Source organism: Oerskovia sp. NPDC060338, from assembly GCF_042726295.1.
Taxonomy (GTDB): domain Bacteria; phylum Actinomycetota; class Actinomycetes; order Actinomycetales; family Cellulomonadaceae; genus Oerskovia; species Oerskovia merdavium.
This window is the reverse complement of sequence record NZ_JBHXCQ010000011.1, coordinates 171,915-221,928: the sequence shown is the minus strand read 5'-3', so window position 1 is coordinate 221,928 and position 50,014 is coordinate 171,915. Positions and strand designations below refer to the sequence as shown.

The following is a 50,014-nucleotide window of genomic DNA, read 5'->3' as shown; positions in this document are numbered from 1 at the left end:
CACAAACACCGATCCGAGGCCGTGATTGTGCCCGGAGTCGCAGGAGTGAGCCCGGGAGCCACGGCCCCGAAACCTGCCCTGACCTGCGCAAACGCTGTTCCGTGTCGCCGGAGCTGCCCCGATCGGCCTCCCGAGCTCCCAGATTCGGGTCCACGGCCCCGGTCGAGCGGGACCGCGCCCACGGCCCCGGTCGAGCGGGACCGCGCCCACGCACCCAGGCACCCACCCGCGAGCACCCAGGCACCCACCCGCGAGCACCCACGCGCACCCGCGAGCACACACCCACGCGCCCACGTGAGCCGGTCGCGAGGTCTGCGCATAGGTCCAGGCATGACTGCTACCGCGATCGAGCCCCACTGGACCGGCGGGGACTACTGCGCCCGCACCGAGATGGACGACCTGACCCAGACCGGCGCGAGCACGGCAGGGGCAGCGACCAGCACCGGCACGGTCGAGATCGTCACCGGCATCACCGGCTCCGGTGCGGACAAGCTCGCCTCCTCCGCGGTGGCACCCCTGGTCGCGGCAGCCCGTGGCTACGCCAGCGTCACCCCCGCCGACGTGCGCGAGTACGTCCGCGACACGATGGGCGCCGACCTGCGCAGCACCCAGGCCAAGCAGCTCGGCGACCTTGCCGCCACCGGCGACGCGCTAGTCATGCCGTGGCACTCCCTGACCTCCCACGCCCAGGGCTACGTCAGCGCCTACCAGGCCCGCCCCGCCGTGGCCCGGACCGACCCCAAGTCCGGCAACGTGCGCAAGTACGAGCAGCTGACCGGGTCCCAGACCGTCCTGGACGTGCACCCCGGCGTCCCGAACGAGTGGATGACCGGCACCCCCAAGGTCGCGTTCATCGAGGGCCTGCTCAAGGCCGACTCGGTCCTGACCGCGATGCTCCTCGAAACCGGCATCAGCCCCGAGGAACTCACCTGGCCCGAGGACGGCTCCACGACCACGGCGCGAGCACGCCTGAACGAACTCATGAGCCAGATCCAGGACGAGGACCAGGTGCTCGTCGTGGCGGTCGTTGGCGTCGGCAACTGGCACAACAACCCCGAGTGGGCGGCGCTGGACCTGCGCGGTCGCGACTCCCTGGTGTGCTTCGACGGCGACGTCGGGGACAAGTGGCAGGTCTGGGGTCAGGCCGACAGCCTGTGGGACCTGCTCTCCGGACCGAAGAAGTCCGCGCACGTGCACCTGCTCGACCTCTCGACCCAGGCCACCGACGACGGCGAGAAGGTCGGCATCGACGACTTCCTCGCGATGGGCAAGACGTGGGCCGACGCCCTCGATCTGCTCAAGGACCGCCTGCCCCCGCGCCCGCCCAAGCCCCTGGAACTTCAGGTCGGGCAGTGGCGCGTGAACGACGAGGCGCACACCGTCGAGGAGTGCGTCCAGGACACCAACGACTACGGCGGCAAGTCCGGCGCGCACTGGGAGACCCGCTGCCGGGTCGCCGGGCGCGTCCTGATGGTCGAGACCGAGCGCACCCCCACCGACTCCGAGATGATCTCCGGGGTCTTCGACCCGCCCGTCGAAGGTGTCGGCCTCTCGCGTGCCCTGGTCGAGCTCTCGTGGAAGGACGAGGACTCCGGCGCGGTGCACACCGCCGTCGCCTCGGGCCCGGACGACATCCTCGAACTGGTCCCGCGCGAGTGGACCCGGCGTGGGGCGCACGTGCCCGCACCGGTCAAGCGTCGCCCCGACTGGCCCGCCCGCAAGGGCGAGGACTGGCTGACGGCCGTCAAAGAGCACCGCGCCGCCGAGACCGTCGAGCGCACCTCGTGGGCCCGCATGGGCTGGGTGCCGGTTCAGGGGGCGAGCCCGGTCTTCATCGTCGGCGAGCAGGTCGTGGGTCCGGACGGCCCCACCTCCGAGGCGGCGAGCATCGGCGTCAACGAGTCGGTCCTGTCCGGGGCCTCGCGCTTCGGCGTCCAGTTCCCCAGCCGTGACCTGAGCCCCGAGGCTCGTGCAGCCCAGGTGCAGGCGGACTTCCGCGCGGTCTACGCCGCGTACATCACCAACGGCGCCTGGACGTCCAAGGGAGTGGCCGCGGTCATCCTGGCTGCGATGATCCGCCCGTGCATCCCGCTGCGCACCCAGGTCTCGCTCTACATCACCGGCGCCCGAGGCGGCGGCAAGTCGTTCACCGCCTCGTTCGTGATGGCCGGGTGGCAGCCGCGCCCGGGGATCTGGTCGGAGAACCGACTGCCCGGCGCAGCCAAGGACACCATGGCCTCGACCGAGCACGCGGTAGCCCGCACCCCGATCTGGGTGATGGACGACCTCGCGCCCTCCGCCGACCAGCGCACCGCCGACATGGAGGCAGGTCGCATGGGTGACCTGATCCGCTCGATCCACAACGGCACGTCCAAGCGACGCATGACCGCCGACATGACCAGCCGCCACGTCGCGGACCCGCACGCGCTGCTGGTCATCACCGCCGAGAACCAGCACACGGTGTCCTCGGTGCGTGACCGCCTGGTGACCCTGAGCCTGCACCGCGGGGCGCTGGGTCCGATGGACGCGACCGACGAGCTGGTGCGTCTGCGTGACGTGGACGGAGCGCCGGCGCGAGTCGTGGGCTACGTCCTTCAGCACCTGGCCAGCCAGTCAGCCGAGCTCGGCTGGGACAACGTCCGCAAGTACTACGAGGCGCAGCTCAACTCCCACACCGAAACGATCAAGGCCGAACTGCTGTCCCGCGGCGCCGACCAGGGTGCAGCCTCGCGGCACGCCGCGCTGCTCGCCGACCTGTCCCTGGGCCTGTCGGTCATGGGCGACGCTGCCTCCGAGGCAAGAGTCCTGGGCATGAAGGGCGTCCTGGAGATGCTCAAGTCCGACATGATCGACCTGATGATGGAAGCCCACTCGGACCGTGCGGAGTCCTCCCCGGGCGCCGCTGCCATCCAGGCGGTCTCGCGGCTGCTCGCCTCGGGCCGGGCCCACATCGCAGGCCTGGACCCGATGTCCCCGCCGCTGCGCGAGGAGCCGTACTCCTCCGCGAACCGGAGCCTGGGCTGGTCGATGGGCGGGGACGTCCTGCGACCCCAGGGCGTGTGCGTGGGAACCCTGGTCCGGCCCCGGTCGGGCGAAGACGTCGTCATGCTCGACCCGCGGACCTCGTTCACCGAGGCTGCACGCCACTACCGTGACCTGCTGCCCTCGGGCACGACCTCGGCCGGCGCCTGGTCCGCAGCCCGCGACGAGGGTCTGCTCTCCCCGGTGCGCACCCTGATCGGTGGCGGCTACCAGTCGCGAACCACGATCGCCGGGGTCGACGTGCGCGGGGTCCCGGTGCCGCTGTCGGTGCTGCTCAACGGTGGTCCGCTGCGCACCTCGGACGACGACCACGCCGACGAGCTCGGCGACGGCACGCACGTCCCCGACAGCCTCGCGGACACCGTCTCCGAGGAGCCCGTGAACGCCTAGAACCCCGCCGACCGGCCCGCGTGAGCGACCGGTCGGCGGGCCGGTCGGCACGACCTACGGGGAGAACCTCCGCATAGGTACCAGCACCCCACCGTGGGGCGAGCACGCGAGGCGGAAGGACACCGAAAATGGCTCGGCGCAGCATGGACCAGGACGCCTTCCTCGAAGCCGTCCGCGACGTCCAACGCAGCTCTTCCAACCCGGACATGTTCCGCCTGCCGTGTCAGGAGTCCGCCCCGGCCATGTGGTTCCCGATGGACGCCCAGACAGAGCGTGAGGCCAAGGCGCTGTGCGTGCCGTGCCCCGTGCGCGACGCGTGCCTGACCGAGGCGCTGCGACGCCGGGAGCCGGCGGGCGTGTGGGGTGGGTGCTCCCTGGAGGACGGGCGGATCGTGCGCTCGCGCACCTACCGCGAGGGCCCGACCCGGGCCGAGCTGAAGGAAGCCCGAGCCGCGGCCGACGCTGCTGCTGCTGCGGTGGACCCCCTCCCGGCGGTGCCCGCGGTGACGTCCGCCGACCTGGAGCTCGCCAGCTCCACCACCCCGACCCGCACCGGCTCCGCACTCGCGAGCACGGCGCCCACCATGCTCGACGCGCTCGTGACCATCGCCAGCGCGTCCTGACCAGACGATGGGACCGACCCGACATGAGCAGTGAACGCCACCACGACGCGTACATGCACGACGTCCTGGCCGAGGCCGGGGCGGACGCCGAGCAGCAGGCCACCAAGCCGCCCCGATCGCGCGTCCCGCTGATCCTGCTCGGGGTCGGGGTGGGCGTGGTGGCGATCACGGCCCTGGTCCTGGCGTGGCTGACGTTCGGCCCGGGCTCCGACGCGAAGGACGAGCCCGGGCCCCGCCCGAGCGCCGCGGCCACCCCGAGCACCGCACCGATCGTCGAGGCACCACCCTTGGCCCCGCCCGAGGCCGGCACGCCCGAGACCCCGGAGACCGCGGACCCTGGCACGACGCTGGAGCAGATGCGCGGGGTCACGTTCGACGAGATCGCCGCCGCCACCTCCGCCATCGCTGATGCGCCCAACGCCGACACGCAGGTCCTTGCCCAGGCCAAGACGGCGCTGCGCAAGGTCGAGATCTTGGCGGATCTCGGCGAAGGGGTCACGGTCGCTGACCTCGCCGGGGCACGTGCCGAGCTCGCCACGTCCGTCGAGCAGGTCACCGCCTCCCAGGTCGCGTGGCAGGCCAACCACGACGCCGAGCAGGTCAAGGCGAAGCAGGCGGCGACCGACCAGGCCGTCGCGGACCAGCGCGCCCAGAACATCGCCAACCCGCCCACGGTCTGCCTGAAGAACCCCAGCGGTGAGGTCGTCGACTTCGGCAACGGCACCATCGCCGAGGCGATCAACACCGCACGCCGTGGGGCCGGGCTGCCCGCCGTCCAGGTCGGGCACACCGCGGCCACCGCCGGGTCCGCCACGGACATGGCCACCGCCGGTGGGCTGTGGGTCGTGCCCGGTCAGGCCTTGGCCGGGTGCGCGCGCAGCGTCGACGCCCTGGTGGGGCAGTGGACCAGGGACCCGACCTCGGCCGCGCAGATCCTGGCCCCGAACCTGACCCAGGTGGACGTGTCCGTCGCGACCTCCGCGGGGATGCTCTACGCCGCAGCGACCTTCACCCGCTGACCCGAGCCCGTTCGTTGACCGGACCCCACCGGCCCCGTCAACGAACGGACATGAGCACCCACGACGAGTCCCTGCACCCGCGCGAGACCACGGGCAAGTTCGCGACCAAGCCGGTGGCCGAAGCCCCCGGCGGCATGGCCACCTTGGGCCCGGCCTCGATCGCACCGGCACGGTTCGTGCTGCGCAGCCACGGCATCGGGTCCGGGATCATGGCACGCCTGGACGACGCCGAGGCTGCCGCCGTGAGCGACGAGATCGCCGAGCGCACCGCCCTCGCACCGGCCTCCCAGCACCCGGCCATCGCCCGCCAGGCCTGCTACGAGCACCTCGACTTCCGCGCGACGACCGACGACGAGCCGCTGACCATCGACAAGAGCTCGCGCATCCTGCGCTCCGCGATCGACGTCCACCACCTCGCCCGCCAGGGGTACGACCGAGCCTGGGGACGCCTGGAGGAGTCGCGCGAGCAGGGGGCCAGCGACACCGACCTCGCCGCCGCGATGACCGACGTCGTGCACGCCGACCTGGACGTCACCGCAGCCGCGCACCGCCGCGAGCAGGCCATGTGGGACAACGTCTACCTGACCGACCCGGACGCGTTCTGGGGCGCGGTCCACGGCGAGCCCGCGCACGCCGCTGCCGCGCTGTCCACCGCCGACCGGTTCGACTCCGTCGGCTACCCGGGCGCCGTCGGGGCATGCGTCGGCCCCACGTCCTGACCTGCCGATCCATGCGCAGGCGCCAGGGTGACCCAGGCACCTGCGCATAGGTACCGGGCATGAGCGCGACACGAGCCAAGAGCAGGGGGCTGTCCTCCTGGGACCCCGACGCCGGGCCGGGGGAGGTCAAGGTGACTTCCCGGTCCACCGACCCGCGCTTCGAGGCGCTCGTCGAAGCGGCCAGCCACCTGCCTGCACCGGTCGCCGTCACGTTCGTGGCCCACCTGGAACACGACGGCCTGCGCTCCCAGGTCCAGTGCGGTTGGGGCACGTTCATCGTCGACCTGACCGTCACCGGCGCCAGCGCATGGCCTGCCGGGGGAGGACGCGGCTGGAAGATCCTCGACCCGATCGCACCCCCGGCCCACCATCTGGCCGAGCTCGTCACCCAGGTCGCCCACGTGGCCCCGCCGCCTGAGGCTGCGCCCGTCAACGAACAGGCATGAGCACCCAGACGTTCGACGACCAGGCCCACCCGCGCGCCACAGACGGCAAGTTCGCGACCAAGGACGTGGCCGAGGCAGCCGGCGGGATGGTGGCGCTGGCCCCCGCCCCGGCCGACGACCTCACCGAGATCCTCGGCTCGTGCTCGCGCCGGGTCCAGGCGCGACTCGAATCGCCCGGCGGGCCCGGGGACACCATGACGCTGACGGCGCTACGCCTGCGCGGCGTCGCCGCCGCCGTGCGCATGGACCACCCCGAGGCGAAGTTCGTCCAGCTCGAAGTCTCCGACAGCGCCGACGACGTCCTGTGGGTCGCGGACCTCGCAGACGCCGACCGCCTGTCGCTGACCGACTACAGCGTCGAGCTCAGCCAGGACGAAGAGGTGTCCGACCTGCTCTGCGGCGTCGAGCCGCACCTGGTGGAGGCCAACGCATCGGCCGTCGACGCCGACCGACGCCGCGGCATCTTCATGGTCGACCTCGACGCGGCCCTGGCAGCCCCCGAGCCCGTGGACGCCGGCGTCGCTGCCACCGCCCGGGCCGAAGCCATGGTCGACGGGTACCGGACCGAGCACACCGACCTCGACAAGGACGACCAGGAGGTGGCGCGCGAGATGCTCGGCGACCTGAACCAGTGGGCGTCCGCGCGCGGGATCGACCTCACAGCCCTGCTCAACGACACCCCCGCCAGCAGCGACGGTCGCTGACCGCCCGCTCCGGCGCCCGTCAACGAACAGGCATGAGCACCCAGACGTTCGACGACCAGGCCCACCCGCGCGCCACAGACGGCAAGTTCGCGACCAAGGACGTGAGCGAGGCTCCTGGTGGACTGAGCGCGCTCAACCTCGCCCCCGAGCCCGCCGGACCGCTGGCCGAAGCGCGCACCGACGCGATCGAGCGTGCCATCGCCGACGGCCGGCTCAGCCCTGCCGCCCGCGACATGACCGCGCGCAACCTCGTCTACATGCACGCCGAGGCCGCGCACGACGGCAGCGAGCTCGCCGCGCTGGCCGACCTGGGCATCCCCGCCCTGGCCACCGTCCGCGAGTCCTTCACCCCGTGCAGCCCCGGCGACCACGGGGACGACGTCGAGCTGGCCGACGAGTGCGAGTCGGGCGAGCACCTGTCCATGCTCGACACGGACGTCGTGATCGAGCTCGACTTCCCCGACGACCAGGACGAGGTCGTGTCCCTGATCGAGCGCACCGGTGCCCGGTTCTCCGCCTCGGGCGCCGAGTGGGCCTCGGACCCTGACGGGTCGCGGACCGTGGACTACGCGACCGGCAAGCGCGAGTCGGTCTCGGTGCACCTGTACGGCATGGACGAGGACACCGCCTCGATCGTCGACCGCGTCGGCTGAGACGACGGTCGGTGCGCGCGGGTGGCGTGTGCCACGATCCTCCTCATGAGCGACAGCGAGCACTGCGAGAAGTGCGGCCACGGCGAGAAGCAGCACGAGCTCGGCTGGCGGTGCAACGGTCCGCACGACCTGATGGCGTGCGACGTCCTCTGCGGCAGGTACGCGCCCGGCGGGGTCGAGTCCCCGTCCGGGAAGCCGCCGGCCACGATCAAGTCGAACCCGCGGCGCAACACGAGCGGTCTGGAGCGGCCGACGGACTGGAAGGCCGCGGAACGGTTCGCTGCCGAGCACATGCGCCTGCTCGGGTTCTCAGACGCGCGCGTGACCCCGTCGGGTCCTGACGGTGGGATCGACGTCATCGCGACGGGCGGGGCAGGGCAGGTCAAGCACTACGCCTCCGCGGTCGGCAGCCCTGTCGTGCAGCAGGCGCACGGGGTGGGTCACGCGTCCCGGTGGACGCTGGTCTACGCCCTGTCCGGATTCACGCGGGCCGCCCTGACCGTCGCCGACTCGATGCTCGTAGCGCTGTTCCAGTATTCGGTCGACGGTGAGGTCACCCCCATCTCGGAGACCGCCCACGCCCTCGTGCGCGGCGGGGTCTTCCCCCTGACTCTTGCGCCGGCGAGCCCAGCAGCTTTGGCGTTCGTCCAGGACGTCCAGCGCTACTGCCAGGCCGTCATCGACGACGCCCTCGTCGTGATGGAGCACTGCCGCTCGGTCGGGCCACAGCTCACTCCCAGGGAGCAGGGGGAGGTCGGACGGCTCAGCCGGCGCGTCCTGGAGGTCCTCACGACGCTCTCCGCGATGCCGGACAAGAAGAACATCCCCGAACTGCTTCAGCACACGGCCGAGCTCGACGCGCTCGTGCAACGGCTGCGGGGGCTGACCTCGGCCTGAACGGCCACCCGCGCGGGGGCCCGTCAACGAACAGGCATGAGCACCCAGATGTTCGACGAGCACCAGCACCCGCGCGCCACCGACGGGAAGTTCGCGACCAAGGACGTCGGGGAAGCGGCCGGGGGACTCAGCGCCCTCGGCGCCGCCCCCGCACCCCTCGACCAGGACCACGCACACATGGCCTTCGACGAGGACTCCGACACGACGAGCGAGGAGGCCTGGTCGAGGGGCCTGGACGTCGGGCTCGGGTCGCGCAGCCCCTGGGGGGAGATCGACTGGGTGACGCCCGTCGCGCCCGGCATCATCCGGGTCTCCACGCCAGGCCACGGCGGGGTCAAGCTCAGCGAGCTGCGGAACAGGCAGATCGCGCCCGCGCTGCGCAACGCCTCCGGTTGGTACGAGGAAGACTGCGAGGCGTACGTCCCCACCGGGACCTTCCCGCGGGCCTTCGCCGCCGCCAACGGCCCGTCCTCCGCGTGGTCCGACCCCGACCACGTGCGCGAGCACTCCTGGGGACGGGTGCGCGAGTGGATGCCCGACCAGTACGAGAAGGCGACCAAGCACGAGATCGCCCCCGGGCAGTCCACGGTGCGTGACCGTGCGCTCTGGCTCGCCGAGCACGCCGAGGACCACGTCACGGTCTCGGCGAGGACGTCCGTCGAGCACCCCGGCATGGTGGAGGTCACGACCAGGCTCGGCGGGCAGGGGTACGACCCCGGCGCGTGGGGCCAGGACCAGCGCAAGTTCCTGATGCCAGCCGACGAGTACGAGCGCGGCATGAGCGAGGGGCACTATCAGGTCGTCGTCGACCCGGCCCAGCATCAGGACATCACCCCGCCGCCCGTGGTCAAGGTCCCCGCCCGCGGGTACTCGGGGCTGGACTCGGAGAAGGTGGCCTCCTCGAAGCTGGCCCGCAAGGCGCTGACCAAGCCGTGGCGGCTCAAGAGCGGGGCCGTGACCAACCTCGACGTCCTCATCAAGGCCGGCAAGATCACCGGCAAGGGGACGCACACCAGCGACGCCGGCCGCACCCAGTACTACCTGGAGTCCCAGGAGTTCGAGGGTGACGCGAGCCGTGCGACCTTCGCCGTCCCCAAGGCGCTGTGGGAGGCGTCCGAGGCTCCGGACGAGCAGTGAGACCGGCGGGGCTGGGCCGTTTTCCCGGCCCCGCCCCACTGGCGGGCATGAAGAAGATGCGAACGGTCGCCGCGTTCACCTTGGCCCTTGCCGTCTCCAGCGCGTGGTTGGTGGCCGGGACCGCCAATGCCCAGGCTGAGCACGCCGCCGCCACCGCGCGAGCAGCCCAGTGGGCGCAGGTCTCTGCCGCCGAGCAGGCGTGGATCACCGAGCAGCAGGTCGCCGCCCAGGCGCAGGCCTCCCGCTCGATCCACGACCAGCGGGTCCAGGACGTCCTGGCCCGCGCGAACCAGGCGATCACCGCCGCGCAGACCGCCCTCGACACCAGCCCGAACGCTGACCCTGCGACCCGTGACGCCCTGGCTGCGGCCATCCCCGTCGTCCAGGAGCGCAGCGACCAGATCGACCGCGGCGTCCTGATCGAGGACGTCGCCCTCGCGCTGGACGACCTGACCCTCGTCGCGCAGGCCGTGACCGACTCGCAGGCCACCTGGCAGGCCGAGCAGGACCGGATCGCTGCCGAGGCCGCGGAGGCTGAGCGCGTGCGAGCGGCCGAAGCCAAGCGCGCCAAGACGGCCACGACCCAGAAGAAGGCCCCCGCGACCACGAACGCCCCGGCCCCCGCCGCGTCCGCAGGCCAGTCCTTCGCGTGGAAGACATCGGTGTCCAACTCCGGCGACCAGTCGGTTCTGGACAGGTGCGCTGGTGGCCTGACCCGGTGGTTCGAGGACATCGAGGGCAAGCCGTACTACCCGATCCACCGCCACTGCGGCGGCAGCCCCATCCTCAAGCTCTCCATGGGCGACCGGGTGCAGATCGACGGTCAGGCGTGGGTCGTGACCGACTCGCGCAACCTGCACGCGGGCGACGACAAGGACCTCGCCTTCGGCCTCAACGGCCAGATCCTCGTCCAGACCTGCTTCGTGGGCACCAACGGCGCCGTGCGCGTGGTGGCCCTGACCCGAGACTGAGCTGGGCCTGACGGGCAGGCGCCGGACCAGGCCCCTGCCCGTCAACACCTGGGTATGGACACGTTCACGAGCGCAGAGCACCCCCGGGCGAACGACGGGAAGTTCACCACCAAGCCGGTCGACGAGGCCTCGGGTGGCCTGAGCGCGCTCGGCGCCTCGACGCCCTCGGGCGTAGACGCCCTGACCCGTCGCCAGTTCTCCGCGCCGCGTCAGAGCGTCTACGGCTTCACCGAGTGGGTCACCAAGGACGGAACCCTGCACCGGACCAACGGCCCCGCCGTCGAGCACGAGGACGGCGCCGAGACCTGGATGGTGCACGGCAAGACCGTCGTGGGACGCAACGCCCGCGGCGGGGAGACCTGGTACATGGACCACCCCCAGCTCGGCTTCCGCGAAGCCACCCGCGAGGACGCCGTCGAGGCGGCGCGCGAGGTCGGGAACGCGAACATCCTGTGGGCCATCGAGGCCTACGACGACATGCACCCCGCGAGCGATTCCGACGAGAAGGGCCAGACCTCATGACCACGTACGACGACAGCCAGCACCCCCGGGCCACCGACGGGAAGTTCGCGACCAAGGAGGTGACCGAAGCCTCCGGCGGGCTCACGGCCCTGGCCCCCGAGTCGTGGCGCTCCGAGAGCGACCGGGTGGGCGAGCTCGGGCACCTGATCTCGCGTGCCGACCGGCGGCGCGAGGGGATCGTCGCCCGCGACCTGGCAGCCCAGGTGCGTGCGGACGTTCCCGAAGCCGCCTACCTGACCCTCGACGAGAACTGCGACCAGCCCGAGTGCTACACGCTGCACCTCGCCAGCGTCCACGACAGCCAGGGGAACACCCTGTACGACGTGAACGAGAACCCGCGGTACACCGTCGAAGACGCGGTCGCAGGGGCAGGTCTGTCCGAGCCCGACCACGGGAGCGAGCCGGACTACATCACGACCAGCGGCACGCGGCGCGAGGGGTACTCCTACCGCTTCGACCTGGACGCGGCGCTCAAGGGCAGGCAGGGAGGGCTCGCGACCGCGGACCGGGGTCAGTCCGTCATCAACGACTACCGGGTGATGCACGACGACATGGACCTGAGCGACGAGACCGCCGCCCGCGACATGGTGACCGACCTCTACCACTGGGCGCAGCGCTCCGGCGTCGACTTCGACGACCTGGTCTCCCGTGCGGCCGAGGTCGGGCGCGACGAGTCCGCGCTCGGGATGGTGGCGGGGAGCAAGTCGTGAGCTACGACGAGCAGGCTCACCCGCGCGCCGGCGACGGGAGGTTCGCGACCAAGGACGTCGACGAGGCCGACGGCGGGTTCGGCGCCCTGCTGCCTGCCGCGCGACCGGCCGACCTGCCGCTGACCGTGGTCGAGGTCTCGGGCACCACCGGCCCCGGGACCGGCGCCCTCGTGCAGTGGCTGGAGCACTCGACCGGGCTCGGGCCCGTGCAGCTGAAGGTGGACCGCGACGACGAGCACTGCGTGCTGGCCCGGCTCGTCGAGAACGACGTCACGTACGCGGTGCGGTCCGCACGCGGCGGGTGCCAGGTCGTGGACACGAGCGTGCAGGGTGCCCGGCCAGCCGGGGGAGACGGGGACCAGGACGACCTGGGTGCGACGATCCGTAGCGCCCGCGAGAACGCCATCAGCGCCGTCGCCCAGCGCGTCGCCACCCAGACCGTCGGCGAGGAGTTCGGTGCGACCAAGTACTTGCCCAACAGCGTGGAGGTCGACGACGAGTGGGGCCTGACCCGCTCGTCCCTGCCGCTGGTCGGGCGAGCGGTCACGGTGCGCCGGTTCCATGGCGAGCGCCGCGAGCTGTTCGCCACCTACTCCGACGACCAGCTCGGCAGCATCAGCGCCCGCCAGCGCACCAACAGGGTGAACGCCGCCCTGGGGGCGATCGACCCCAACGACGCCGAGCGGGGCCAGGCGGTCCTGCACCGCTACCTCGACGTCGCCGAGTCCACCGCCCGCGACATGCGAGCCGCGGACACCGCACGACGCGCGTGACCGCTCGTTCCCATGCCCGTCAACAACAGGGCATGGGAACGACACGGTTCGACGAGCAGGCGCACCCGCGGGCAACCTCCGGGCAGTTCGCCACGAAGCCAGTCCAGGACGCCGCAGGCGGGTTCGACGCGCTGAGCGCACCGACGCTCGCCGAGTCCACGACCCCCGACGTCCAGGCGCAGATGGACGCCGCCTGGGACGAGTACGAGGGCGAGACGTTCTACGACGCTCGCTTCGACCCCAGCGCCGAGCTGGACGACCTCGCCGCCTACGGGTCCGGCACCTCAGGAGAGCCGCGATGAGCACCCCCACCTTCAACGAGTCCGCCCACCCCCGGTCCCGGTCGGGGAAGTGGACCGCCAAGACCGTCGACGAGGCCTTCGCCGGCATGGACGCCCTCTCGGTGAGCACGCAAGGAGCCCCGACCGCCGGCGGGACCCAGACCCAGGTCGGGGTCAAGGAGTCCGCCGCGGCCATGCGCCACGACCTGCGCGCGAAGTTCGACCACCCGTTCTCGGTGAAGATGAGCCGCGGCACCGGGTACGGCTGGGTGCACGTCGACTGGAACGACGGCCCCCGGGCCACGCCGGTGACCGCCATGACCGGCGCCTACTGCAACAAGCAGTTCGACGGCATGGACGACTCGTACCACCCGGTCAACGAGGACGCCCCCGTGCGGTACGGCCTGTGCGGGGTCCTGCACCAGCGCAACATCGGCCCCAAGGGGCAGGCGTACCTCGACTCCATGTTCGACGAGGCCGAGATCTCCGGGTACCAGCGCATCGAGCCGCGCACCGGGGCGCGCTCGGACTACGACGGCGGCTACAGCTGGTCCGAGCCCATGTCTGACCAGGACGTCCACAAGCTGGAGAAGCACCTCGGGGAGTTCCTGCCTCCGCGCCTGACCAACAACCGCGTCCGGGTCGTCCCATCGGGCGTCGCCGGCCTGCACCTCGACGCCGTCCCACTCCGCTCAGGTCGTGGCCGTAGCCATCCACGGGATGGCGGTCTTCACCGTGTCCTCGTTCAGGCGTCCGTCGACCGACCAGTGGTCCCGTGCCAAGCGTCAGGGCCTCGCTCGGGCCATGCCCGTCGAGAAGGTTCTCGATCACCCCGACGATCAACCGCACATGCCGTATGTCGGTCGTGTCGGTCGAACCGAACAGCGGCGTCCCGGGGTCGAAGAACTGCCCGAGGTGCCCCCTTCCGTCTTCGGTTGCGCCGTAGCAGGCGCCGACGAGGACGGCGGCAGCCTTGAACGGGCGCCGGCGAGCGGCCAAGGTGGAGCGTCGTGCCCCGTCGACATTGCCCATCGAGTAGCGGTCCGACCCCCAGTACCCGCCGTGCTGGTCGATGACGACCACAGTGCGGTCGTCGGGTGCGAGCGCGCTGAGGGTCTTCACTAGCTCGTCCGAATGAACCGGGAGAACCTTGAACTCGATGTCGGGGTACCACCTCGCGCGCACCTGTGCGAAGCGCTCGTACCTGCTGATGGCGGCGGTCCACAGCTCGCGCTCGTCGTCATCGAGAGGGCCGTCGGCGGGGTGGACGAGCACGATGACGCGGTCGATCTTCCTGGGGTCGGTCACGGGCCGAAGCGTAACGGTCATCACGCCGCCCGATGCCAGAAGACCTCGCCGTAGGACCGGCTCGACGCGTCCAGCGCTGCGAGCTCGGCATTCCAGTCGAGCCACGTCGCGCCCTGCTGGTCGCACGCGATGACCTGACCGCGCCGGGCCCGAACCCACCGCGCGAGCTCGTCGTAGTCGACGTCCATCGCCGAGTGCAGGTAGCGCCCGCCGCGCGTGCGGTCCGGGCGCCCAGGGCCCACCGGCTGGTAGGGCGGGTCCACGAACCACGTCGCCTCCACGTCAGGGGCCAGCGTGTAGTCCCCGTGCACCACCTCGAAGTGACGGCACTCGTCGACGACTGCGGCTACGTGACGCATCATCGGCTCGAACCGCGCCGCCATGCGCTGGGTGACCTTGAACGCGCGAGGGGTGTCGCGGGTGGTGCGCCCGGCAGCCAACGCCACCAGGAAGTCCGTGCACGTCGAGCCGACCGGCGGTGCGAGCTCGGCCTCGATCTGCGCGCGCGTGGAGGTGAGCAGACGGTCCCAGACCTCGACGATCCGCTCGTCCTTCTCCAGCAGGATGACCCGGTCCAGGGCGAGCCGGTGGTGCACCGCGTACCCGCCGGCACCCGCGAAAGGCTCCACGAGCACCCGGTGCTCCGGGGGTGGGTAGCCCGGGGCCAGGCGGCGCTTGGCGCCGTAGAACTTGAACACCTCAGCCCACCTCGTCGGTGGGCCCGCAGGCACGTCGGCTCGCATGGGCACGGGTCATGCACGCACCTATGCGAGCACGGCCCGGGGATCTTGCTCGGCCGGTGACCCACGCACAGGGCACCTGACCGACCTCAAGACAGGAGACCTCCGATGCAGAAGCTGATGCTGATCTGCTTCGCCGCCGCGCTCGCCCTGCTCGTGATGGTGTGCCTGCGGCCCGACCTGATGCTCACCGGTGCGGTCCTGGTGCCCTGGCTCGTGGTCGCCACGATCACCGTCGCGGTGGCCGTGAAGATCTCCCGCGGCCCCTCGCACTGACGTAGGCCATGACCGCTGTCGCGTGGGCCCGTCAACGAGCGGGTATGAGCACCCAGACGTTCGACGACAGCGAGCACCCGCGGGCCACCGACGGGAAGTTCGCGGCCAAGCCCGTAGCGGAGGCCTCCGGCGGGCTCGACGCACTCAGCGCCACCACCGGCCCCGACACGCGCGAGGTCCGGGTCCAGGACATCGACGGCATGACCCGCACCTCCTACCTGGACGACGACGGCAAGGACCACTCGGTCGATGACCTGCCCGCCGTCGAGTGGTCCGACGGCACCCGCGAGTGGCGACGCCACGGCGAGCTGCACCGCGAGAACGGCCCCGCGATCGAGTACCCCAACGGCGGGTACCGCTGGATGAAGGACGGCAGCGGGCACCGTATCGACGGACCGGCGCTCTCCACCCCGGACGGCTCGCGAAGCTGGGTCGTCGACGGCAAGGACGTGCCCCCGCCGACCCCCGTGCGCACCGTGGACCTGCGCACCGACGACGTGCGTGCCGCGGACCTCGTCGGCTACCAGGCCATGGTCAACGACATCTCCGGTGGCCCGTACGTCGCGACCATCGAAGCCCCCAACCCGTTCACCGGCCACCTGCCCGTCCTGCGACTGGAGGGCGGCTCCTGGACGCGCGCGAACTTCGAGATCGAGATCGTGGACTGGCCCCCGACCCGCCGCCACCCCCAGGGGACCTCGCCCGGCAACGCGACCGGCTTCGTCGGCCCCGAGGCCCGCACCACCACCGCCCAGGAGGCATGAGCATGAGCACCACGACCACGTTCGACGAGTCGCAGTTCCGCCGCGCCACCGACGGGAAGTTCGCGACCAAGCCGGTGGTTGAAGCCGCAGCCGGGATGGGCGCCCTGACCTCGCCGGCCGCAGCCCCCGCCGTCGACATCGGCAGCCGCCCGGCCCCGGTCGACATGAGCGACCTCGCCCCGAACGGTGTGGGTCCCGCCAGCCAGGTCCGCACCGCCTCCTGCGTCGAGACGCGCCACCCGAACGGCCGCACGACCCGCACCTACGCCGACCGGACCGAGACCAGCGATGCCCAGGGGCGCCTGGACAGCGTCGACGACGTCCCCTCGCGGGTGTTCGTCAGTGGCGTGCGTGCGGGCGCGAGGGAGTGGCACAAGGCGGGCGAGCTGCACCGCGAGAACGGCCCCGCGATCGAGCGCACCGGCGGGGGAGAAGCCTGGTACCTCGACGGGAAGCTGCACCGCGAGGGCGGGCCCGCCAGCACCGACAGGCACGGCAACACCTGGTGGTCGCGACACGGCGAGCTGCACCGCGAGGACGGTCCCGCCGTCGACAACCGGCAGGGCTTCGGGTTCCGCCAGTGGCGCCGCAACGACGAGCTCATCGCCCACGTCGACGACACCGACGTCACGCTCCCCGAGGGCGCGCGCGTGGGCGACGCGACCGGCTTCGTCGGTCCCCAGCTTCCCGACCAGGACTGAGCCATGGCCCACGACACCATGTTCGACGAGCACCAGCACGTCCGCGCCACCGACGGGAAGTTCGCACCCAAGGCCGTCTCGGACCCGCCCGGTGGCACCAGTGCCCTGCCCACCGCGGGTGGCGAGGAGGACTCGACCTGGCCTGGGGTCACCGACGCGGACGTCGAGGCGTTCACGCTCTCGGGGTGCGACGTCCTGGCCAACGAGCTCCACTCGCGCACCGGGTGGCCGGTCGTGCTGGTCTGCGACGGGCCGGGCGGTGGGCTCGGGTGGGTCCACGCCGGGGTGCAGGCGCCCGACGGGCGCGTCATCGACGCTGCGGGCATCCACGACAGCGACAAGTGGCTCGACGACTGGGGTGAGGCCGCGGACGCCTTCGGTGAGGACGTCGAGGACTACGACGGGGACGACGTGACGGTTCTGCCCGCCGCCGACCTCGGATGGTCCAGGCCGTGGCACGGACCTCCGTCACCCGAGGACTCCGCGGCGGCGAGCCGGGTCGCTGACCTCATCACTGCGGCCCCCGACTTCCCGGCCGCGAGCACGCACGACGACGGCGACCGGTCCGAACTGTGCCAGGAGTGCGGGCACGAGCTGAACGACAACGAGGGCTACGACGGGATGTGCGGCTCGTGCGTGGATGCCAGAACCTGCCCAGAGTGCGGGGAGATGAAGGACTCCCCGCGCGATGAGGAGTGCCCCGACTGCATGAAGGTCGAGACGGCGAACCTGCTCCACACGTGAGCCACGACGGGGCCGGTACCCACCGGCCCCGTCAACGAACAGGCATGAGCACCCACGACGAAGCCCTGCACCCGCGCGAGACCACGGGCAGGTTCGCGACCAAGCCCGTCGACGAGGTGGCCGGCGGGCTCAGCGCCCTGACCGCTGACATCGACCCGGTCAAGGCCCAGTACGTCGAGGAAGCCGCAGCGGTGGGTGTGCCGGCTGGCATGACGTACGCCCTGGAGTCCGACGACATCGAACGCCTCCTGCCGGTCCTGAGCATCACCGACGACCGTCAGACCCGGCGCGAGCGCGTCGAGTCGTACTGCACCTGCCGCGAAGCGTGGCGCACCGCCCCGCCGAACCGTGAGGGAGCCGCCGACCTGGTCGCACACTCGCGCGGCCAGCTGGAGGCCGCGATCGAACGCCGCGGACGCCTGAGCATGGCCGACGGCGAGGCCCAGATCAGCGAAGCCGAGACGGACGTCTTCCGCTCCGCCCAGCGCTGGCTGATGGCCTGCGACGACGAGCGAGCCCTGACCCCCGGCGTTACGCCCCACCACCCCTCGGCCACCGCACGGGTCACCGACCCTGCCTACCGAGGCCAGGCCATGGCCTACCCCGAGCGTTCAGACGCGGCCGGCTACGAGGTCCCGATGGTCTCCGAGCTGCGGGAACTGCTCGACTCCCAGGCCTGAGCCGGGCCCCGGCGGGGCGCATAGGTACAGGTATGACAGGCGAACCGGGACCTTCCTTGACGAGCGACCCACGTCCCGGGGTGTCAGACGAACCGACCCCCACGCCCAAGGACCACCAGATGCTCCGACCTCCTCGCCCCGCCGCGACCGGGCTGGCCTGGGACGGCAACCGACTGAACATCACGTCCGACGACGTGATGGCTCGTGTCGACCGTCCGTACCTGTCCGTCTCGACGTCGCAGGCCATGGCCGGATGCCCGGCACGGTTCGTCGCGGACAAGTCGATGCCCGAAGGCGTGGACCTGTTCTCCCCGTCGTCGCTCGGCACCGCCGCGCACACGATCCTGGAACGCCTCTACCAGCTCGGCCCCAAGCGCCGCGACCGGCGCACGGCCACCTCGATCATGCTCGGCCTGGCCCGTGAGCTGACCGAGACCTACCCCGAGGTCATGTCCGACCCGGTGACCTACCACCGCTGGTGCGAGGAGGTGTCCCACCGCTACGGCGGCATCTTCGAGATGGAGGACCCCGCCGAGGTCCAGACCCTCTACACCGAGCGCAAGTTCGACGGCGTCGAGGTCGCAGGCGTGCCCGCCATGGGGTTCATCGACCGCCAGGAGGAGATCGAGGCCCGCAACAAGGTCGGCTCCCGCGTCGTGGACTACAAGTTCGGCAAGGCCAAGAAGGCCGGTGCGTACGGTCGCGACGACCACGGCGACCAGCTGCGGATCTACGCCGAGGCCGTGCGCATCAAGGACGGCGTCCTGCCGCTGGAAGCCAAGGTCCTGTACGTCACCCACCGTCAGGCGGTGCGCGTGCCGCTGGGCCCGAAGTACATGAAGCCGACGCTGGCGAAGTTCTCCCAGGCGTGGACCGACCTGCGCACCTACGTCGACCAGGCTTCGTTCCCGACCCGCACCTCGCCGCTGTGCGGGTGGTGCCCGCTGGTCAACGCCTGCCCCGTGGCTCGCGCCGAAGGCAAGGTGGACCGGGTCGGCAACGCCCCCTCCGAGGTCGACCTCGGCATCCCGACCCTGCGCCCCATGACGAGCACGAGCATCGCGACCGGTGCTACCGGTGGCGGGTACGGCTCGACGAGCGCCCCGGAGTACGCCCCGGACCCCTACGACGAGCCGCCGGCCGACCTGTACGACGAGGTTCCCCCGGACCCTCAGGACTTCGCCGTCGCACCGGAGGTCGTCGCAGCCGCCGCGGCCTTCGCCCCCACCAGCCCCGGCGCCGGGGACATTGCCCCCGACCCGACCCACGACATGGGTGAGAGCGACGCAGGTCGCACCGCACAGCCCGATGACGATCACGACGAAGGAGAGACCATGTCCACCCAGCCCTGGCGCGAGGCCAAGCCTTGGGAGGGGTCCGTCGTCGACGGTCACCTGTCCCTGAACTCCTACGCGGCCACCGCGGTCTTCGGCACCACCGAGCTCGCGGTCGAGGCCCTGCACGACGCCGGGCAGCCGGTCAGTCCCGCCACGGTCGGCGCGCTGGCCTCCCTGTTCGCCCGCGTCATCTCCGAGGCCCAGTCCACCGTCACCGACGGCGACCGCGACTGGCAGTCCGGCGCGAACACCCGCATGCGCGGCGCGCTGCGCACCGTGATCGCGACCGTCCCCATCCCGTTCGGCGCGAGCAGCGACGACTGGAACCAGTGGTCGACCGTCGCGACCCGCCGCTGCGTGTCCATCGCGACCGTCGCGCTGAACCTGTTCAACAACGGCCCCAGCGCCGACGACGTCATGGTCCTCGCCGAGAAGACCACGCCCGTCGCGACGCCCGCCACCGTCCGGCGCATCGCCTGACCCACTGACTCTCTCCCCGTCACCGGCAGGCCAAGAGTCCTGGCGGCGGGGGGAGCGCAACTTCCTCCGCCGCCAACCCATCACCACCCGAAGGAGAACCGCCATGGCAGGAATCGAGAACGCCACCCGTACCCAGGTGGTCATTGCCGCACTGACCGCAGCTGGCCCCCAGCGTGAGGACGAGACCGGACCTCAGTGGGAGGCGCGCCAGGCCGCGCTGGCCGCGAAGTTCGCCGCCGTCATCGGCAACGACCGCCACCCCGTCGTCAAGGCCGTCGAGCAGGTCGCGGGGGAGAACACCAAGATCTTCACGGCCTCGGTCGTCTCGATCGTCAAGGAGGAGTCGTCCAAGCGAGGGCTCGTCACCCTGCACACCGGCACCGAGCGTTCGGACGACGGCACCGAGACGGTCCGCACCGAGCGCACCGACAACCCGATCGGCCTGGCGATGGCCAAGCAGATCCGCACGCTCGTCGGTCACGACGTCGTGGTGTGGGTCGAGGTCGAGACCATGGCCAACGGCAACAAGGCCCGGGTCCTGCGCCACGTGGAGGACCGCGGGGAGACCAAGGCTGCCGCGTAGCCCACCGCACGAACAGCGCCCCGCCCGCAGATCACCGCGGCGGGGCGCTCGTCGTGCACCTGGTGCCCGGTTCTTCGCATAGGTACCAGGTAGCCGTACCGGACCTACCCAGGAGAGCAACCATGGCTTTCGACACCCCCCAGTCCGACCTCCCCGACGTCGTCGACGACGAGGCGACCCAGCCCGCCGCGGGCGCCTACGGGTACGGGGCGACCAACGCACCGTTCGAGACCGACGACGGGGACGACGCTGACGAGACCGACGAGACCGATCCCGACGAGGCTGAGGACGACGGCGACGACGAGCCGGGCGACGAGGACCCGGCGACCGGCACCACAGCAACGGGCGCACGACGCCGAGCGGCGGGAGCCGGCCGTACCGTCAGCCGCGGCCTGCTGCGCCGGGTAGCGGCCAAGGCCCTCGCCCTCGCAGCCGCCGACGAGGACGACCGTGCACCACTGGCCGTCCTGCTGGGCACCACGACCGACCCGACCGAGATGACCGTCGCGATCTTCACCACCGCCCGCACCGCAGCCGCGCCCGTGGGCGACCTGCTCTCCGTGGCCGACGCGGACCCCATGGAGGCTGGCATCGCCGTGCTGTCCATGGACAAGTCCCGGGTCCGCGCCATGTGGGCCCTGGCCGAGTCGCTGGGCGTGCTGTCCGTGGCGATGCCCGCCTCGGACTCCAAGGCCGCACTGGCCCTGGCCAAGGCAGCCCAGTCCATCAGCGACACCCAGCGCGAGCGCCTGAGCCTGGTGGCCGACATGGCCCGCAGGACGGCGGCCTGACCCGTGACCCGCTGCTCGTCGTGGAAGCCCCGGCCTGACGCAGGCCCCGGGCACGACAACCATGCCCCCGGCACCTGCCGCAAGTGCTGGACGTTGTGCCGCCACAAGGTCGAGCGCGGCCAGTTCCGGTGCATGGAATGCAACCTGGCCCTGGCCCGCCACCCCTCGGGGCAGGTCCGTGCCCAGCTCGCGACCGAAGGCGAGCACGTGCCCCACGACGTGCTCGAACTGCTGGTCTGCGACCTGGACGCGACGGTGGCCCAAGCCGCCTCGCACGCCATGGCTTCACGCACGAGCAGCACCGACCTGCTCGACCTGCTCGACGCGGCGCCGTCCCACCCGGCGGCGCCGCGCCCGGCAGCACCCACCAACGAGGCACCGCCCGCAGGAACACCTGCGGCACCGAGCGAGACGAGGGAAGGCATCTGATGGCGAGCAACACCAGGACGCGAAAGCGCTCCAAGGCCTCCGCCGGTCAGGACCTGTGGGGCGACGCTGCCGAGGTCCCGCGCGCGGGCATGGCTGACGCCCTGACCCTGGCCAAGCGGCGCAAGCGCGCACGCATGATGGTCATCGTCTGGCCGCTGCTCATCCCGGTCGTGATGGCCTCGATCGTGCTGCAAGGCAACGCCGCCGAGGATGCCGGACCGGTCGCGGCAGTCGCGACCACCGACGGGCGCGCCACCGCGCAGGAGGCGCTGCTCGCATGGCTCGGGTCCGACCCGGCCCCGCTGCCAGGCGCCACCATCTTGTCGTGGGACGGCGCCAAGCCGGTGACGGTCCCGGCGCTGGACGCCACGGACACCACGACGGTCGCCTACAAGATGGAGGTCAACACCTTCACCCTGGTGGGCGGCGACGGCCAGCTCTTCAGCACCGGCGTGCAGGTCGCGTTCAACCCCGAGCTCGGGGCAACCGTCGTGGGGCTGCCCTCCCTGACACCGATCGCACCCTCCGCCTCGTCGGCCGAGTGGTCGGGCGTGAGCCTGTGGCCGGGCCTGACGACGGTGACCGCACCGAAGTCCGTCGAGGACGCCGTCACGGCGTGGGCGACCGCGTTCACCGGCGCTGACCCGGCCCAGCTGCGACTGGTCACCGGCGACCCCGCCGAGAACTTCTACATGCCCCTGCTGGGCGCCGACTCCGGCAAGGCACGCACCGTGGAGGCCGCGGCCCTCTCCGAGGTCGCCGACCTGAACCTGACCCCCGAGCAGATCGTCGTGCGGGTCGAGCTCGACGTCGTGTGGACCAGTCAGGTCACCGACGACGGGCAGGAGCAGCCCTCACCGACCCCCATCACCTACGACCTGGTCGTGCACGGGGCCAACACCGCCTCCCCGAAGATCGTCGCGTGGGGCGCTGCGGGCCTGGGGCCGACGCTGGCGCCGTTCTCGAACGCAGTCATCGGCCGCACGATCGACGTCGAGGCCCTCGAAGCCACCCGCGCCGGCGCCGATGACCCCCAGGGGACCAGCACCGGTGAGGACGCCGCGCCCGAGGGCGAGACCGACAAGGCGTCCGAGAAGGACGCGACACCCGAGAACACGACCGACGACGGCACGGGGGACTGAGCGACATGGCCAAGACCGACAAGAGCCTCGGCAAGGGGATGCTGCGCCCCACCGAACCCGCCTGGCCCACCACGATGCGCTCGCGCGACGTCAACGGACGGTGCGTGGGGACCGACAACACGGTCTGGCTGTACCGGGCCGTGCCGACCATGGCCATCGCCGAAGCCAAGACGACCGCGGACATGCTCAGCGGGGCGGGCACGCTGCTCGCACTGGCCAACGAGCTCGCCGGGATCACCCCCGCCCGCGTCGGTGGCCGAAGGACCTCGAAGTCGGCGTACCGCAACGTGCACATCCTGACCGTGAACATCCCCGTGCGGTACCGGCCCCTGCCCGGTGGTCTGGAGAACTTCCTGACCACGTCCTACCCGGCGACCCTTCAGCAGCGGCGCGTGACCCTCGTGGGCGTCCAGCTCATCCCGTCCCTGGTCAGCTCGGGGGCGTCCGGCGTGTGGGGCAAGGCCGGGTCGGCGCTCAACTCGGTCATCGACACGTTCACCTCCGGGGTCGGCACCCCGATCGAGGACTACGACCGCGACACCGAGAAGATCAGCTCGTTGATGCAGCGCGCCGGGCTCGTCACCGCCTCCGACACCGAGATGCGCCTGGCGAACTCCTGGTTCACCCTGGGCGGGGCCGCGGACGTCGTGCAGATGCACCACGCCTCGCACTCGCACGTGTTCTCCGACGACGTCGCGGTCCGGGCAGCCGACGCGGCAGGGGCCGAGGACTGCGACGGGTGGCCGTTCATCCCGGGCGAGCACGCGATCACGTTCACGTCCGTGGCCGGGTTCGACTTCGCCGGCCGCACCCCCGACGACCCGTCCGTGCTGTGGGCCGAGCAACTCATGTTCGCGGGCGCCCAGGCCATCTCCATCCGCGGCAAGATGGAGCCAGCGAAGGTCACCGGCGCCGAGCTGACCAGCCAGCGCAAGAAGAACACGAGCGACCTTCAGACGCGCATGGAGGCCGGGAAGATGACCCGCGCCGACCACGAGGAGCGCCTGGCCGCGATCGAGGAGATCGAGGCTCGCTACCAGTCCGGCGGCGGGTACCCGACCCTGACCGACGCCTCGGTGCTGGTGGCCCTGGACGGGGTCGTCTCCGACGTCGAGTCCCTGACCCGGCACACCGTGGCCGACCTCGGGGTGATGCTCTACCGCCAGCAGGCCGCGATGACCGAGATGATGCTCTGCTCCCCGGTGCGGTCCAACCCGCGCGTGCACGACCTGCCGATGGACTGCGTCGCCACCGCGGGCCTGACCAGCCTCTCCCAGGTCGGGGACCGTGACGGGGCCCTGCTCGGGTTCACCGAGCGCGACGGCCAGCCCGCGTACGTCTCGCCGTCCGCCGCCTCGGGCGCCGACGCGGCCCCGCTCCTGCTGGTGCCCGGAGCTACCGGCTCGGGCAAGTCGCTGATCGCCCAGTGGCTCACCCAACAGTGGTCGCGCCTGGGCAGCCCCCAGGTCTACATCGACCCGTCCCCGAACTCGGACCTGTCCGGTCCGGTGCTCGCCGCGGGCGGTCAGGTGTTCTCCCTGGACTCCCTCGCCGAGTCCGACGGCGTGTTCGACCCGCTGCGGTTCGCGGTCAGCCCCGAGGTCGGCATCGACATGGCCGCGTCCATGCTGATGGCGATCAACCCGTGGGGCTCGCGGCGCGAGGACTACGAGACGCCCCTGACGGCCGCGCTGGCCTACGGTGCGTCGCTGGGCGCCAAGACCATCGGCCAGGCCCTGGCCTGGGCCAAGGAGCACGGGCACGCCCCGGCGGAGATGGTCGACCGGGTCTTCGCCCTCATCAACTCCTCGCCCATGTTCCGGGCGTGCGTGGGCTTCAACCCGGACAGCCCCGGGCTGCGCGTCGCGGACGGCATCACGCTCATCCGCGTCGGCGACGCCCACCTGGACCTGCCCGAGCCTGGCGCCGCGGCCCCGACCCAGCAGCAGCGCATCGCCCTGTCGCTGGTGCGCATGATGGTCTACGGGTCCGCCACCGCGGTGGCCGGTCGGGCTGGGGTGGTCCTGCTCGACGAGGCCTGGGTGTTCCTGGGCGCAGGCCGGTCCGAGGTCGAGCGCCTGGGCCGTGTCGCACGAAAGCAGGACGTCCTGGTGTGCTTGTTCACCCAGCGCACCTCCGACGCCCTCAAGGCGAAGCTGGCCGGGTACATCTCGCGCGGGCTCATCCTGCCGATGGAGGACGAGGACGAGGCGCGCGCCGCCCTGGCCCTGTTCAAGATCGAGGCCACCCCCGAGCGGGTGGGGCGGATCACGGCCAAGGCGACCATGTCGGCGACCACGACCGAGCACGGCACCGCGCCGAACTGGAACTCGATGCGCGCCCTGATCGACCCGACGACCCGCCAGGTGCTGCGCGGAACCGTCGGGCTGTACTGCGACCTGTCCGGGCGAGCGATCCCGGTCGAGATCACCCTGCCGCCCGCCTTCGTGCGCGACGCCTCGACGAACCCCGAGGACGTGCGCCGGCGCCTGGAAGCCCAGGCCCGCAAGGCTGCCGCCGCAGCCGCGTAGCCCCCGCCGAACCGGCATCCCCGCAGGTCAGCGCGCCACAGTGCGAGCTGGCCTGCGGGCCGGGAGTTTGCCTGAACCCCGCCCCACGGGTGGGGCATGCAGACCCTCGCTCACGAAGCCCTCGCAAGCATCGACGACCAGGCGCGTCACCTCGCCCAGGAGCACCTGTCCGGGGGAATCACCGACGAGGCGGTCCGTCACCGGTTCGCCGAGCTCATCTTCACCACCCAGGTCGCCCGCGACGTGACCCGCTCGCTGCGGGCACCGTCCTGCGACTGGGAAGACATCGAGGGCGCGGTCAGCGAGACCCTGCTGCTCAAGACCTACGCCGGTGCTGGCGACGGCGGGCTCGACGTGGCCCGCATCGCCGACGGGGCGTCCCTGACCGGCTGGGCTCGCCAGCTCGGCAAGCGCATCGCCTCCTCCAAGCGCCGCGACCAGATGAACGCCAACAGCAAGTCCGCCCCGTTCGCACCCACCGGGACCCCGGGGGAGCCGACCCCGTTCGAGCACGTGAGCGTGGCCGCGGCCGGTGCCGACGAGCGACTGGACGAAGAGCACGACCAGGGCGTCCTGCTCGCCTTCCGTGAGCAGATCGCGAACGCCGTGCACGCGGCGACCCGCACCCGCACCCAGGCTCGCGCCGTGCGCACCACCTTCGACCTGCCCCAGGTCGTGGCCGACCCGAACCCGCTCACGACCTACCTTGCCCGCCAGGCCATCGAGGCCAACCCGGCCGCTGCGCTGGACTCCCTGCGCAACCGCCACACCCGCTCGTGCGACCCGCTGCTGTCCCCGATGTGGGACTCCTACAGCGAGGAGGACGGCGCGAACGTCGAGACGCTCGTGTCCCAGTGGGGCTACCAGGCCGCGGTCCTGCTCATCCAGGAAGCCGTCGTCGCCCAGGCTCGCCCCCCGGCCATCAAGGTCCGCGCCATGACCGAGGAGATCGTGTCCTGGTCGAGGTCGCTGGGCTGGTCGAGCGCCACCGCGCGCCTGGTCGAGGCCTACCTCGCGGTCGCCTGCACCCCGCTGTGCGCCGGTGACCGCCGCAAGCCCTCGCCCGAGCTCGACGAGGTCCTGGACGCCCGCCGCGCCACGGCCCTGACGTGGGACCAGGTCGTGGCCGAGCACCTGGTCGCCTACCCGACCTCGCCCGCCGGCACGACCCCCGAGCAGATCGCCGCGACCATGGACGCCCTGCTGGAGGACGCCCTGGAGCCGGAGCCGACGAACCAGGCTGTGAACGCAGCCGACCTGAACCTCGCATAGGCACTGACATGGCCACCCGCGCGAACGACGTCAAGACGAGCACCTCGAAGAACGGCCCCGCGACCGACCCCCAGGCTCAGACCCGGGCCCTGCGCCGCAGCCTGCTGCTGGGCGCGCTGGCGATCGTGATCGCACTCCTGCACCTGGCCGCGGTGACCGCGGTGGCGGTGGCCGGGGGCAGCAACGACCTGGTGACCCTCGCGATGCTCTCCCCGGGCATCATCACGATGATCCTGGTGCCGGGCGCGACCAAGCGCTGGTACCGCTGGGCTGCGCTGTGGATGCTGGTCATAGGCGGCGTCACCGCTGAGGCGGCCGCCCCGGTGCTGTTCGTGGGCACCGCGTGGATTCTGCACCTGACGTGGACCATCGAGCCGCACCGCCCGATCCGGGGCTCGCGCTGGGTCCGTGGCCTGTTCTCCCGCGCGAGCGCTCGTTCGTGAGTCAGGTCCTGGACGTCCTGACCGACGCGGTCCGCCGCACCACAGGCCTGCCGAACGCGGTCGCACGCCCCGGCCAGGTCACCTTCACCCAGGACACCTGGGACGCGATGAGCGGGTCCGGGCACGTCGCAGCCTCCGCGCCCGTCGGGCTCGGCAAGAGCTTTGCCACGGCCGTCCCGGCGATGCTGCGAGCCGCTCAGCACGGCGAACGCACCCTGATGTCGACCGAGTCGATCTCCTTGCAGACCCAGCTCATCGAGAAGGACCTGCCCGTCGTGGCCGACGCCGTCGAGGCTGCGACCGGGGTGCGCCCCCGCTTCGCCGTCTACAAGGGCTGGTCCAACACCGCCTGCTTCCAGGCCGTGGCCGCGCACGCCCTGACCCTGCTCGACGACGCCGGGGTCGCGGTGCCCGTGGCCGCGCGCCAACCCACCCCGCAGGCGCTGGACGTCCTGGCGAGGCTGCTCGCCAAGGTCCCCACCGCGGGCACCTCCCGCGAACCCAAGACGTTCGACCTCGGTCAGGGCCCGGTGCCCGGCGCCGACATGGTCGCGCTGCTGGCGTGGGCCGCTCGCGCCGCCACCAAGACCGACCCCTCCGACGCTGACCGCGGCCGGTACCCGGGCAACCTGCCCGACGGCGCCTGGGCGTCGGTGTCCGTCTCGACCGCCGAGTGCATCGGGGTCAGCCAGTGCCCGTTCGCGGACATGTGCGCCCCGGCCCGTGCCCGCACCCGCGCCGCCGAGGCCGACGTCGTGGTCACCAACCACCACATGCTCGCCGTCCAGGCCACCACCAGCGCCCCGGTGGTGATCGGCAACAAGACCCTCGGGACGTTCGAGCACGTCGTGGTCGACGAGGCGCACACCCTGCCCGGGATCGTGCGCTCAGCTGGGGCGTGCGAGATCTCCGCGCGGCGCATCGGTTCGCTGGTCGCCGGGCTGCGCTCGCTCATGGACGACGGCGACCGGGCCGTGACCCGCGCGCTGGACGACGGCGCCGTTCTGGCCGAGCAGGTCAGCGAGGTGCTGGGCCGGGCCCTGCGCGCAGTGGCCGGGCCCGGCGGGGTCGTGCGCCTGGGGGAAGAGGACGACCCGCTCGGCGGGCTCGGGCAGGCGATCTCTGGTTGGGCCGCTCAGGTGGGCGCGCTCGTCACGCCGCTGACCGAGGACCCGCACGTGCCTTCCGCGATCAAGGCTCGGCGCATGGTCGCGCGGGCCGAGTCGCTCTCGGCCGACGTGCGCACCGTGACGACCCACGCCTGGGGTGTGGCCCGCTGGGCTCAGCCCGACGAGCGCGACGCGAACCTGCCCGTGGCCAAGGCCTCGCCGGTCGACGTCGCCAGCGCCCTGTACAACACGCTGTGGACCGCGCCGGTCCCCTTCGACGAGGACGGCGCCGCGCTGGTCGACGAGCGACGCTGGGTCGGGCCGCGCATGGGCGGGGACGACCCTGACGAAGAGCTCGACGACGGTGAGTCCGAGCAGCGCTACGCCTTGTCCGTCACGGCCTGCTCGGGCACGATGCCCGCCGGGTACGGCGCGCAGGCCGGGCTGCGGGCCACCGTCAAGGACTACCCCTCGCCGTTCGCCGAGGCCTACAGCCAGTGCCTGCTCTACGTCCCCCGCGCCGCCGACGACCAGGACATCAGCGCCCTGTGCCCGTCCACGTTCGGGCGCCGCCCGCGCCTGGAGACCGGCGCCCACACCGCCTGGGCCGCAGCCAAGATCGAGGCCCTGGTCGACGCCTCGGGCGGGTCTGCGCTCATCCTGGCAGCCACCGCCAAGGCTGGGCGCGAGTACGCCCGGCGCCTGCGTGAGTCGTTCGCCGGCCGGTTCAACGTCCTGTCCCAGTGGGACGGGCGCACCGCTGGCGCGCTGGTCGCTCAGTGGCGCGCCGACACGACCTCGGTCCTGGTCGGCACCCGCTCCCTGATGACCGGCACCGACGCGCCGGGTGACACGTGCCAGCTCGTCGTGCTCGACCGCATCCCTCGGGCCGCGTCCAACCCGGTCGACGACGCCCGCGTGGAGTCCGCGATGACCCGCGCCGAGGTCGACCGGTGGGCCGCGGACCGGTGGGTGTACGTGACCGACGCGTCGCTGCTGCTGGAGCAGGCAGCCGGACGCCTGGTGCGCTCGGCCGCGGACCGTGGGGTCGTCGCCGTCCTGGACCCGCGCCTGCTGAAGGTCGGGCCCCTGTCCTACCCGGAGCCGACCCGCAAGGTCTACCTGGGAGCCCTGGCAGCGTTCACGACCCGCACCTCGGAGCTCGTCGCGGCCACCGACCACCTGGCGACCCTGGACCAGGCCCGCCGCGCCACGGCCCCCGCCCGAGCGGCGTAGGCCGTGCCCGCGAGCTCAGGGCCCGGTGCGTCGTGGCCACGAATCGGAGGACTTCCCAGGTCGGGCGTTAGAATGGTGGTACCAAATGCTCCTACGGCCAGTCCAAGCGAACAGCAGCGATCACTGGTCCTGGGGGCATTCGTGTGCAGCGACCAAGCCGCGCGGCGACCCCAGCACCGAAGGACACAGCCAGTGACCCACACGCCAGACTCGACAGGCGCTCTCCGGGCCCTGGACCGCAAGTACGAGCGCATCACGCGCAACGAGTCGCACGCGCACCTGCTGCGCACCGGCGTCCTGACGTGCATGTCCTCGATCGCGTGGGGCTGCGGGTTCTCCCGTGAACGCCGCGTCCTGGTCACCGCGGACGTCGTGCGCGCCCTGGCCCCCTCGCCGGGCGCCGCCCACCCCGCCATCACCGAGTTGCTCGACGAGCGCGCCGGCGTCCTGCTGCGAGCCGCCGCGACCTGCGCGCGCACCGTGCGCGAGCCGTACGCCCAGTTCGAGGTGAGCCTGAGCCCGGGGGAGGCCCCGACCAGCTTCACCCTGGCCGTGGAGGCCCTGGGCTCCGCGAAGGCCGTCGTCGTCGTCGGCTGGGCGGGCACCGACCCGGACGCTGCACCGCCCCTGCTCTGAACCCGGCCCCCGGCCCGCCGCATAGAAGCGGGCGTGGCTGACGACTGGGACATGAGCGCGGAACTGTCCGCGCGCGCCGCCGCGCCGACCCGCGCGAGCGCAGCACCCCCGAGCCTCGCCCCGAGCACCTCCACGGATGGCGCCGCGAGCCCCGGACCGCAAGGACCCCGCCCGACGGCGACCCTCGGACGCACCTGGGTCAACCCGGCCCTGGCCCTGCGCTTCGCGCGCGGCACCCTGTACCCCGGCACCGGCCAGCTGCTCATCGACTGGATCAAGAAGCTCCCCGGACGCCAGTGGGACCCCGAGCGCAGCCGCTGGGTCGTGACGGGCCTGGGCAAGAACCCCACCCAGATCCTGACCGCAGCCGGGTTCGACATCGACATCCGGTCCAAGGTCCGCGACCCCGAGCTCGCCACGATCGACAGCCTCGAAGATCTCCAGATGCCCCTGGCCGTGCGCGAGGGCCCCGGGACCGCCGCCGTGATCTACCCGCGCCTGATCGGCTTCGACGAGGCGTCCAAGGTCATCCCCGCGGCAGCCGAATGGGACCGGGGCCTGGGCGGGTGGCGCACCACCTGCGTCGACCTCGCCCCGCTCGGGGTGCCCCGGCGCGGGATCGTCATCGGCCAGGACATCGTCGACGTCTCGCTCAGCGAGGGCAACCGAGTGACCACCGCCGTGCACCTGCGCACCCAGGCAGCCTCGGTCGCCGCGTCGCTCGGGACGAACACCGACCCGGAGCACCTCGCGGACCTGATCGCCGAAGTCGGGGACGTCCCCGAGTGGTTCGGCGGGGGCAAGCTCAGCCCGTACGCCTACCAGCGCGCGGGAGCCATCGCCGTCGCCGCCGGGCACTCGCTGCTGGCTGATGCACCAGGGGTCGGCAAGACGCTCTCGGCCCTGGCCGCTGCCGCGATCGTCGGGGCCCGGCGCATCGTCGTCCTGTCCCCGGCCAAGGTCATCTCCTCGTGGGTGTGGCACTCCCAGACCACCGAGGTCGCGACCGGCGGGGGAGCCTGGGACGGGCAGGTCGTGCCGATCGTGGCTGGCCGCAAGGAGCCTGCGCTGCCCGACGCCGGGGTCGTGGTCCTCACCGACGCGCTCATCGCCTCGCGCCCCGCCCTGCTGGACAAGCTCGTAACGTGGGCGCCGGACGTCATGATCTACGACGAGGCGCACCGGGCCAAGCAGTGGGCGTCCAAGCGGGCCGTCGCCGCGCGCGAGCTCGCCGCCGCGACCACGGGCCTGCGCATCGCAGCCTCCGGCACGCCGATGAACTCCTCCCCGGAGGAGATGGCCTCCCAGCTCGAAGTCACCGGCCACCTCGGACCCGTCTTCGGAGGCCACAGCAACTTCCTGGAGACCTACTGTCGCAAGAACCACTTCGGGGCCTGGGTGGCACGCAAGTCCGAGCTCGGGCGCCTCAAGGCTGCCCTGGACGAGCACGTGTGGGTGCGCCGCAACAAGTCCGACGTCCTGCGCGACCTGCCCGCCAAGGCCCGGTTCCCGATGCTCATCGACGTGCCCCTGACCGAGTTCCGCAAGGCCCACACCGCGGTGCTCGACAAGATCGACCTGTGGCTCCAAACACTGCCCGAGACCCTCGACTCCACCAACCCCGAGGACGTCGAGACGGTCGAGGAGTGGGCTCGCGACCAGATCGGGCTCATGTCACCCCTGCGGGTGGCAGCCGGGCTGGCGAAGGTCCCGGCCGCAGCGGAGTACATCGGGGACTGGGTGGCCCGCGAAGGAACCCACGACCCGGCGACCGGCGAGCTCTGCATCGACCGGCCCCTGATCGTCTGGGCCCACCACCAGGACGTCGCGACCGCGATGATCGAGGCAGCCCAGGAGGCCGTCACCGACGCGAGCCTGGTGCGCTCCATCGTGGGCGGCACCCCGCAGAAGGTGGCCGACGCCGCCGTCGCCGACTTCCAGGCCGGGAAGGTCGCGGTCATCGTCCTGTCGATCACTGCCGCCGGCGTCGGGCTAACCCTGACCCGATCCTCGGACGTCCTGTTCGTCGAGACGACGTACGTCAACGCGGAGATCACCCAGGCCGAGGATCGCGCTCACCGCATCGGTACCAAGCGCTCGGTGACCATCCAGACGATGATCGCCCCCGGCACCCTCGACGAGCGCATCCAAGCCGTCCTCGGGTCGAAGTCGGACGTCCTGGACCAGGTCATGACCGGGGGCGACAACCGGGCCGCGGTCCTGGACGCGAGCAACATCGAGATGGACTCCCCGGCGCAGATCATCTCGACCCTGGCGTGGGAGGCCGTCGCTCGCTCCAGCAAGGCCCGCCGGCGCAGCCCCCAGAAGATGGCCGCGTGAGCTCCCACCGACCCGGCGGTGGCTAGTCCGATTCGAGGTAGTTGCTCACGTACGTGTCGGCGTCCATCCCGAGCGTCTCGGCGAGCTGTCGGTCACGGTAGGTCAGCCCGGGGTGGTCGTCGCCGTAGAAGTCCCGCTGGGTCTGGCGCCGGGAGTGGGGTGCGGTAGTCCGGTCTCCGGAGGTGCTGAGTGGTGGTGGCACGTGCGGTCGCGGCTGCCGTCGCTCCCATTCCCATCCCTTGCGCTGCCGCTCGGCAAACGCACGGTGCCAGAAGTGGGCCACGACCAGGACCAGCCCGACCCAGGCGAAGAGCGCGAAGGAAAGGACCATCGCCCAGCTCTCGGCCATGTTCATGGTCCCGAGCGGCGTGATGATCGCGCCTACGACCGTAGCCGCGACGGACGTCACCAGGGTCAACCAGCCGACTATCGACCTGAACTCACGGCGCCCCTCGGCCAGGGTCGGTGCTGATGTTACGAGCCTCTGACGTGCCACGACCCCACCCCTTCGTCTGTCCACCCATCGCTGGCCCGAAGCCTAGCGCCGGTGCCCTGCGCGGGGCAGGAACCTACCGCCGTGACGCGCTGGGCGCAGCGGCCAGGTCCCGGTCGACCTGCGCCATGACGGCCCGGCACTCGACCACGTCCTCCGGGGTCCCTGACAGCTCCACCTCGAACAGGATCGGGCGCCCCGACGTCCGGGCGATCAGGCGCGCCGCGGACTGATAGTGCGAGCCGAAGCTGCGGTTGCCGGCCCCGATGATCCCGACCATCAGTCGGCGGTTGACCGGGTCGGACAGGAAGCGGCGCACCGGCTCGGGGAGCGTGTCGTTGTCCGGGTTCCCCGTCTTGTACGACGGCGTGAGCAGCACCCACGGACCGGTGGCCCCTCCGGCGCGCACCCGGCGGTCGGCGAGGTCGAGCACGGGCCGCTCCAGGTTCTGCGCGAACAGGCGCGTCTGCCCGCTGGAGGAGGAGTAGAAGAAGATCGGCGTCTGGTCCGCCGGGGTCGCGTCGTCCATGCCCGCACCTATGCGACCAGGCTCGGCACCTTTCCCGGCCGCCGCCCCACGGACGAGGCAGAGACCCTCAACCTAGGAGCAGGCCATGGCCACCCAGCACCCGATCCCCGCCTGGATCTTCGTCGGCGCGATCGTCCACCGCCTCTCGGGCCGTGAGTCGGTTCCCTCACGCCACGTCGTCACCAAGATCACCGCGACGCAGGTCGTCCTGGACAGCGACCTGCGCTTTCGCCTGAACACCCTGGACGTCGACGGGCGCCTGGTCCGCAACACCGTCAGCGAGTGGATGCCCAGCGAGCTCCTGTGCTCGGGCGAGGACCCCAAGGTGGTTGCGGCCTACGCCCGCCAGCGCGTCCAGAGCGCCCAGTTCCGCGCTGACACCGCCTACGACACGCTGCGCCGCACCCGCACCGCCGAAGCCGGGCGCGAGGTCATCGCCGCGATCGAGACCTGGATCGAGCTCCTGCCCTCGCAGGACTGATCGAGCAGGAGCCGCCGGTCGATTGTGCCCGTGACCTGGGCGTTCTCCTCCTGCATAGACACCGGTTGTGACCGACCCCGACCGAACGAAGGAAGTGCATCCGCATGGCTAACGCGCGCCCCACGGCCACCCGCCGCCCCGCCCCGATCATCCACGCGTGGGTCATGATCGTGGCGCACCTCGGCACGATGTTCCTCATCGCCGCGTCGTTCATCCTCAGCTTCGACGCCCTGACCGACCTCGCTGTGCGGGCAGGGATCAACCCTCACCTGGGGTTCTTGTGGCCGCTGATCGTCGACGGCCTCATCGTCGTGTCGAGCGTCGCGATCATCGCCCTCGTCGACCACCCCCGGCACGTCACCTTCTTCCCCTGGATGCTGCTCTTCGCCGGTGCCGGGACGTCGATCGCCGCCAACGCGACCCACGCGATCCTGGTCGCGTCCGAGGCCGGGGACGGGTTCCCTCTGGAGGTCTCCGCGCTGGTCGCCTCGGTGCCGCCGCTGGTGCTGCTCGCCGTGACGCACCTGCTCGTCATCCTGATGCGCCTGGGCCGTCCGAGCGAACCGGCGAAGGCTCCGGCCCGCGCGCGTCAGGCCACCAAGAAGGCCGCGGCACCCAAGCCTGCGCCCGTGACAACCAAGGTGCCCGCGCGTGCCGTCGAGGTCGCTCCCGTGGACGCGGTGCCGGCCCCCGCGCCGACCCCGGAGCAGCCGGTCATCGAGCCTGAGGTGGTCGTCGAGTCGGCGCCAGAGGCTGAGGTCGTTGCCGAGGAAGCGGTCGAGCCCGAGGCTGCCCCGGTCGACCTGAGCGACGTCGTCGAGGCGACCGTCCCGGACGTCGAGCCCGAGCCCGAGCCTGAGCCTGAGGTCGCCGCGGCCAAGGAGCACGAGCGCGAGCCCATCCCGGCCTGACCCTCAGCGATGGCGTCGCGTCCGGCTACGGCCACAGGGCGCGGCGCCATCGCCATGCCCAGCGCCGGTCCGGTGCCAGGCGCATAGGCGCGTGCATGGACACGCCCTACGAAGACCTGCTGCGCCACGTGCTGAACAGCGGCACGACGAAGTCCGACCGCACCGGGACCGGCACCCGTTCAGTGTTCGGCGCCCAGATGCGCTTCGACCTCAGCCAGGGCTTCCCGCTGGTCACCACCAAGCGCGTGCACCTGAAGTCGGTCGTCTACGAGCTGCTGTGGTTCCTGCGCGGGGAGACGAACGTGCGCTGGCTCCAGGAGCACGGGGTGAAGATCTGGGACGAGTGGGCGGGCGCCGACGGTGAGCTCGGCCCGGTCTACGGCTCCCAGTGGCGGTCGTGGCCCACGCCCGAGGGCGGGCACATCGACCAGATCGCCCGCGTCGTCGACCAGATCCGCCAGAACCCCGACTCGCGCCGGCACATCGTCTCGGCGTGGAACGTCGCCCAGGTCGAGGACATGGCGCTGCCGCCGTGCCACGCGCTGTTCCAGTTCTACGTCGCCGACGGACGCCTCTCGTGCCAGCTCTACCAGCGCAGCGCCGACCTGTTCCTCGGCGTGCCGTTCAACGTCGCGTCCTACGCCCTGCTCACCCACATGGTCGCCGCCCAGGCCGGGCTCCAGGTCGGAGACTTCGTGTGGACCGGCGGGGACTGCCACATCTACGACAACCACCTCCAGCAGGTGCGCGAGCAGCTGGGGCGCGACCCGTACCCCGCCCCCACGCTGCACCTGGCCGAGCGCGCGTCGATCTTCGACTACGCGTACGAGGACGTCCAGATCACCGGCTACCAGCACCACCCGGCGATCAAGGCACCCGTGGCGGTCTGAGCCCGTGAGCTCACAACGCCAGGACTCGCCGGGGCTCCTGCGAGGGACGAACCCGCATAGGGGCAGGTGATGAGCAAGGAACCCGCCACCTTCTTCACCCCCGACGAGGCTGACCCCCTCCTCGCTGCGGTGTCGATCGCGCTCGCCCTGATGAAGGTCGCCAAGGTCGACCGCTGGGAGCAGATGGCGCAGATCGAGCCCGGCCTGGTCGCGATCTCCAGTGAGCAGCAGCACCTGCTGGCCGCGGCCGGGAACGTCCTGGGGTACCTGCGTCGCAACCCCACCGTCACCGTCGCCAAGTGCCCCCGGTGCGGCCTGATCTCCTTCGTCGCCTCCTCCGTCCCGGCCAAGTGCACCCTGACCCGGGGCTGTACCGGAGGGCGCGCGGTCAAGGCCACCGAAGCCTCCCGCCGGCCCGTGCCCAAGGCCCCGCGCAAGACCCGGACCACGGCCCCCAAGGCCCCGGCCGTCCAGCCCCAGACCCTCGACGAGGCCGTGCAGGGTTGAGCCCGGTGCGTTCTGCGCATCAGGGCAGGTAGTGCGGGACTTTCCGCGCCCCCGGCCCCACGGAGTGGTCATGCGCCAACGGATCTTCTCGACCCTCTTCGCCCTGCTCGCGATCTTCATCGTCATGAACGTGACGGGCATCTGGCCCCAGTTCTACGACGGCCTGCGCCAGGGCGTCGACTACGCGACCTCGCAGGAGGGCCGCGACCTGTTCGAGTCAGACCTGGAGAACGCTGGGGAGGTCCCCGGCGCGCAGGCCCCAGCGCCCAGCGCCCCGGTCGGCGCCGATCACCTCGCCGCGCGCGCCACCCTGGAGACCCTGACCGTCAAGGGCAAGGCAGCCAAGACCGGGTACACCCGCGAGCAGTTCGGGCCCGCCTGGTCCGACGTCGACCGCAACGGCTGCGACACGCGCAACGACATCCTGGCCCGCGACCTGGTCGACGAGACGTTCAAGCCCGGGACGAACGACTGCGTGGTCCTGACCGGCACCCTGCCCTACGAGCCGTACAAGGGCGGGACCAACGTCGCCTTCGAGCGCGGCAGCAAGGACAACGGCCTGGACGCCGAGCACATCGTGGCCCTGGGCAACGCGTGGATCTCCGGCGCCCAGCAGCTCGACCAGGCCACCCGGACCGCGTTCGCCAACGACCCCCTGAACCTGGTCATGGTCGACCCCGGCCAGAACCGCGCCAAGGGCGACCGCAACGCCGCCGAGTGGCTGCCGAAGAACACCGCCTACCGGTGCGACTACGTCTCGCGTCAGATCGAGGTCAAGGCGAAGTACTCCCTCGCCGTCACCCAGCCTGAGAAGGACGCCATGACCAAGGTCCTCGACTCCTGCCAGTGACCTCCTGCCCGGCCGCGGGCATAGGTACGGCCATGAGCCGGATGGAAGCGACACCGTGGGGGCTGAGCAAGCACAGCCGCAGCCTCAAGGGCGGGGAACTGCGCGTCGAGCACCGAGCCTTCCCCGTGGACGTCACCCCGCAGGAGGCGTCGGCGTTCATCGCCCGCGCGATCTGGGACGACTCCCCGGCCTCGCTGGTCGCCCGCCTGACCCCGGTCCTGGGCGCAGGCCTGCTCGGTGCAGCCATCGCCGACCAGGCGCGAGCACGCCGCCGGGCCCCGTGGGCGATCCTCGGCGTAGGTGCGGGCGCACTGCTCGGTCACGCCCTGTACGCCGTGCTCGCCCCGGACCTGCCCGCCGCGACACGCAGGCGCATCGACGCCGAGTCGATCGGGTTCAGCGCGTCCCTGACGAGCCTGACCCAGGCCTGCCAGGACGACGACGAGACCTGCCAGGAGACGGGGCGCCGCGACTTCGCCCGCGCCGTCATGAACCTCCTGACCGCCGCCCAGCGCATCACCGAACTGGGCGACCTGCCCGACACAGCCCGCTTGCTCGCGCACATGTGGGTGCGCCGGTACATCGAGACCGAGCGGTCCCAGGCCGAACCCCAGGGCGAGCTCGCACAGCGCGTGGCCGACGAGCTCGGGCGCCTGACCGAGGCCAACGCCAGGCCCTGAGCACGACCCCGAGCAGGCCCTGCGTGCGGCCGGTCACGGGCAGCGTCCGCGGCTCGCGCCCCCCGTCAACGAACGGGCATGAGCACTCACGCATTCAACGAGCACAGCCATCCCCGCGACGGCGCGGGCAAGTTCTCCGAGAAGCCGGTCGACGAAGCAACCGGCGGGCTCACCGCCTTGACGCCCGACGACGGCGGCGACCACCCGCTCTCCGGCCACGAGCTCCTCGACGAAGCCCGTAGCGCCGTGAACCGCGTGCGCAGAGGCCGCAACCAGTCGATGCACGTGCGCGACCTTGACGACGACATGGTCTCCGACGTCGTGGAGGTGTGCCTGCGACGTCAGGCCCGCGGCCAGGAAACTCACGCCGGGTACGTCTACGTCGTGGCCCGTAACCTGCTCAGCCGTGACCGCAACATGCACTCCTCGCAGGCCCGCGCGCTGCGGATGCTCTCGGGGCAGGTCGCCGAGGCAGAGCAGGCGCAGGGACACGAGGCCAGCCCGGCCCAGGTCGTCGCGTTCGCCGAGAAGATCCTCGCCGAGTGGCCCGCCGACCAGCGCAAGCCCAGCACCGACTTCTACCGCATCGCAAAGGTCGTCTCCCTCGACGCCCAGGTCGAGAGCGGCACCGCCATGGTCGACATGATCGAGGACCGCGCCGGCGCCTACCGCCCGACCCACCTCGACGACGGCACAGGGGAGGAGCCCACGAACGACGCCGGGGTGTACGACCTCCTGGACCGTCACGAGCGCGCCGTCGGCAAGGCCGAGCACATGGCGATCAAGCGTGACGCCTGGGACGCGATGGCCGACCTGACCGGCGCCCCGAAGGTCACCGGCTCCCTGACCAAGCACCACGTCACCGCCGCCCGGACGATCATCGTGCGCCACCCCGACGGGCCCGACGCCGGGATCAAGGCAGCGATGTCGACGTGGGACTCCGGCGAGCAGGACCAGTACACCGATGCGCTCTTCACCCCGTTCGGCACCAAGGACATCGACGAGCGCCAGGCCATCGTCGACCAGCTGCGCACCGCCGGTCCGCACGCGGCCGACCTGTGGTCCGGAGCCCTGGCCGCAGCCAACGCCCGCCACCAGGCCGTCGCAGCCTGAGAGACGGGGCGGACCGACCCTCCGCCCCGTCCACGACGTCGCCTGCGCGCCGGCAGCCGGGGGGACGTTTCTGCGGGCACGCCCCACAGGTAGGGCATGGACGCCGACCCGACCAACCCCGCGACCGACCCGCTGGCCGAGCTCATCAAGGGCGCGCACAGCATCACCTTCACCCAGGCTGACGGCACCGACCTGACGTTCGGCTGCCTGTGCACCCTGGGTGCCGACCACGCAGAGCCCGTCGAGGGCGAGCCGGCGGCTGTCGACTTCGAGCGGGCCGTCCGCGCCGAGGCGACCCGCAGGTACCGGCGCCCGCGCATGCAGGTGGGCACCGCGAGCGACCGCGAGGAGGTCGCGTTCGTGGAGGGGGCGATGTGGGCACGTGCCCTGCCCCCGCGCCAGGTCGTGGCCGAGGCGATCGACCCGGTGGCGTTCAGCGACTGGTCCGGCGCGCACGACCCGCGCGACCAGGAGCAGCAGCAGCGACGCCAGGACGCCTACCTGGCCGCAGACCGCGTCCTGGTCGCAACCGCTCAGCCGTCAGGAGGCAAGCCATGAGTGCCAAGTACGTCCGCACCCGCTACGCCGTCGACTACAAGGTCGGCGAGCGGATGACCCTGCACGACCACGCCGCGTGCCCCGCGCCCGACACCGGCCGCTGCGCCGAGACGTCCCACGACCGCCACGGCGTGCTCGTCAGCTTCCCCCAGCAGTACCTGGGGGTCCGCTTCGACGGCGAGAAGCGCACCAGCCGCTGCCACCCGACGTGGCGTATCTCGCGGCAGGCCGCACCCAAGACCCCGGGGACCGACGATGGCCGGTGAGCCCTTGACGGGGACGGCCCCCGTGAGCGCTCTGGACGCCCTGCTCGGGATCGACCCGAACGAACCGCTCGACGCCCTCGCCGGACGGCTCGTGGACTCCGACCACCAGCTCGTGGAGTCGTTGCGTGCCCGACGGATCTCGATAGGGCTCAGCGTCTTGGAGGTCGCCGCGCGCATGGGCATCAGCGAAGCCGACGCCAGGACGATCGAGACCCGCGGCGGGGACCTGGCCGGGCTGCGCCGCTACGCGCTCTCGGTCGGGGTGCACGTCGAGCACGTGGTCACGGTCGTGATCGAGGAACCGCACGAGGGGGACGTTGAGCCCTGATCGCCCCACGGGCAGGGCATGAGCACCTCACCTGGCATCGACCCGAACACCTGGCTCGACGAGGCCCAAGCGCGCGCCGCCGCCGCGACGAGCGGACCGTGGACGTGGGACGAGTACCGGGTCCCGACCCTGTCCGGGCGCGCCGGTGACCCCGAGACCTACACGTACGACACCGAGGTCCTCGAAGTGAGCCACTCGGGGGAGTGCGGGTGCCGCTCGGCCTGCACGCTGGAGGTGACGATCGAGCCGGGCGACCGCGCCTTCATCGCCGCCTCCCGCACCGACCACTCGGTCATGTCCGCGGCCCTGCGCGCGGTGCTCGACCTGCACCGCGTCTTCTCGGTCGGGGGCAAGCCTGCGCCGCTGCCCGAACTCATGTGCGACCACTGCGGCGTGCCGTTCCCCTGCCCGACCGTCGTCGCGGTCACGGCCGAGGTGCAGCGCGCCCAGGCCTGACCCAAGGGTGAAGTCGACCGGCCTCGCTGGCGGTCGGCGGCCTCGCCCTGGGACGCTCTTAGTCCACCAGAAGCAGGGGAGGACCCATGGGCCTGATCGAGAGTTCGCAGCACATCGCCGCGGTTCACACGCAGCTGTCGACGAAGAAGCTGCGAGAGCTCGCGGAGCGTGGCGCGATCCGCGAGGAGGAGCGACACCAGGAGATCCTGCAAGCGCTCACCCGGATCGCCGTGGCCATGGAGAACCACGAGATCAGGGCGCACGACCGGGCCGTGGCGGACCACACCGTCTTGCAGGCGATCAGCACGGCCGTGGCGCGCCCGCGCTGACCGCACCCGGCACAGGTGTCCGTGCCGGTCCCCGCCCGCCAACAGGTAGGTATGGACACGAGCACCGACTTCGCCGCCGCGCACCCGCGTACCCGTGACGGGAAGTTCACGGACAAGCCTGTGGACGAAGCGGCCGGTGGCCTGGACGCCCTGACGCTCGCCGGCGCCCCCGAGCCCGATGAGCAGGACCAGGAACCCGTGCCCGGCCAGGTCCACGTCTTCGCCTCCCACCGGCTCCCCGAGGCGATCGAGCGGATCGAGGCGGCGAACAAGCGCCTGGCCCGAGCCGGGATCGAGGAACGCTTCGAGTTCGAGACGACCCAGGACGTGCGCCCCGTCGTCGAGCAGGCCCCCGACGGCACCCAGACCACCCACCACATGCCGTTCACGACGCTGACCCTCAACGCCCCGGCCATCAGCTTCAGCGGCTACCGCTTCATGGCAGCCGTCGAGTCCGAGGATGCGGGGCTGGTCACGCGCGTGGCCCGCGGGGAGAACCTCGACGGGTGGACGCCGACGTCGATGGAGTGCGGCCACTGCGGACGCACCCAGCAGCGGGCCACCACCTACCTGGTCCAGGACGAGGCGGGGGAGCGGACGCAGCTCGGCTCCACGTGCGTCCAGGCGTTCCTCGGGGTGCGACCCACCGGCCTGTGGGCCCTGGGCTACGACCCTGTCGAGGGGGTCGGCGAGGACGACGACGAACCGGGCGCAGGCTCGTTCAGCAACGGGCGCTCGGTGACCCCTGTCGAAGACGTCCTGGCGCTCTCGCTCGCGATCTCCCACGAGGAAGGCTTCGTCTCGCGGAGCCGAGCGGAGATGACCGGGGAAAACGCGACGTCGGGGAAGGTGCTCGCCGCGATGCACCCCTCACCCCGAGAGCGCCCCGAGGAGCGCGCGTGGCGCGAGCGCATCCGTGAGCGCGCCGCCCAGGTCACGGCCGACGGCGAGGTCGACGCCCTGCGCGACTACATCGAGGAGGGCATCGACGACGACTCGGACTGGGGTCACAACGTCCGCACCGTCACCCGAGGGGAGTGGGTCGGGGCGAAGAACCTCGGCCTGCTCGTCTCCGCCGTCTCCCCGTGGGCCCGGCACAAGGAGCGCAAGGCCTACGTCCCTCCCACGCCCGGGTTCGCGGCGCCGGTCGGAGAGAAGGTCAAGGGCCTGGGCGTGACCGTCGCCAAGGTGCACCACATGACCGAGCACGACCCGTACCAGCGCATGGAGGTCACCAAGACGTTGCTGCTGATGCGCGACGAGGCCGGGCACGAGCTGAAGTGGTTCGCTTCACGCCGCCAGGACGTGGAGGTCGGGGCGAAGATCACCCTGACCGGCGGGTCGGTGAAGAGTCACGGCGCGTACGAGGGCACCGACCAGACGGTCCTGACACGCGTGAAGTTTGACGTCCTGGACGGCGACTAGGCCCTCGGCCGGGTCAGCTCGGCTGGCCGGCGAGTTCGGCTGCGGGCAGGGCGAGCTCGACCTGCGTGGCGACCTCGTTGCGCAGCGTCGCGATTTCACCCGCCTGATCGAAGAATCCGTCCGTAGTGTTCGGGAAGGACGAGACGTCGATGAGCCCGTCGAACGCCTCCTGCTTCTCGGCGATCGTCTCGCGGGCCGCGGTGTGATCGGCGTATCCGTAGATCGGGCTGCTGGCCGGGAAGTACTCGCTGATGCGGTAGTCGAAGCACGCCTGAGCGTCGGTGAAGGTCGCAGCGACCTCGCCGGTGTCCCGCCAGTTCTCGTCGCAGAAGGCCTGCACCTCGGTGGCCTTCGCGCTCAACGCCTGGTCTGCGGCGTCCCAGCGCTCGAACTCCGCCTGGGTCTCTTCGACCGTCGTGTCGAACAGCGCACGGTCCACCGATTCGGTGGTCTCCTGCTCGGCGCCCTTGTCTTCACCCCCGCCGTCGCTGGTGTCTGACGAGCACGCCGCGGTGGCGAAAAGGGTCAGCACACAAACGGTCGTGGTCGCGACAGTGCGCATCGTGCGAGTCATGCAGGAGCCCCTTGCTGATTGGTGACTGGCAGTTTTGCCCACGGTAACAGGGGGCGACCTGGGAGTTCGTGTCCGAATAGCGCGCCGCCCGTCAACGAGCGGTTATGAACGGATTCGATGACCTCGCCCACCCGCGGGCTGGAGACGGCAAGTTCGCAGCCAAGCCCGTCGCCGAGACGCCCGGCGGTCTGAGCGCCCTGAGCCCTGCCGACGACGTGGGCGACGTCGATGCAGCCCTCGCCACCGACGACGAGCTGCGTGCCCAGGCGCGCCACCCCGACCCCGCGGTTCGTGTCGATGTGCTGGCCTCCTCGCACGTCCCGTACGACGTCGTCGTCGAGCTCGCGGACCCCCGCACCCAGCCGGTCGTGGTGCGCCACGCCGCTGCCGCGTCCTTCCACGCCGGGGCGGCCGCCCGAGGTGCTCGTGACCCGAACCCCGTGGTGCGTGCTGCCGCCAGCGGCGGGTGGGACCTGGACGAGTCCGGTCGGGAGCAGGCCCGGCAAGCCGCGGACGCGCTGATCGCCTCGTGAGGGCCCGTGCCTGGTGACCGAAGGAATGCGCCCCCGTCAACACCTAGGTGAAAGGTCACCCGCAATTCTGCGCATAGGTGCAGGGCAAGGGTGACAGATCCCGACATCGGACCCGACACACAGGGAGCAGAAACATGACCAAGGTCGATTTCGCGGCAGGTTGGGCCAAGCTGTGGGCCGCGCTGTCCGGCGCCGTCCCCGGGCTGGCCGGCATCCTCGCCGTCCTGGGAACCGCCGTCGCCGCGTACGCCGTGGCGAAGTTCATCATCGCCAAGCGCAAGGGCTCGGGGAACCCGAAGGAGCTCGGCTGGATGCTTGCCATCTCCGCGCTCATCATCATCCCCAACGTCGTCATCCCGCTCGTGCTGAAGTTCGCGAGCTTCATCGTCAACTTCGTGATCGGACTGTTCTCCGGCATGTAGGTGGCCTTCGGGTCACCTGAGGAGATCTGCACCCGCAGGTCCCGATGTCGGAGCATCCGGCCCGCCCTGGAAACCCGGGGCGGGCACACGAGACGAAAGGGGTGAGGTGAGGTGGCGTACGCAGCGCTTCGAGCACTGACCGACCTGACGGGGGCAGAAGCCCAGAAGGACCGCACGACCGTCATCGCGTCCTTCGAGGTCTCCTACCCCGCGCTGTGGGCTGCCCTGTGGGGCCTGATCCCCGGCCTGACCCTCGCCATGATCTTCGGTGGGCTCATCAACCCGACCGCCGGGCTCGCGGCGTTCCTCGTGGGGGAGGCACTGGGGATCTGGCTGATCCTGGGCCGCTCCTCGACGGGCCTCAAGCGCAAGCACTACCAGTCGCTGCGTGACCGCAACGCGTACAGCCCCGGCACGTTCGTGCTGTGCGGCTACCCGATCGACCCGGCCCTCGCCCTGCGGGTGAAGGTCATGTCCAGCTCGGTGCCGCTGATGGCCCGCGACGCCCAGGGAGGACTCGACATCGACGAGTCCTTCGGTCTGACCCGCCGCCGCACCGAAGTGCGCGAGGTCGACCCCACCGCGTTCATCCCGCTCATCACCGCCCGCCAGGCCCGACGCGGAGCCCTCCACGCGTCGGCCGCACGCACCGTGAGCCGCAGCGCCGGCACCGGCGTGACCGACGACATCGCCGACATGCTCACCCGAGGAGCAACCACCTCATGACTTCCCCCGCCACCGGCACCGCAGGACGTGACCGGACCTTGGACGCCGCCCCGTGGATCACGCGCGTCGTGTGGACGGTGCTCAGCGCCCTGGCGTTGCTGCTCGCGGTCTCCGTCCTGGCTCCGGCCGCTCAGGCCAGCACGCTGCCCGCCACGATCACCACCGCGAGCACGAGCACCACCGCGGCGACGGGCGTGAGCGCCGCGGCCAGCACCAGCACCAGCACCAGCACCGGCTCGGCGAGCCTGGCCCAGGGCCTCTCGCAGGCCAGCAACCGGGACCTGTGCCTGGGCAGCTCGGGCTCCGACATCGGCGACTCCTCGTGCCTGCCCCTGAACCGGTGGGCGGACGCCACGACGATCTTCCACCACCGCCTGGGCTCCAAGGTCTGGGACGACGCGATGCAGAAGGTGCAGCGCGACGGCGTGCAGTCCCTGCTCTCGTCCATCGGGACCTTCGAGTGGCAGCTCGCCGCGAACGTCTCGGACGCCGCCGTCGGGTTCGACCTCCTCCAGTCGGCCGGGTACACGATCGACCAGACGTTCAAGTCGCTCACCAACGCCCTGATCGGCAACGGCGAGATGTCCGTGGTCGGGGTCGTCATCATCGCCTCGGTCATCGCCACGCTCGTGCGAGGTGCGACCAGCGGCGGACGGTCCGTCGGCAAGCTGCTCAAGTCCCTGGTCATCCTCGGCGTGCTCGTGGTGATGTCGTTCGGCGCCTCGCAGTCCACGGGCAGCGCGACCAGCTTCAAGCCGGGCCTGTTCTCGCCCGGATGGTTCATCACGACCGCCAACAACACCGTCGCGCTCATCGCCGACGGCCCGACCCGGGCGATCGTCGCGCCCAAGTACACGGCCCCGCTCAGCGGAGACACCAGCCACGTCACCTGCATGGACTACGTCTCGGCCCTCAACGCCCGCGCCCAGTCCACGACGTCGTCCAACTCCTCCTCGACGCCGCTGGTCATCTCCCAGATGTGGGTCAACTCCGGCCTCCAGTCCTGGGCCAAGAGCCAGTACGGCGCGAACAACGACTACGGCCAGTACGTGTACTGCCACCAGCTCGAACTCAACTCCCAGATCGGGGCAGGTCCGCAGGCTGGCGTCTTCGCCGACGCGACGGGCAAGAGCGCCGGGCAGAACCAGGACTCGATCGCGTTCAACCCGACCGGGAACGTCGAGACGGACAACACGCTCATCGCCTGGGGCGCCTGCCACCTCAAGCGGAACGCCGCCGGGGCCATGGACGGCACCAAGGCCACCTCGTGGGATGTCGACGCGAACTGGTCCCAGACCAAGCGCGACGGGGACCCCGGCAAGAAGGGCGGAGCGATCACCCCCGAGATGTGCGCGACCTGGTGGTCCGACCCCGGCTTCGACTCGAACAGCTCGGCGCTGGAGTACGAGAACGGCAACCAGATCGCTGAAGCGACCTCGGGCAACGACACCGCCGACGTCCGCGACTACCTCCTGACCCTTCAGGGCCGCTACGTCGGTTCGGGCATGGTCGCCTCCTTCGCGTACGTCATCTCCGGGGCGGGCGTCCTGCTCAGCTTCGGCCTGGTCTCCCTGGCGCTGATGATCGGCAAGATCGCCCAGGTCGTGATGATGCTCGGGCTCGCGTTCGTCATGGTCATGTCACTGTGGGTCGGCAAGGCCGACGACGCGAAGGTCGCCAAGTACGTGCGCTCGATCCTGGGCACCACGATCTTCGTCGCCGGCGCCTCTCTGCTGCTCGCGATCCTGACCCTGATGACCGACGTCATCGTCAACGCGGGCGTCTCGATGATGGGTTCGAGCTCCCTGATGGGGGTCATCTGGACGGGCGTGGCACCGCTGATCGCGATGGGGGTCATCGCCATGGTCTTCAAGTCCGCCGGTGCCCCCTCGCCGTTCAAGCTCGGCTCGGCCCTGGCGTTCGGTGCTGCCGCTGGCGGCGTCGGCGGCGTGGTCGCGTCCAAGCTCTCCGGGGCAGGCTCGCGGGCTCGTGCCGGCGCGCAGAACATGGCGGGCAAGGCTGCGAGCTCCGGGTCGGGCGGCGCGGGCGGTTCGCGCGGCGGCTGGGGCGGGGCAGGTGCTGCCGCGGCCGGTGCAGGCATGGGTGCTGCTGCCGGGGCTGCCGCTGGGCGCCGCGGGAAGTTCGGCGGGTCCCAGGCCGACATCGACATGGCCAAGGGGCGTCGCAGCGCGGCCCTGGGGGCCCTGGGCGACCTGGGCGTGGTCACCGGTCACGACGTGCGCGAAGCACAGCGCGACCGCATGGCCCTGCCCGCTGAGGAGCGCCGCGAGGCCGATCGCGCCGGGCTCTCTCAGACCAAGGAGATCCGCCGCCAGATCAAGACCGACCGCGCCCTGCGCAACGACAAGATCGCCGAGGCGAACGGCTGGAAGGGCGCCCGCCCCGAGGGTGCGTCCGCGCCGCGGCTGATGTCGCGCGACTGGGCCTCGCGTCAGCAGGCCCTGGCCAAGGGCAAGGCGCTGGCCAAGGTGCAGGACACGATGGACGGCGTCCGCCGTGACCCGGCGCGCACCGCACGCCTGGGCCTGAAGGTCGCCGGCTCGGCAGCGCTGATCGCAGCCACCGGCGGTGTGGCAGCGCCCATCCTGGCCGGTGCGGCGGTCGTGCGCGGGGTGCGCGGGGGAGCGGTTGCTCGTACCGCCCGCTCGGCTCGCGGACGCGTCAGCGCGGGCATCAACCCGGCCTCGCGCGAGGAGTACATGTCGGCGGTCTACACGATGCACAACCGGGCCGTGTCCGACCGCACGCCCGGGCTCGACGACAGGGCCCAGGAGCAGGCACGCACCGCCGTGGCTGGACCCGGCGCCGGGCCGATGACGGACAAGCAGTCCCGTGAGGCCGAGGCCCTGAAGACCAAGATCGTCAACGACGAGCGGCGTGAGGCCAGCCGCGACGCCGCCAAGAAGTGGATCTAGGAGGAGCAGCCATGTACTACGGAAACCAGCCGCGCAGCGGCGACGGGCGCTTCGGGCCCAAGGCGATCTCCGAGGCGCAGGGCGGGCTCTCGACCCTGCCGGTGTCCACGAGCGTGCGCCGGCACAACCTGGGGCACGACGAGAACAACGCCCCGCTGCCGTACTCCGCCGAGCAGATCTACGACTTCTGGGCGACGGTCGACATGCGCGCCACCCGGGTCACCGACCTGGACGGGCTGGCCGAGGCGTACTCCGAGCACATCGACTTCGCCTCGGTGGGCCTGATGAAGGACACCCCGCCCCCGCGGGTGCCGCCGGTGGAGCTCTACGCCCCGGCGATGCGCGCAGGGCGGATGGCGTACGACGCGAGCCTGCTCGACCCTCAGGCGCTGGCCAAGGTCCGCGAGTACGAGCTGTGGGTCGCCCCCGACCAGAAGATGACCGTCGGCCAGCTGCTCGACGACTACGACAGCGAGGCGCTGGCCACCTGGGGGCTGTCCGAGCTGCTGAAGATGCCCGACCGCGACGCCTACGACATGTCGAACGGGCAGTACGACAAGGTCATGCACGAGCGGGCCGCGCAGGGGCGCGACATCATGCTGCGAGGGCTCATCCAGGAGTACGACCTGGAGTTCGTCCAACCGGTGCCCGACGAGCCCTTCGACTCGTACAAGAACATGCGGCACTACCTCAAGCCGCGCCTGCGCAAGGCGTTCCGCGAGGCCGAGCAGGTGAAGGCTCAGGAGCGCCGGGACAAGGCTGCGAAGGCTGCCCTGGAGCGCAAGAGCGAGCGGCGGGCGAAGTGGGACTGGCTGCTCGGTGCCAAGCCTGCACCGGCTGTCTCGGCCGGGTACATCCCGACGGCCGACGGTGCCCGCCCGCGCGACCAACACGACCAGTAGGCCTCGGACCACGCGCGACGAGGGCAACCTGCGGTTCCCTCGCGCGCTACGCCAGGGTGCAGGGGATGCTTGATGCGTCAGCGGTCCTGGGGCGCGCCAGTCGGCGCGGGCCGGGGCACGGCTACCGTCGCAGGAGGAAGCAGATGGCCCAGACATTCACCCTTGCCGACCCCCAGTGGGTGCTCGTCGAGGAGGACCCTGACGAGTACGTGGTCCTGCCCGCGGGGACTCCGTTCGCCGTGCGGAGCCTCGACGGCGATCTGGTCGAGGTGGAGGTGCCAGGGCACGGCATCGAGACGACGTTCCCGACCGCCATCGGCTCGTTCGCCGACGGGGCAGCGTCGGGCATCGTGCTCGACCGGTTGAGCTGGGCCGACGTCGCCCAGAAGTTGGGCCTCCCCACCGACCAGTAGACGCCGAGGTCAGATGATGGCGACGAACTGGGCGCTGTCGCGGTCCCACACGCGAGGGTGCTGGGCCGAGTAGGGCAGTGCGCGCAGGGCCTGCACGGCCTCCTCGCGGGTCACGCGCGCCGGGAACGTGCGGTACTCGCCGGTGCCCGTGAAGTCGTCGCCGTCCAGGACGAAGGCGACCTTGCGCTGGCGGTTCATCGCGGCCACCACGGACAGGTACACCACGAACTCGTCCTCGTCCTCGATGCCCGCGAGCCTGGTGCCCGCGTTCCACGTCGTGGCAAACGCGAAGAAGGCGTCACGTTCCTGCGGGGTCTTGAACCAGTAGAAGTTCGAGCCACCGTTGCCGTCGTTGCGGACCGTGGCGATCGTCGCGCCGTTCAGCGTCAGCTCGGCGCTGAAGCACGTCGTCTCGCGCCCGCCGGCCTCACGGTACTTGGTGAGGCGGTAGCCGCCGAGGTTCGTGGCCTGCGCGGGGTTTTCGAGGATCGGTGTCTGGCTCATGCACCCCTCGTGGGCCGCGGGCACGCGAAAGTCCCGAACGCCTGCCCAGCGCCCGGGACGTCCGGCCGCTCAGTCCCCGATCGCCTCGGCGGCGCCGTCGTGGACGTTGCCCAGGTCCAGCTGCGGGTTCCCCGAGACCTTCCAGCCCTCGCTCGTGCGCTCGACGGTCACCAGGTCCGTGAACTCCTGGTCGGGGAAGTTGAGGTTCGTGTCGACGTGGTAGTTCACGAACAGGACCGCGTGGTCGTGGTCGGTGGGCCCGAACTCGTCCAGGCCGCGCGCGGCGTAGACCAGGGTCATGTTGGCGGTCAGGATCTCCCCGAGCGAGACCTGGCCGACGGTGGGCCCCATCTCGGAGATCTCGGCGACGTACGCGTCCAGGGTCGCGGCGAGCTCGCCGGTTGCCAGGGATCGGGCCGTGGCCATCGTGGCCAGCCCGCCGTCGACGTAGGACTGGGAGTGGCGGGCAGCGACGTAGGTCGAGGCGACGCGGAACGCACCGTCGTCGCCCATGATGTCCTCCACGCTCCAGCCGTGCTCGGCGACCAGGTCCTGGCGCATGAGCACCTCGGCGGCCGGCAGCAGGTGCGACGTGGAGTCGACGTCGATGAGCTCGACCATCTGCGCCCCCTCCACCCGGCGCTCATGGAAGTCGTGCAGGCGCGCCAGGTCGGCCTCGGTGAGGCCCCCGGGCGTGGTTACGTCGGCCGTCGGCCCGTCCGTCTCCGGCGGGTCGAGGGTGACCGTCACGCTCGGGGA

Annotated in this window: 56 protein-coding genes (1 of these 56 running past the window's edge); 50 read left to right on the top strand and 6 right to left on the bottom strand. The window is 71.4% G+C overall.

Features of this window, described 5'->3' with window-relative positions:
- The first annotated feature begins 330 nt into the window (after positions 1–330).
- The 15 genes from ACFWGN_RS15175 to ACFWGN_RS15105 all read left to right on the top strand — a co-directional run bounded on the left by ACFWGN_RS15175 (position 331) and on the right by ACFWGN_RS15105 (position 13,864).
- Entirely contained in the window at positions 331–3,432 is a 3,102-nt protein-coding gene (locus tag ACFWGN_RS15175) for a hypothetical protein (RefSeq protein WP_377617890.1), read from the top strand.
- Between the two features lie 128 nt (positions 3,433–3,560).
- Positions 3,561–4,055, top strand: a complete 495-nt coding sequence (locus ACFWGN_RS15170; protein ID WP_377617888.1) for a WhiB family transcriptional regulator — start codon at positions 3,561–3,563, stop codon at positions 4,053–4,055.
- Between the two features lie 23 nt (positions 4,056–4,078).
- Positions 4,079–5,074, top strand: coding sequence for a hypothetical protein (locus tag ACFWGN_RS15165; RefSeq protein WP_377617886.1), 996 nt, complete (start codon positions 4,079–4,081; stop codon positions 5,072–5,074).
- A gap of 50 nt (positions 5,075–5,124) precedes the next feature.
- Positions 5,125–5,793, top strand: a complete 669-nt coding sequence (locus tag ACFWGN_RS15160) for a hypothetical protein (protein ID WP_068624062.1) — start codon at positions 5,125–5,127, stop codon at positions 5,791–5,793.
- 59 nt (positions 5,794–5,852) lie between these two features.
- Positions 5,853–6,239, top strand: coding sequence for a hypothetical protein (locus tag ACFWGN_RS15155; RefSeq protein WP_377617885.1), 387 nt, complete (start codon positions 5,853–5,855; stop codon positions 6,237–6,239).
- The gene (locus ACFWGN_RS15150) at positions 6,236–6,943 is read left to right on the top strand and encodes a hypothetical protein (protein WP_377617884.1); all 708 of its coding nucleotides are present in this window, start codon (positions 6,236–6,238) and stop codon (positions 6,941–6,943) included. Before ACFWGN_RS15155 ends, ACFWGN_RS15150 begins: the two co-directional genes overlap by 4 nt.
- 32 nt (positions 6,944–6,975) lie before the next feature.
- Positions 6,976–7,596: a hypothetical protein gene (locus tag ACFWGN_RS15145; protein ID WP_068624056.1), complete on the top strand. Its 621-nt coding sequence runs from the start codon at positions 6,976–6,978 to the stop codon at positions 7,594–7,596.
- A 45-nt stretch (positions 7,597–7,641) separates the two neighbouring features.
- Entirely contained in the window at positions 7,642–8,493 is an 852-nt protein-coding gene (locus ACFWGN_RS15140) for a restriction endonuclease (protein ID WP_377617883.1), read from the top strand.
- Positions 8,494–8,529: 36 nt separating this feature from the next.
- A complete protein-coding gene (locus ACFWGN_RS15135; protein WP_377617882.1) occupies positions 8,530–9,630 on the top strand; it encodes a DUF7007 domain-containing protein in 1,101 nt (366 codons plus the stop codon).
- Between the two features lie 47 nt (positions 9,631–9,677).
- Positions 9,678–10,601, top strand: a complete 924-nt coding sequence (locus tag ACFWGN_RS15130; RefSeq protein WP_377617881.1) for a hypothetical protein — start codon at positions 9,678–9,680, stop codon at positions 10,599–10,601.
- A 54-nt stretch (positions 10,602–10,655) separates the two neighbouring features.
- On the top strand, positions 10,656–11,123 hold the full coding sequence (locus ACFWGN_RS15125) for a hypothetical protein (RefSeq protein ID WP_191805987.1): 468 nt from the start codon (positions 10,656–10,658) through the stop codon (positions 11,121–11,123).
- Positions 11,120–11,833: a hypothetical protein gene (locus ACFWGN_RS15120; protein ID WP_377617880.1), complete on the top strand. Its 714-nt coding sequence runs from the start codon at positions 11,120–11,122 to the stop codon at positions 11,831–11,833. The genes ACFWGN_RS15125 and ACFWGN_RS15120 overlap by 4 nt, the downstream gene beginning before the upstream one ends.
- Positions 11,830–12,606, top strand: a complete 777-nt coding sequence (locus ACFWGN_RS15115) for a hypothetical protein (RefSeq protein WP_377617878.1) — start codon at positions 11,830–11,832, stop codon at positions 12,604–12,606. Before ACFWGN_RS15120 ends, ACFWGN_RS15115 begins: the two co-directional genes overlap by 4 nt.
- Before the next feature lie 32 nt (positions 12,607–12,638).
- Complete coding sequence (locus ACFWGN_RS15110) at positions 12,639–12,908, top strand: hypothetical protein (protein WP_377617877.1); 270 nt, start codon at positions 12,639–12,641, stop codon at positions 12,906–12,908.
- Positions 12,905–13,864 (top strand): LPD29 domain-containing protein, encoded by a 960-nt coding sequence (locus ACFWGN_RS15105; RefSeq protein ID WP_377617875.1) that lies wholly within the window; start codon positions 12,905–12,907, stop codon positions 13,862–13,864. Before ACFWGN_RS15110 ends, ACFWGN_RS15105 begins: the two co-directional genes overlap by 4 nt.
- 351 nt (positions 13,865–14,215) lie before the next feature.
- On the opposite strand, the gene ACFWGN_RS15100 is transcribed toward ACFWGN_RS15105, so the two are convergent.
- Complete coding sequence (locus ACFWGN_RS15100) at positions 14,216–14,893, bottom strand: hypothetical protein (RefSeq protein ID WP_068624032.1); 678 nt, start codon at positions 14,891–14,893, stop codon at positions 14,216–14,218.
- Between the two features lie 150 nt (positions 14,894–15,043).
- On the opposite strand from ACFWGN_RS15100, the gene ACFWGN_RS15095 reads away from it, so the two are divergent.
- The 16 genes from ACFWGN_RS15095 to ACFWGN_RS15020 all read left to right on the top strand — a co-directional run bounded on the left by ACFWGN_RS15095 (position 15,044) and on the right by ACFWGN_RS15020 (position 32,429).
- Positions 15,044–15,211, top strand: a complete 168-nt coding sequence (locus ACFWGN_RS15095; protein ID WP_169834168.1) for a hypothetical protein — start codon at positions 15,044–15,046, stop codon at positions 15,209–15,211.
- A gap of 44 nt (positions 15,212–15,255) precedes the next feature.
- Entirely contained in the window at positions 15,256–15,975 is a 720-nt protein-coding gene (locus ACFWGN_RS15090) for a hypothetical protein (RefSeq protein ID WP_377617873.1), read from the top strand.
- 2 nt (positions 15,976–15,977) lie between these two features.
- Positions 15,978–16,676, top strand: a complete 699-nt coding sequence (locus ACFWGN_RS15085; RefSeq protein WP_377617872.1) for a hypothetical protein — start codon at positions 15,978–15,980, stop codon at positions 16,674–16,676.
- Between the two features lie 3 nt (positions 16,677–16,679).
- The gene (locus ACFWGN_RS15080) at positions 16,680–17,420 is read left to right on the top strand and encodes a hypothetical protein (protein ID WP_377617870.1); all 741 of its coding nucleotides are present in this window, start codon (positions 16,680–16,682) and stop codon (positions 17,418–17,420) included.
- Between the two features lie 44 nt (positions 17,421–17,464).
- A complete protein-coding gene (locus tag ACFWGN_RS15075; protein WP_377617868.1) occupies positions 17,465–18,100 on the top strand; it encodes a hypothetical protein in 636 nt (211 codons plus the stop codon).
- 119 nt (positions 18,101–18,219) lie between these two features.
- On the top strand, positions 18,220–19,917 hold the full coding sequence (locus tag ACFWGN_RS15070; protein WP_377617866.1) for a RecB family exonuclease: 1,698 nt from the start codon (positions 18,220–18,222) through the stop codon (positions 19,915–19,917).
- Positions 19,918–20,020: 103 nt separating this feature from the next.
- Positions 20,021–20,500, top strand: coding sequence for a hypothetical protein (locus tag ACFWGN_RS15065; RefSeq protein WP_068624019.1), 480 nt, complete (start codon positions 20,021–20,023; stop codon positions 20,498–20,500).
- Between the two features lie 122 nt (positions 20,501–20,622).
- Complete coding sequence (locus tag ACFWGN_RS15060) at positions 20,623–21,291, top strand: hypothetical protein (protein WP_377617864.1); 669 nt, start codon at positions 20,623–20,625, stop codon at positions 21,289–21,291.
- A gap of 132 nt (positions 21,292–21,423) precedes the next feature.
- Positions 21,424–21,720 carry a hypothetical protein gene (locus tag ACFWGN_RS15055; RefSeq protein ID WP_377617863.1) on the top strand — a complete coding sequence of 99 codons (297 nt, stop codon included), beginning with the start codon at positions 21,424–21,426 and terminating at the stop codon, positions 21,718–21,720.
- Entirely contained in the window at positions 21,720–22,862 is a 1,143-nt protein-coding gene (locus tag ACFWGN_RS15050) for a hypothetical protein (protein WP_377617861.1), read from the top strand. Before ACFWGN_RS15055 ends, ACFWGN_RS15050 begins: the two co-directional genes overlap by 1 nt.
- A gap of 5 nt (positions 22,863–22,867) precedes the next feature.
- Positions 22,868–25,393 (top strand): ATP-binding protein, encoded by a 2,526-nt coding sequence (locus ACFWGN_RS15045; RefSeq protein WP_377617859.1) that lies wholly within the window; start codon positions 22,868–22,870, stop codon positions 25,391–25,393.
- A gap of 96 nt (positions 25,394–25,489) precedes the next feature.
- Entirely contained in the window at positions 25,490–26,665 is a 1,176-nt protein-coding gene (locus tag ACFWGN_RS15040; protein WP_377617857.1) for a hypothetical protein, read from the top strand.
- Between the two features lie 8 nt (positions 26,666–26,673).
- Positions 26,674–27,108 carry a hypothetical protein gene (locus ACFWGN_RS15035; RefSeq protein ID WP_377617856.1) on the top strand — a complete coding sequence of 145 codons (435 nt, stop codon included), beginning with the start codon at positions 26,674–26,676 and terminating at the stop codon, positions 27,106–27,108.
- Entirely contained in the window at positions 27,105–29,453 is a 2,349-nt protein-coding gene (locus ACFWGN_RS15030; protein ID WP_377617854.1) for an ATP-dependent DNA helicase, read from the top strand. The genes ACFWGN_RS15035 and ACFWGN_RS15030 overlap by 4 nt, the downstream gene beginning before the upstream one ends.
- A gap of 192 nt (positions 29,454–29,645) precedes the next feature.
- Entirely contained in the window at positions 29,646–30,089 is a 444-nt protein-coding gene (locus ACFWGN_RS15025) for a hypothetical protein (protein WP_377617852.1), read from the top strand.
- Positions 30,090–30,122: 33 nt separating this feature from the next.
- Positions 30,123–32,429 (top strand): SNF2-related protein, encoded by a 2,307-nt coding sequence (locus tag ACFWGN_RS15020; RefSeq protein ID WP_377617851.1) that lies wholly within the window; start codon positions 30,123–30,125, stop codon positions 32,427–32,429.
- A gap of 22 nt (positions 32,430–32,451) precedes the next feature.
- Here the strand turns inward: ACFWGN_RS15020 and ACFWGN_RS15015 are convergent, their stop codons facing one another.
- Together ACFWGN_RS15015 and ACFWGN_RS15010 are read right to left on the bottom strand one after the other, a co-directional pair.
- Positions 32,452–32,925 (bottom strand): hypothetical protein, encoded by a 474-nt coding sequence (locus ACFWGN_RS15015; RefSeq protein WP_377617850.1) that lies wholly within the window; start codon positions 32,923–32,925, stop codon positions 32,452–32,454.
- A gap of 73 nt (positions 32,926–32,998) precedes the next feature.
- On the bottom strand, positions 32,999–33,451 hold the full coding sequence (locus ACFWGN_RS15010) for a ribonucleotide reductase stimulatory protein (RefSeq protein ID WP_377617849.1): 453 nt from the start codon (positions 33,449–33,451) through the stop codon (positions 32,999–33,001).
- An 85-nt stretch (positions 33,452–33,536) separates the two neighbouring features.
- Between ACFWGN_RS15010 and ACFWGN_RS15005 the strand changes: the two genes are divergently transcribed.
- The 13 genes from ACFWGN_RS15005 to ACFWGN_RS14945 all read left to right on the top strand — a co-directional run bounded on the left by ACFWGN_RS15005 (position 33,537) and on the right by ACFWGN_RS14945 (position 42,245).
- Positions 33,537–33,932, top strand: coding sequence for a hypothetical protein (locus ACFWGN_RS15005; RefSeq protein ID WP_377617848.1), 396 nt, complete (start codon positions 33,537–33,539; stop codon positions 33,930–33,932).
- Between the two features lie 104 nt (positions 33,933–34,036).
- Positions 34,037–34,843: a DUF2637 domain-containing protein gene (locus ACFWGN_RS15000; protein ID WP_377617846.1), complete on the top strand. Its 807-nt coding sequence runs from the start codon at positions 34,037–34,039 to the stop codon at positions 34,841–34,843.
- Positions 34,844–34,938: 95 nt separating this feature from the next.
- On the top strand, positions 34,939–35,733 hold the full coding sequence (locus ACFWGN_RS14995; protein WP_377617845.1) for a thymidylate synthase: 795 nt from the start codon (positions 34,939–34,941) through the stop codon (positions 35,731–35,733).
- A 69-nt stretch (positions 35,734–35,802) separates the two neighbouring features.
- A complete protein-coding gene (locus tag ACFWGN_RS14990; protein ID WP_377617843.1) occupies positions 35,803–36,240 on the top strand; it encodes a hypothetical protein in 438 nt (145 codons plus the stop codon).
- A 70-nt stretch (positions 36,241–36,310) separates the two neighbouring features.
- The gene (locus tag ACFWGN_RS14985) at positions 36,311–37,090 is read left to right on the top strand and encodes an HNH endonuclease family protein (protein ID WP_377617841.1); all 780 of its coding nucleotides are present in this window, start codon (positions 36,311–36,313) and stop codon (positions 37,088–37,090) included.
- Positions 37,091–37,122: 32 nt separating this feature from the next.
- Complete coding sequence (locus ACFWGN_RS14980) at positions 37,123–37,770, top strand: hypothetical protein (RefSeq protein WP_377617839.1); 648 nt, start codon at positions 37,123–37,125, stop codon at positions 37,768–37,770.
- 78 nt (positions 37,771–37,848) lie between these two features.
- Entirely contained in the window at positions 37,849–38,883 is a 1,035-nt protein-coding gene (locus tag ACFWGN_RS14975) for a hypothetical protein (protein WP_377617838.1), read from the top strand.
- A 96-nt stretch (positions 38,884–38,979) separates the two neighbouring features.
- Complete coding sequence (locus tag ACFWGN_RS14970) at positions 38,980–39,441, top strand: hypothetical protein (protein WP_377617836.1); 462 nt, start codon at positions 38,980–38,982, stop codon at positions 39,439–39,441.
- A complete protein-coding gene (locus ACFWGN_RS14965; RefSeq protein ID WP_377617834.1) occupies positions 39,438–39,707 on the top strand; it encodes a hypothetical protein in 270 nt (89 codons plus the stop codon). The genes ACFWGN_RS14970 and ACFWGN_RS14965 overlap by 4 nt, the downstream gene beginning before the upstream one ends.
- Positions 39,708–39,729: 22 nt before the next feature.
- The gene (locus ACFWGN_RS14960) at positions 39,730–40,035 is read left to right on the top strand and encodes a helix-turn-helix domain-containing protein (protein WP_377617832.1); all 306 of its coding nucleotides are present in this window, start codon (positions 39,730–39,732) and stop codon (positions 40,033–40,035) included.
- 18 nt (positions 40,036–40,053) lie between these two features.
- Complete coding sequence (locus tag ACFWGN_RS14955) at positions 40,054–40,491, top strand: hypothetical protein (RefSeq protein ID WP_377617831.1); 438 nt, start codon at positions 40,054–40,056, stop codon at positions 40,489–40,491.
- A gap of 86 nt (positions 40,492–40,577) precedes the next feature.
- Positions 40,578–40,820: a hypothetical protein gene (locus ACFWGN_RS14950; RefSeq protein ID WP_377617829.1), complete on the top strand. Its 243-nt coding sequence runs from the start codon at positions 40,578–40,580 to the stop codon at positions 40,818–40,820.
- Positions 40,821–40,871: 51 nt separating this feature from the next.
- Positions 40,872–42,245: a hypothetical protein gene (locus ACFWGN_RS14945; RefSeq protein WP_377617827.1), complete on the top strand. Its 1,374-nt coding sequence runs from the start codon at positions 40,872–40,874 to the stop codon at positions 42,243–42,245.
- 13 nt (positions 42,246–42,258) lie between these two features.
- Here the strand turns inward: ACFWGN_RS14945 and ACFWGN_RS14940 are convergent, their stop codons facing one another.
- Positions 42,259–42,819 carry a hypothetical protein gene (locus ACFWGN_RS14940; protein WP_377617825.1) on the bottom strand — a complete coding sequence of 187 codons (561 nt, stop codon included), beginning with the start codon at positions 42,817–42,819 and terminating at the stop codon, positions 42,259–42,261.
- Between the two features lie 104 nt (positions 42,820–42,923).
- Here ACFWGN_RS14940 and ACFWGN_RS14935 point away from each other — a divergent pair, with 104 nt between their 5' ends.
- From ACFWGN_RS14935 to ACFWGN_RS14910, 6 genes are all read left to right on the top strand, one after another.
- Positions 42,924–43,352, top strand: a complete 429-nt coding sequence (locus tag ACFWGN_RS14935) for a hypothetical protein (protein ID WP_377617824.1) — start codon at positions 42,924–42,926, stop codon at positions 43,350–43,352.
- 134 nt (positions 43,353–43,486) lie between these two features.
- Entirely contained in the window at positions 43,487–43,774 is a 288-nt protein-coding gene (locus tag ACFWGN_RS14930; protein ID WP_068623957.1) for a hypothetical protein, read from the top strand.
- 111 nt (positions 43,775–43,885) lie between these two features.
- The gene (locus tag ACFWGN_RS14925; protein ID WP_377617822.1) at positions 43,886–44,500 is read left to right on the top strand and encodes a hypothetical protein; all 615 of its coding nucleotides are present in this window, start codon (positions 43,886–43,888) and stop codon (positions 44,498–44,500) included.
- Complete coding sequence (locus ACFWGN_RS14920) at positions 44,497–47,436, top strand: hypothetical protein (protein WP_377617821.1); 2,940 nt, start codon at positions 44,497–44,499, stop codon at positions 47,434–47,436. Before ACFWGN_RS14925 ends, ACFWGN_RS14920 begins: the two co-directional genes overlap by 4 nt.
- A gap of 11 nt (positions 47,437–47,447) precedes the next feature.
- Positions 47,448–48,338 carry a hypothetical protein gene (locus ACFWGN_RS14915; RefSeq protein ID WP_377617819.1) on the top strand — a complete coding sequence of 297 codons (891 nt, stop codon included), beginning with the start codon at positions 47,448–47,450 and terminating at the stop codon, positions 48,336–48,338.
- 143 nt (positions 48,339–48,481) lie between these two features.
- A complete protein-coding gene (locus tag ACFWGN_RS14910) occupies positions 48,482–48,751 on the top strand; it encodes a hypothetical protein (protein WP_377617818.1) in 270 nt (89 codons plus the stop codon).
- 9 nt (positions 48,752–48,760) lie between these two features.
- Here the strand turns inward: ACFWGN_RS14910 and ACFWGN_RS14905 are convergent, their stop codons facing one another.
- Together ACFWGN_RS14905 and ACFWGN_RS14900 are read right to left on the bottom strand one after the other, a co-directional pair.
- Positions 48,761–49,255 carry a hypothetical protein gene (locus ACFWGN_RS14905; RefSeq protein WP_377617816.1) on the bottom strand — a complete coding sequence of 165 codons (495 nt, stop codon included), beginning with the start codon at positions 49,253–49,255 and terminating at the stop codon, positions 48,761–48,763.
- Between the two features lie 69 nt (positions 49,256–49,324).
- Positions 49,325–50,014, bottom strand: partial view of a hypothetical protein gene (locus tag ACFWGN_RS14900; RefSeq protein ID WP_377617814.1) — the 3' portion only. Its footprint extends 117 nt past the window's final position; 690 of the gene's 807 nt are visible here — the last part of the coding sequence; its start codon lies off the right edge, out of view — the gene reads right to left on this strand; its stop codon occupies positions 49,325–49,327.

What these genes read in the sequence shown, in the direction of transcription:
- ACFWGN_RS15160 (WP_068624062.1), top strand. Translation starts at nt 5,125, where the DNA reads ATGAGCACCCACGACGAGTCCCTGCACCCGCGCGAGACCACGGGCAAG.
- ACFWGN_RS14980 (WP_377617839.1), top strand. Translation starts at nt 37,123, where the DNA reads ATGAGCCGGATGGAAGCGACACCGTGGGGGCTGAGCAAGCACAGCCGC.
- ACFWGN_RS15105 (WP_377617875.1), top strand. Translation starts at nt 12,905, where the DNA reads ATGAGCACCCCCACCTTCAACGAGTCCGCCCACCCCCGGTCCCGGTCG.
- ACFWGN_RS14905 (WP_377617816.1), bottom strand. Translation starts at nt 49,255, where the DNA reads ATGAGCCAGACACCGATCCTCGAAAACCCCGCGCAGGCCACGAACCTC.
- ACFWGN_RS15165 (WP_377617886.1), top strand. Translation starts at nt 4,079, where the DNA reads ATGAGCAGTGAACGCCACCACGACGCGTACATGCACGACGTCCTGGCC.
- ACFWGN_RS14995 (WP_377617845.1), top strand. Translation starts at nt 34,939, where the DNA reads ATGGACACGCCCTACGAAGACCTGCTGCGCCACGTGCTGAACAGCGGC.
- ACFWGN_RS15130 (WP_377617881.1), top strand. Translation starts at nt 9,678, where the DNA reads ATGAAGAAGATGCGAACGGTCGCCGCGTTCACCTTGGCCCTTGCCGTC.
- ACFWGN_RS15175 (WP_377617890.1), top strand. Translation starts at nt 331, where the DNA reads ATGACTGCTACCGCGATCGAGCCCCACTGGACCGGCGGGGACTACTGC.
- ACFWGN_RS14950 (WP_377617829.1), top strand. Translation starts at nt 40,578, where the DNA reads ATGGGCCTGATCGAGAGTTCGCAGCACATCGCCGCGGTTCACACGCAG.
- ACFWGN_RS15135 (WP_377617882.1), top strand. Translation starts at nt 8,530, where the DNA reads ATGAGCACCCAGATGTTCGACGAGCACCAGCACCCGCGCGCCACCGAC.
- ACFWGN_RS15150 (WP_377617884.1), top strand. Translation starts at nt 6,236, where the DNA reads ATGAGCACCCAGACGTTCGACGACCAGGCCCACCCGCGCGCCACAGAC.
- ACFWGN_RS15010 (WP_377617849.1), bottom strand. Translation starts at nt 33,451, where the DNA reads ATGGACGACGCGACCCCGGCGGACCAGACGCCGATCTTCTTCTACTCC.
- ACFWGN_RS15040 (WP_377617857.1), top strand. Translation starts at nt 25,490, where the DNA reads ATGCAGACCCTCGCTCACGAAGCCCTCGCAAGCATCGACGACCAGGCG.
- ACFWGN_RS15000 (WP_377617846.1), top strand. Translation starts at nt 34,037, where the DNA reads ATGGCTAACGCGCGCCCCACGGCCACCCGCCGCCCCGCCCCGATCATC.
- ACFWGN_RS15085 (WP_377617872.1), top strand. Translation starts at nt 15,978, where the DNA reads ATGAGCACCACGACCACGTTCGACGAGTCGCAGTTCCGCCGCGCCACC.
- ACFWGN_RS15110 (WP_377617877.1), top strand. Translation starts at nt 12,639, where the DNA reads ATGGGAACGACACGGTTCGACGAGCAGGCGCACCCGCGGGCAACCTCC.
- ACFWGN_RS14940 (WP_377617825.1), bottom strand. Translation starts at nt 42,819, where the DNA reads ATGACTCGCACGATGCGCACTGTCGCGACCACGACCGTTTGTGTGCTG.
- ACFWGN_RS15090 (WP_377617873.1), top strand. Translation starts at nt 15,256, where the DNA reads ATGAGCACCCAGACGTTCGACGACAGCGAGCACCCGCGGGCCACCGAC.
- ACFWGN_RS15005 (WP_377617848.1), top strand. Translation starts at nt 33,537, where the DNA reads ATGGCCACCCAGCACCCGATCCCCGCCTGGATCTTCGTCGGCGCGATC.
- ACFWGN_RS15045 (WP_377617859.1), top strand. Translation starts at nt 22,868, where the DNA reads ATGGCCAAGACCGACAAGAGCCTCGGCAAGGGGATGCTGCGCCCCACC.
- ACFWGN_RS15035 (WP_377617856.1), top strand. Translation starts at nt 26,674, where the DNA reads ATGGCCACCCGCGCGAACGACGTCAAGACGAGCACCTCGAAGAACGGC.
- ACFWGN_RS14910 (WP_377617818.1), top strand. Translation starts at nt 48,482, where the DNA reads ATGGCCCAGACATTCACCCTTGCCGACCCCCAGTGGGTGCTCGTCGAG.
- ACFWGN_RS14975 (WP_377617838.1), top strand. Translation starts at nt 37,849, where the DNA reads ATGAGCACTCACGCATTCAACGAGCACAGCCATCCCCGCGACGGCGCG.
- ACFWGN_RS15145 (WP_068624056.1), top strand. Translation starts at nt 6,976, where the DNA reads ATGAGCACCCAGACGTTCGACGACCAGGCCCACCCGCGCGCCACAGAC.
- ACFWGN_RS14935 (WP_377617824.1), top strand. Translation starts at nt 42,924, where the DNA reads ATGAACGGATTCGATGACCTCGCCCACCCGCGGGCTGGAGACGGCAAG.
- ACFWGN_RS14920 (WP_377617821.1), top strand. Translation starts at nt 44,497, where the DNA reads ATGACTTCCCCCGCCACCGGCACCGCAGGACGTGACCGGACCTTGGAC.
- ACFWGN_RS15140 (WP_377617883.1), top strand. Translation starts at nt 7,642, where the DNA reads ATGAGCGACAGCGAGCACTGCGAGAAGTGCGGCCACGGCGAGAAGCAG.
- ACFWGN_RS15065 (WP_068624019.1), top strand. Translation starts at nt 20,021, where the DNA reads ATGGCAGGAATCGAGAACGCCACCCGTACCCAGGTGGTCATTGCCGCA.
- ACFWGN_RS14965 (WP_377617834.1), top strand. Translation starts at nt 39,438, where the DNA reads ATGAGTGCCAAGTACGTCCGCACCCGCTACGCCGTCGACTACAAGGTC.
- ACFWGN_RS14945 (WP_377617827.1), top strand. Translation starts at nt 40,872, where the DNA reads ATGGACACGAGCACCGACTTCGCCGCCGCGCACCCGCGTACCCGTGAC.
- ACFWGN_RS14985 (WP_377617841.1), top strand. Translation starts at nt 36,311, where the DNA reads ATGCGCCAACGGATCTTCTCGACCCTCTTCGCCCTGCTCGCGATCTTC.
- ACFWGN_RS15070 (WP_377617866.1), top strand. Translation starts at nt 18,220, where the DNA reads ATGCTCCGACCTCCTCGCCCCGCCGCGACCGGGCTGGCCTGGGACGGC.
- ACFWGN_RS15125 (WP_191805987.1), top strand. Translation starts at nt 10,656, where the DNA reads ATGGACACGTTCACGAGCGCAGAGCACCCCCGGGCGAACGACGGGAAG.
- ACFWGN_RS15075 (WP_377617868.1), top strand. Translation starts at nt 17,465, where the DNA reads ATGAGCACCCACGACGAAGCCCTGCACCCGCGCGAGACCACGGGCAGG.
- ACFWGN_RS15155 (WP_377617885.1), top strand. Translation starts at nt 5,853, where the DNA reads ATGAGCGCGACACGAGCCAAGAGCAGGGGGCTGTCCTCCTGGGACCCC.
- ACFWGN_RS14955 (WP_377617831.1), top strand. Translation starts at nt 40,054, where the DNA reads ATGAGCACCTCACCTGGCATCGACCCGAACACCTGGCTCGACGAGGCC.
- ACFWGN_RS15120 (WP_377617880.1), top strand. Translation starts at nt 11,120, where the DNA reads ATGACCACGTACGACGACAGCCAGCACCCCCGGGCCACCGACGGGAAG.
- ACFWGN_RS14915 (WP_377617819.1), top strand. Translation starts at nt 47,448, where the DNA reads ATGTACTACGGAAACCAGCCGCGCAGCGGCGACGGGCGCTTCGGGCCC.
- ACFWGN_RS14930 (WP_068623957.1), top strand. Translation starts at nt 43,487, where the DNA reads ATGACCAAGGTCGATTTCGCGGCAGGTTGGGCCAAGCTGTGGGCCGCG.
- ACFWGN_RS14970 (WP_377617836.1), top strand. Translation starts at nt 38,980, where the DNA reads ATGGACGCCGACCCGACCAACCCCGCGACCGACCCGCTGGCCGAGCTC.
- ACFWGN_RS15170 (WP_377617888.1), top strand. Translation starts at nt 3,561, where the DNA reads ATGGCTCGGCGCAGCATGGACCAGGACGCCTTCCTCGAAGCCGTCCGC.
- ACFWGN_RS15050 (WP_377617861.1), top strand. Translation starts at nt 21,720, where the DNA reads ATGGCGAGCAACACCAGGACGCGAAAGCGCTCCAAGGCCTCCGCCGGT.
- ACFWGN_RS14990 (WP_377617843.1), top strand. Translation starts at nt 35,803, where the DNA reads ATGAGCAAGGAACCCGCCACCTTCTTCACCCCCGACGAGGCTGACCCC.
- ACFWGN_RS15060 (WP_377617864.1), top strand. Translation starts at nt 20,623, where the DNA reads ATGGCTTTCGACACCCCCCAGTCCGACCTCCCCGACGTCGTCGACGAC.
- ACFWGN_RS15095 (WP_169834168.1), top strand. Translation starts at nt 15,044, where the DNA reads ATGCAGAAGCTGATGCTGATCTGCTTCGCCGCCGCGCTCGCCCTGCTC.
- ACFWGN_RS15055 (WP_377617863.1), top strand. Translation starts at nt 21,424, where the DNA reads ATGGAATGCAACCTGGCCCTGGCCCGCCACCCCTCGGGGCAGGTCCGT.
- ACFWGN_RS15080 (WP_377617870.1), top strand. Translation starts at nt 16,680, where the DNA reads ATGGCCCACGACACCATGTTCGACGAGCACCAGCACGTCCGCGCCACC.